Source organism: Paenibacillus sp. GXUN7292, from assembly GCF_050864975.1.
GTDB lineage: Bacteria > Bacillota > Bacilli > Paenibacillales > Paenibacillaceae > Pristimantibacillus.
Map to the genome: position 1 here is coordinate 1 of NZ_JBOZWO010000008.1, position 57671 is coordinate 57671.

General features: G+C 43.6%; 49 protein-coding genes, 1 pseudogene and 1 riboswitch (1 of these 51 running past the window's edge). Of the genes and pseudogenes, 37 read left to right on the top strand and 13 right to left on the bottom strand.

What is annotated here, in order from left to right; genetic code table 11:
* Positions 1-378: 378 nt before the first annotated feature.
* Together ACRRU2_RS09260 and ACRRU2_RS09265 are read right to left on the bottom strand one after the other, a co-directional pair.
* Positions 379-2115 (bottom strand): ABC transporter ATP-binding protein, encoded by a 1737-nt coding sequence (locus ACRRU2_RS09260; RefSeq protein ID WP_432500953.1) that lies wholly within the window; start codon positions 2113-2115, stop codon positions 379-381.
* A 222-nt stretch (positions 2116-2337) separates the two neighbouring features.
* Positions 2338-3243: a helix-turn-helix transcriptional regulator gene (locus ACRRU2_RS09265; protein WP_331700078.1), complete on the bottom strand. Its 906-nt coding sequence runs from the start codon at positions 3241-3243 to the stop codon at positions 2338-2340.
* Positions 3244-3369: 126 nt separating this feature from the next.
* Between ACRRU2_RS09265 and ACRRU2_RS09270 the strand changes: the two genes are divergently transcribed.
* The 5 genes from ACRRU2_RS09270 to ACRRU2_RS09290 all read left to right on the top strand — a co-directional run bounded on the left by ACRRU2_RS09270 (position 3370) and on the right by ACRRU2_RS09290 (position 10328).
* A complete protein-coding gene (locus tag ACRRU2_RS09270; RefSeq protein WP_432500956.1) occupies positions 3370-4491 on the top strand; it encodes a Gfo/Idh/MocA family protein in 1122 nt (373 codons plus the stop codon).
* Between the two features lie 361 nt (positions 4492-4852).
* Complete coding sequence (locus ACRRU2_RS09275; protein WP_432501189.1) at positions 4853-6229, top strand: ABC transporter permease; 1377 nt, start codon at positions 4853-4855, stop codon at positions 6227-6229.
* Between the two features lie 14 nt (positions 6230-6243).
* Complete coding sequence (locus ACRRU2_RS09280) at positions 6244-7752, top strand: ABC transporter permease (protein WP_432500958.1); 1509 nt, start codon at positions 6244-6246, stop codon at positions 7750-7752.
* A gap of 254 nt (positions 7753-8006) precedes the next feature.
* Positions 8007-9788, top strand: coding sequence for an ABC transporter substrate-binding protein (locus ACRRU2_RS09285; protein ID WP_432501191.1), 1782 nt, complete (start codon positions 8007-8009; stop codon positions 9786-9788).
* A gap of 81 nt (positions 9789-9869) precedes the next feature.
* Complete coding sequence (locus ACRRU2_RS09290; protein ID WP_432500960.1) at positions 9870-10328, top strand: hypothetical protein; 459 nt, start codon at positions 9870-9872, stop codon at positions 10326-10328.
* Between the two features lie 470 nt (positions 10329-10798).
* Here the strand turns inward: ACRRU2_RS09290 and ACRRU2_RS09295 are convergent, their stop codons facing one another.
* Complete coding sequence (locus ACRRU2_RS09295; RefSeq protein WP_432500962.1) at positions 10799-11569, bottom strand: helix-turn-helix domain-containing protein; 771 nt, start codon at positions 11567-11569, stop codon at positions 10799-10801.
* A gap of 154 nt (positions 11570-11723) precedes the next feature.
* On the opposite strand from ACRRU2_RS09295, the gene ACRRU2_RS09300 reads away from it, so the two are divergent.
* The 12 genes and pseudogenes from ACRRU2_RS09300 to ACRRU2_RS09355 all read left to right on the top strand — a co-directional run bounded on the left by ACRRU2_RS09300 (position 11724) and on the right by ACRRU2_RS09355 (position 23550).
* Entirely contained in the window at positions 11724-12662 is a 939-nt protein-coding gene (locus tag ACRRU2_RS09300) for a nucleoside hydrolase (RefSeq protein WP_432500965.1), read from the top strand.
* Between the two features lie 61 nt (positions 12663-12723).
* A complete protein-coding gene (gene rbsK / locus ACRRU2_RS09305) occupies positions 12724-13674 on the top strand; it encodes a ribokinase (RefSeq protein ID WP_432501193.1) in 951 nt (316 codons plus the stop codon).
* A 246-nt stretch (positions 13675-13920) separates the two neighbouring features.
* A riboswitch (cyclic di-GMP riboswitch) is annotated at positions 13921-14006 on the top strand.
* Between the two features lie 105 nt (positions 14007-14111).
* Complete coding sequence (locus tag ACRRU2_RS09310) at positions 14112-15635, top strand: methyl-accepting chemotaxis protein (RefSeq protein WP_432500967.1); 1524 nt, start codon at positions 14112-14114, stop codon at positions 15633-15635.
* Positions 15636-15830: 195 nt separating this feature from the next.
* A pseudogene (locus tag ACRRU2_RS09315) lies at positions 15831-16091 on the top strand (ATP-binding cassette domain-containing protein); the annotation flags it as partial.
* A 345-nt stretch (positions 16092-16436) separates the two neighbouring features.
* Positions 16437-17417, top strand: a complete 981-nt coding sequence (locus ACRRU2_RS09320) for an aldo/keto reductase (protein ID WP_432501195.1) — start codon at positions 16437-16439, stop codon at positions 17415-17417.
* A gap of 127 nt (positions 17418-17544) precedes the next feature.
* Positions 17545-18888 (top strand): LLM class flavin-dependent oxidoreductase, encoded by a 1344-nt coding sequence (locus ACRRU2_RS09325; RefSeq protein WP_331700086.1) that lies wholly within the window; start codon positions 17545-17547, stop codon positions 18886-18888.
* A gap of 11 nt (positions 18889-18899) precedes the next feature.
* A complete protein-coding gene (locus ACRRU2_RS09330; RefSeq protein ID WP_432500970.1) occupies positions 18900-19679 on the top strand; it encodes an ABC transporter permease in 780 nt (259 codons plus the stop codon).
* A 96-nt stretch (positions 19680-19775) separates the two neighbouring features.
* Entirely contained in the window at positions 19776-20813 is a 1038-nt protein-coding gene (locus ACRRU2_RS09335) for an ABC transporter substrate-binding protein (RefSeq protein WP_432500973.1), read from the top strand.
* A 63-nt stretch (positions 20814-20876) separates the two neighbouring features.
* Positions 20877-21650: an ABC transporter ATP-binding protein gene (locus ACRRU2_RS09340; RefSeq protein ID WP_432500976.1), complete on the top strand. Its 774-nt coding sequence runs from the start codon at positions 20877-20879 to the stop codon at positions 21648-21650.
* A gap of 29 nt (positions 21651-21679) precedes the next feature.
* On the top strand, positions 21680-22534 hold the full coding sequence (locus ACRRU2_RS09345) for a sulfurtransferase (protein ID WP_432500978.1): 855 nt from the start codon (positions 21680-21682) through the stop codon (positions 22532-22534).
* Between the two features lie 383 nt (positions 22535-22917).
* Positions 22918-23025 (top strand): putative holin-like toxin, encoded by a 108-nt coding sequence (locus ACRRU2_RS09350; protein WP_331700091.1) that lies wholly within the window; start codon positions 22918-22920, stop codon positions 23023-23025.
* Between the two features lie 294 nt (positions 23026-23319).
* Entirely contained in the window at positions 23320-23550 is a 231-nt protein-coding gene (locus tag ACRRU2_RS09355; RefSeq protein ID WP_432500980.1) for a hypothetical protein, read from the top strand.
* Between the two features lie 34 nt (positions 23551-23584).
* Here the strand turns inward: ACRRU2_RS09355 and ACRRU2_RS09360 are convergent, their stop codons facing one another.
* The gene (locus ACRRU2_RS09360) at positions 23585-24322 is read right to left on the bottom strand and encodes a bleomycin resistance protein (RefSeq protein WP_432500982.1); all 738 of its coding nucleotides are present in this window, start codon (positions 24320-24322) and stop codon (positions 23585-23587) included.
* Between the two features lie 196 nt (positions 24323-24518).
* Between ACRRU2_RS09360 and ACRRU2_RS09365 the strand changes: the two genes are divergently transcribed.
* Together ACRRU2_RS09365 and ACRRU2_RS09370 are read left to right on the top strand one after the other, a co-directional pair.
* A complete protein-coding gene (locus tag ACRRU2_RS09365; RefSeq protein ID WP_432500985.1) occupies positions 24519-25109 on the top strand; it encodes a MerR family transcriptional regulator in 591 nt (196 codons plus the stop codon).
* A 500-nt stretch (positions 25110-25609) separates the two neighbouring features.
* Positions 25610-25834 carry a hypothetical protein gene (locus ACRRU2_RS09370; RefSeq protein WP_432500987.1) on the top strand — a complete coding sequence of 75 codons (225 nt, stop codon included), beginning with the start codon at positions 25610-25612 and terminating at the stop codon, positions 25832-25834.
* A gap of 122 nt (positions 25835-25956) precedes the next feature.
* Here ACRRU2_RS09370 and ACRRU2_RS09375 read toward each other — a convergent pair whose 3' ends face one another.
* Positions 25957-28233: a DEAD/DEAH box helicase gene (locus ACRRU2_RS09375; protein ID WP_432500990.1), complete on the bottom strand. Its 2277-nt coding sequence runs from the start codon at positions 28231-28233 to the stop codon at positions 25957-25959.
* Positions 28234-28250: 17 nt separating this feature from the next.
* A complete protein-coding gene (locus ACRRU2_RS09380; protein WP_331700097.1) occupies positions 28251-29219 on the bottom strand; it encodes a helix-turn-helix transcriptional regulator in 969 nt (322 codons plus the stop codon).
* Positions 29220-29327: 108 nt separating this feature from the next.
* Between ACRRU2_RS09380 and ACRRU2_RS09385 the strand changes: the two genes are divergently transcribed.
* Together ACRRU2_RS09385 and ACRRU2_RS09390 are read left to right on the top strand one after the other, a co-directional pair.
* Positions 29328-29822 carry a GyrI-like domain-containing protein gene (locus ACRRU2_RS09385; RefSeq protein ID WP_432500993.1) on the top strand — a complete coding sequence of 165 codons (495 nt, stop codon included), beginning with the start codon at positions 29328-29330 and terminating at the stop codon, positions 29820-29822.
* 86 nt (positions 29823-29908) lie between these two features.
* Positions 29909-30373: a phage tail protein gene (locus tag ACRRU2_RS09390; RefSeq protein ID WP_432500995.1), complete on the top strand. Its 465-nt coding sequence runs from the start codon at positions 29909-29911 to the stop codon at positions 30371-30373.
* Positions 30374-30581: 208 nt separating this feature from the next.
* On the opposite strand, the gene ACRRU2_RS09395 is transcribed toward ACRRU2_RS09390, so the two are convergent.
* On the bottom strand, positions 30582-31940 hold the full coding sequence (locus ACRRU2_RS09395) for a catalase (protein WP_432501197.1): 1359 nt from the start codon (positions 31938-31940) through the stop codon (positions 30582-30584).
* A 183-nt stretch (positions 31941-32123) separates the two neighbouring features.
* On the opposite strand from ACRRU2_RS09395, the gene ACRRU2_RS09400 reads away from it, so the two are divergent.
* The 4 genes from ACRRU2_RS09400 to ACRRU2_RS09415 all read left to right on the top strand — a co-directional run bounded on the left by ACRRU2_RS09400 (position 32124) and on the right by ACRRU2_RS09415 (position 36371).
* On the top strand, positions 32124-32729 hold the full coding sequence (locus tag ACRRU2_RS09400) for a uracil-DNA glycosylase (RefSeq protein ID WP_432500997.1): 606 nt from the start codon (positions 32124-32126) through the stop codon (positions 32727-32729).
* Between the two features lie 202 nt (positions 32730-32931).
* A complete protein-coding gene (locus tag ACRRU2_RS09405) occupies positions 32932-33957 on the top strand; it encodes an ABC transporter substrate-binding protein (protein WP_432500999.1) in 1026 nt (341 codons plus the stop codon).
* Positions 33958-34070: 113 nt separating this feature from the next.
* Positions 34071-35747 carry a helix-turn-helix domain-containing protein gene (locus ACRRU2_RS09410; protein WP_432501001.1) on the top strand — a complete coding sequence of 559 codons (1677 nt, stop codon included), beginning with the start codon at positions 34071-34073 and terminating at the stop codon, positions 35745-35747.
* A gap of 159 nt (positions 35748-35906) precedes the next feature.
* Positions 35907-36371: a GNAT family N-acetyltransferase gene (locus ACRRU2_RS09415; protein WP_432501003.1), complete on the top strand. Its 465-nt coding sequence runs from the start codon at positions 35907-35909 to the stop codon at positions 36369-36371.
* Positions 36372-36384: 13 nt separating this feature from the next.
* On the opposite strand, the gene ACRRU2_RS09420 is transcribed toward ACRRU2_RS09415, so the two are convergent.
* Together ACRRU2_RS09420 and ACRRU2_RS09425 are read right to left on the bottom strand one after the other, a co-directional pair.
* Positions 36385-36894, bottom strand: a complete 510-nt coding sequence (locus tag ACRRU2_RS09420; RefSeq protein WP_432501005.1) for a hypothetical protein — start codon at positions 36892-36894, stop codon at positions 36385-36387.
* A complete protein-coding gene (locus tag ACRRU2_RS09425; RefSeq protein ID WP_432501007.1) occupies positions 36895-37578 on the bottom strand; it encodes a hypothetical protein in 684 nt (227 codons plus the stop codon).
* Between the two features lie 527 nt (positions 37579-38105).
* Here ACRRU2_RS09425 and ACRRU2_RS09430 point away from each other — a divergent pair.
* The 3 genes from ACRRU2_RS09430 to ACRRU2_RS09440 all read left to right on the top strand — a co-directional run bounded on the left by ACRRU2_RS09430 (position 38106) and on the right by ACRRU2_RS09440 (position 39913).
* Positions 38106-38582 carry a GNAT family N-acetyltransferase gene (locus ACRRU2_RS09430; protein ID WP_432501010.1) on the top strand — a complete coding sequence of 159 codons (477 nt, stop codon included), beginning with the start codon at positions 38106-38108 and terminating at the stop codon, positions 38580-38582.
* 252 nt (positions 38583-38834) lie between these two features.
* Positions 38835-39536, top strand: coding sequence for a hypothetical protein (locus tag ACRRU2_RS09435; RefSeq protein WP_432501012.1), 702 nt, complete (start codon positions 38835-38837; stop codon positions 39534-39536).
* Between the two features lie 53 nt (positions 39537-39589).
* Positions 39590-39913, top strand: a complete 324-nt coding sequence (locus ACRRU2_RS09440; protein WP_432501015.1) for a hypothetical protein — start codon at positions 39590-39592, stop codon at positions 39911-39913.
* Positions 39914-40021: 108 nt separating this feature from the next.
* Here ACRRU2_RS09440 and ACRRU2_RS09445 read toward each other — a convergent pair whose 3' ends face one another.
* Positions 40022-41047, bottom strand: coding sequence for a hypothetical protein (locus tag ACRRU2_RS09445; RefSeq protein WP_432501017.1), 1026 nt, complete (start codon positions 41045-41047; stop codon positions 40022-40024).
* Between the two features lie 327 nt (positions 41048-41374).
* On the opposite strand from ACRRU2_RS09445, the gene ACRRU2_RS09450 reads away from it, so the two are divergent.
* On the top strand, positions 41375-43243 hold the full coding sequence (locus ACRRU2_RS09450) for a leucine-rich repeat domain-containing protein (RefSeq protein ID WP_432501020.1): 1869 nt from the start codon (positions 41375-41377) through the stop codon (positions 43241-43243).
* A gap of 173 nt (positions 43244-43416) precedes the next feature.
* Here the strand turns inward: ACRRU2_RS09450 and ACRRU2_RS09455 are convergent, their stop codons facing one another.
* Positions 43417-43587, bottom strand: coding sequence for a hypothetical protein (locus ACRRU2_RS09455; RefSeq protein ID WP_331700108.1), 171 nt, complete (start codon positions 43585-43587; stop codon positions 43417-43419).
* A gap of 151 nt (positions 43588-43738) precedes the next feature.
* On the opposite strand from ACRRU2_RS09455, the gene ACRRU2_RS09460 reads away from it, so the two are divergent.
* The 6 genes from ACRRU2_RS09460 to ACRRU2_RS09485 all read left to right on the top strand — a co-directional run bounded on the left by ACRRU2_RS09460 (position 43739) and on the right by ACRRU2_RS09485 (position 48713).
* Positions 43739-44371, top strand: coding sequence for a TetR/AcrR family transcriptional regulator (locus ACRRU2_RS09460; protein ID WP_331700144.1), 633 nt, complete (start codon positions 43739-43741; stop codon positions 44369-44371).
* A gap of 14 nt (positions 44372-44385) precedes the next feature.
* Positions 44386-44892, top strand: a complete 507-nt coding sequence (locus tag ACRRU2_RS09465) for a DUF4188 domain-containing protein (RefSeq protein ID WP_331700109.1) — start codon at positions 44386-44388, stop codon at positions 44890-44892.
* 372 nt (positions 44893-45264) lie between these two features.
* Positions 45265-46173, top strand: coding sequence for a helix-turn-helix transcriptional regulator (locus tag ACRRU2_RS09470; protein WP_331700110.1), 909 nt, complete (start codon positions 45265-45267; stop codon positions 46171-46173).
* Between the two features lie 21 nt (positions 46174-46194).
* Positions 46195-47196 carry a hypothetical protein gene (locus ACRRU2_RS09475; RefSeq protein WP_432501023.1) on the top strand — a complete coding sequence of 334 codons (1002 nt, stop codon included), beginning with the start codon at positions 46195-46197 and terminating at the stop codon, positions 47194-47196.
* A 26-nt stretch (positions 47197-47222) separates the two neighbouring features.
* Complete coding sequence (locus ACRRU2_RS09480; protein WP_432501025.1) at positions 47223-48197, top strand: hypothetical protein; 975 nt, start codon at positions 47223-47225, stop codon at positions 48195-48197.
* A gap of 222 nt (positions 48198-48419) precedes the next feature.
* Positions 48420-48713, top strand: a complete 294-nt coding sequence (locus ACRRU2_RS09485; RefSeq protein ID WP_432501028.1) for an RNA polymerase alpha subunit C-terminal domain-containing protein — start codon at positions 48420-48422, stop codon at positions 48711-48713.
* 284 nt (positions 48714-48997) lie between these two features.
* Here ACRRU2_RS09485 and ACRRU2_RS09490 read toward each other — a convergent pair whose 3' ends face one another.
* Together ACRRU2_RS09490 and ACRRU2_RS09495 are read right to left on the bottom strand one after the other, a co-directional pair.
* Entirely contained in the window at positions 48998-49606 is a 609-nt protein-coding gene (locus tag ACRRU2_RS09490) for an SGNH/GDSL hydrolase family protein (RefSeq protein ID WP_432501200.1), read from the bottom strand.
* Positions 49607-50036: 430 nt separating this feature from the next.
* Positions 50037-50918 carry an AraC family transcriptional regulator gene (locus ACRRU2_RS09495; RefSeq protein ID WP_432501030.1) on the bottom strand — a complete coding sequence of 294 codons (882 nt, stop codon included), beginning with the start codon at positions 50916-50918 and terminating at the stop codon, positions 50037-50039.
* Positions 50919-51258: 340 nt separating this feature from the next.
* Between ACRRU2_RS09495 and ACRRU2_RS09500 the strand changes: the two genes are divergently transcribed.
* Together ACRRU2_RS09500 and ACRRU2_RS09505 are read left to right on the top strand one after the other, a co-directional pair.
* Positions 51259-56568: a DUF4838 domain-containing protein gene (locus ACRRU2_RS09500; protein ID WP_432501033.1), complete on the top strand. Its 5310-nt coding sequence runs from the start codon at positions 51259-51261 to the stop codon at positions 56566-56568.
* A 270-nt stretch (positions 56569-56838) separates the two neighbouring features.
* Positions 56839-57671, top strand: the 5' portion of a protein-coding gene (locus tag ACRRU2_RS09505) for a LacI family DNA-binding transcriptional regulator (RefSeq protein WP_432501035.1). It continues 208 nt past the right edge of the window; 833 of the gene's 1041 nt are visible here — the first part of the coding sequence; its start codon is at positions 56839-56841; its stop codon lies beyond the right edge, outside the window.

Here is a 57671-nt window from a genome sequence, read left to right on the forward strand (position 1 = left end):
AACAGAAGCGCTTGACAGGTTTCGTTCATATCAGCGCTTCTGAGCTTCGTTAGAACTTGGCGAGAGTCTGAACACTGCGCGTGTCCAATACGCAGTAGGTCCAGAGCATCTGAGCAATCAGCGACCAGATACAGCACCTAGGTACCACTAGATACGCGCCTAGGTATCACCAGATACAGTGTCTAGGTACCACCAGATACGCGCCTAGGTATCACCAGATGCAGCGCCTAGGTACCAACAGATACGCGTCTAGGTACCACTTGATATAGCGCCTAGGTACCACCAGAATACAGCGCCTCAGGTATCACTAGATATAGCGCCTGGATGTCACCAGATACTGCATCCGATACCGCGCTAGAGACCCGGCAGCATCCAATATCAGTTAGCAGCCATTGCTACCCAATGTCCTTCGTTAACCTGAACGAAGCTGGACTGCTCCAGCCCGTAAGGGTCTGGATGCGAGTTGTCTTGCAGCGGCACAAGTTTTTTCTTCGCTTCAACTTTAGGGTCAGGAATTGGAATCGCTGCAAGCAACGATTGAGTATAAGGGTGGATCGGGTTGGCATACAGCTCCTCGCTCTCAGCCAGCTCGACAATTTTTCCTTTATACATGACTGCCACTCGATCGCTTATATGCTTAACCATCGACAGGTCATGAGCGATAAACAGATAGGTGAGGCCGAGCTTTTGCTGCAGGTCCTCCAGCAGCTTCACGATTTGCGCCTGGATCGATACGTCCAATGCGGAGAGAGGCTCGTCGCAGACGATGAATTCCGGCTCGACCGCCAATGTTCTAGCGATGCCGATCCGCTGGCGCTGTCCGCCGGAAAATTCATGCGGGTATCTGAGCGCATGGGAAGCATTTAGCCCTACCATCTCGAGCAGTTCCTCGACTCTGCGCTGGCGTTCCTGCTTGCTGCCTGCTAATTTATGAACATCGAGCGCTTCTCCGATAATGTCGACAATCCGCTGTCTTGGATTAAGGGAAGCATACGGATCCTGAAAAATCATGCCCATATGTCTGCGCATGACCTTCATTTCTGAACGGTTAAGCTGCTGAAGCGGAATGCCTTTGTACAGCACCTCACCGCCTGTTGCTTCGTTCAGTCTGAGAATGGCTCGTCCCGTTGTAGATTTGCCGCTGCCTGATTCTCCGACTACGCCAAGCGTTTCGCCTGCTTTTATTTCAAAGCTTATATCGTTAACGGCTTTAATAATTTGACCCTTGCCCAAATCGAAATGCTGCTTCAAGGAGCGAACCTGCAGAAGCGGGACATCGTCCTTCTCAATAACAATGTTAGGAGCCTGCTTCGGTTTTTTCTTCTCATCCAAGCGGGGCAAGGCATTGAGCAATTTCAACGTGTAAGGATGCTTTGGACTCGCGAATATTTCTTCCGTCGTCCCGGTTTCGACTATTTCGCCATCCTTCATGACGACGACACGGTCGCACATGCCGGCTACTACGCCAAGGTCATGAGTAATAAGAATAATAGCAGTGCCAAGCTTCTGCTGCAGCTCCTTCATCTGATTCAAAATTTGGGCTTGAATCGTTACGTCAAGCGCAGTGGTAGGCTCGTCCGCAATAAGAAGCGAAGGACGGCATGCGAGCGCGATCGCAATCATAACGCGCTGGCGCATACCGCCGGAAAATTCATGCGGATATTGCATATAGCGTGCTTCGCTATTCGGAATGCCGACCATTTTGAGCATCGCGATCGCTTCTTTACGAGCTTCCTTCTTGTTTAGCTTTTGATGCTTGATCAGGCTTTCTTCGATTTGTTTGCCTATGCGCATCGTTGGATTGAGCGAGGACATAGGATCTTGAAAGATCATGCCGATATCCTTGCCGCGAATGCTTTCCATCTCTTTATCTGATTTGAATGCCAGGTTCTGGCCGTTAAAAAGCACCTCTCCGTTTTTAACCATGGATGGCGGTGAAGGCAACAAGCGCATAATGGTGCGAGCGGTAACGCTCTTCCCGCTGCCTGATTCTCCTACGATGCCGACAGTTTCGCCCTTGTGAACCTCGAAGCTGACATTGCGGACAGCCTCAACCTCATTCTCATGAGAGAAGAATGAAACGGATAGGTTATTCACTTGCAATAATTTGTTCATATCGTCACCCACATCGTTGTTTATTGATAAATCGTAAAGCTATATATTTCGATCAAGCCGTTTGTCTTTTGAAAGATACGGCGTACTTACCTATTTACACTTACTTTATATTGTACAATGAATGAGCAATTGAGCCAAACAAAGTTTAAACATAATCCCACCTCTCTATTTTAAAAACATACTATACAGATGGGAATTATTCAATTGAAATAAAAGGAAACATCATTTATTCATCCGCGCTTTTACAGAACGAGCATACTCTGTAGGGCTCATGCCGTTTTCCTTTTTGAAAACCTTGGAAAAATAATGAATGCTGGCAAAGCCGAGCAGCTCGGAAATTTCCGTCAGATTATAGCAATCTTCGCGAATAAAGGCTTTGGCCTGGCGAATACGAGCCTTTGTAATATAGGCAACAACCGTACAGCCCAAATATTTGCGGAACAAAAGCTGCAGACGAGTGCGGCTGACAAAGAAATGACTGCATATATGGCCAATCGTAATAGGCTGGCTTAAATTCGCTTCAATATAGCTGCATATATGCTGAACGAGCGATTCTTCGCTATTTTCCCGTGCTGCCGTACTGAGGGTAGCTGCAGCATCCTCGGAGCGGTGCATTCTGCGCAGCAGCGAAATAAGCAAAATTTCCAAATAACAGCGAAGCAGCTGCTCGCTGCCGGGGATAGCGTCAGAACGCCGCTGCAATGGATGCTTAAATGGATATTCAAAAGCATTTTGCCCTTCGTTCATCATTTGTACAAGAAGCTTGCGTTCTTCCTCACCAAGCTGAATGACTTTATTCTCAAATCTTTGCATGGCGATGCTATGGCAGTCAAAGGTGAACACAATGACATTCGGAGCGATGCCATCAGCTGCGTGAAAGCTATGAAATTCATTGGGCTTATGAAAAATAATCGAGCCCTGCTTAAGAACATGCTGCTCATCATCTGTGCGCACTTCAATTTCTCCGCGGTCGACATAGAGCACCTCCCAAAAATTATGGCGCTCCCCTCGAAAAACATAATTTTTGCCGAATTCGAAATAGTAGAGGGTAATCAACTGCTCAATTACAATCGTTTGCTCAAGCAATGTTCTTTGCAAAGTATCAGGGTTATAGCCAGAACTTGTCATATCCGTCTTCCTCCATTACCCGCAGGCGTAGCAATAAAACAAATAACTGTGCTTATTGTACAAATCCATTTGAATCGATCCTTATTATACTACTGTTATTCTACTATTTATTATAATCATTGGGGAGTGACTGTTTTGAATATCGGAGTAATTGGCTTAGGGTCTCGGGCACAAGGGGTATTGAGCTTTATTCAGAAGGCGGATAGTACTTGCAAAATAGCGGCGATTGCCGATCCGGGCAAAATGCAGGAGCAAGCCCAGAATCCATCAATAAATTATTACGAAAATGCTGATGATATGCTGCAAAATGAGTCTTTGGACGGCGTATTGATTGGCACTCGCTGCAATCTTCACACCGAGCTGGCGATGAAGGTATTGCCGACAGGCATTCCATTATATTTGGAGAAGCCGGTATCTACTACAATGGAAGATCTTCGCAAGCTGAAAGCTGCCTATGAGAAGCATCCATCACCGAGTCTTGTATCCTTTCCGCTTCGTTTTACGACGATTGTGCAATTAGCAAAAGAAATTATTGATTCCGGCAAGATAGGAACGGTAGAGCATGTGCAGGCTATTAACAACGTGCCATATGGAGGCGTGTATTTTCACAACTGGTATCGTGATGAAAGTATTACAGGCGGTTTATTTTTACAAAAAGCTACGCATGACTTTGACTATATCAATGCTGTGCTGGGCATGCAGCCAGTGGAGATTTGTGCGATGACCTCCAAGCAGATTTTTAAAGGAGACAAACCAGCGGGCTTAACGTGCAAGACGTGTGACGAAAATCGCACATGCGAAGAAAGCACAGCCTTCGATCCTGATTTGGCCGACGTATGGACGCATTGCGCATTTGGCGAGGACACAGGCAATGAGGACTCGGGCAGCGCATTGATCCGCTATGAGTCGGGGATGCATGCTTCGTATTCCCAGAACTTTTTTGCAAGGCGGGGAGCGGGGACGAGGGGCGCCCGTTTTCTTGGATACAAGGGTACATTAGAGTTTGATTTTACGACAGGGAAGCTGCAGGTTTTTATGCACCATACGCCACGTGTTGACACGTATCAGTATGAAATGAGTGAGGGGCATTTCGGCGGGGACGACGAGCTGGCTCGTAATTTTATTGAAATGATGCAAGGGAAGGCGGAATCAAAAGCTTCGCTGCAAGAAGGTTTGACTAGCGCGCTCATGTGCTTGAAAGCGAAGGAATCTGCAGAAACGAGACAGTTCTGTAAAATTGAATGGTAAATCAAGGATATGATAAAAAGGCCAGGCAATATGCAGCAATGCTATTGCTTGGCTTTTTTTGATAGATAGGGAGGTGTAGGTTTTCAACGTATACCTGTTCCTATATTTTTGATTCTATAAATTTCTTAGATATTAAAAGGAAAGTATATAACTAAATGATATCTCTATGGAATGAAATATTGTATAATGAATGATATGTTGCACAATATAAGTATAGTTGACATTTTTCGACCGCTACAATAATATCTAGTATATCGATCGGAATTGTATATTTAATTTTATAAAGGAGCGGAACCCATTGAGCGGACAAGCAGCTAGTAGTTTTAATCTAATTGAATCAATTTCAACCGTATACCGCAAAATGCTAATGCATCCTACCTATCGATTTTTTCTGCTCTTGGCCGGCGCGCCGGTTACGATCATTGTTTATTTTATATATTTATACCGCAAATCAAACAACGGCTATACTGAAGCTGCCTCTAAAAAACGTGAAGCCATGCTTGCCGAAGGGGTTATGGACAGGCTGCTGGCTGAAGCGCGCGGCCAATTGACGCGCAAGCATCGTTTTTTTAACCAAAAGATAAGTTCAGATCAGCTCGAGCGGGAAGCTCGCCGATTAGCGGATAAAAAATTTGATGAAGAGCTCTCGGCAGCATTAAAGCAGCAAATTGTAGAAGGCAAAATAGACAAGGTAACCTTCGGAGATGCTTTTGAAGCATTGATCAGCAATCCCTTGATGCTTGCACTTTCTATAATAATAGGCTTTCCGATGTACATATTGGAATGGATTTTTTCTAATCCGTTTTCCAAGTACATTTTTGAACGTTTGCTTATGACTGTATTTGTCATTTTCGGCGTAGCTTTTTTTGTGTTTACGATTCTATATATTTCACCGATGAATCCTGCAGCCAACCTGCTTGGCGAAACGGCGACGAATGAGCAGATTGCAGCATTTAATCATCTTTACGGGTTGGACCAGCCTTATCTGGTTCAGCTTTGGAACAATTTGAAAGGAATACTCACCTTTGATTTAGGCAGGTCGTTTGCGGGTAATGAACAGGTGACAACCGCAATTGCCAATAAGTTTCCCGTAACAATTACGCTTACTGCAATCGCAACATTGCTTGCCGTTATAGTTGCACTTCCTATCGGCATTATTTCAGCTACTAGATCCAATTCCTTTTTTGATTACACGTTTATGTTTATTGCCTTGTTAGGCTTATCTATACCAAACTTTTGGCAGGGCTTAATTTTTATACTTAACTTTTCAATTAAGCTGCCTTGGCTGCCTGCCACGTATAATCCGAACAATTGGCTTTCGGCTATTATGCCGATCGTTGTATTGGGTACGGCGCTGACAGCATCCGTATCGAGGATGACTCGCTCATCGACGCTGGAAGTTATCCATGAGGATTATATTACGACAGCCAAAGCGAAGGGCCTTTCCAGAGGACGAGTCCTTTGGAAGCATGCTATCGGCAATGCGCTTATTCCAATTGTTACCGTTATAGGCTTGCAGTTCGGCATTATGCTTGGCGGTGCCGCTGTTACGGAGCAGGTGTTCAACGTCAGCGGTATTGGAAGCTATATTGTAGTGAAGCAGTTTATTCCCGATATTCCTGCTGTGATGGGCGGGGTTGTATATACAGCGATAACCATTTCGATCGTTAATATGTTTATTGATTTGCTCTATGCTTTCTTTGATCCAAGAATCCGTTCCAAAATGAAACAATATTAAGGCAGGTGCTGCCCGTGGCAACTCTTTCATTAGAAAAGCAAGAGATACAGTTCCGAATAAAATCATGTCAAGAATACGCGCAAGCTAGCTTTGCCGGAGTTGTAACCTTGGCCTTGGCAGTCGTGCTGTTAATAAGCAGCTATTCACTGGAAACAGGACAATTCAAACCAATTGCACTTATTATTAGCGGAGTATATTTCGTATTTGCGCTGCTGCAATTTGGGGTATGGTTCAAAATCCGGACGGACTTGATCCGCCGCGGCGAGCTGAGCCGTTCAACACGCAGTCTCGGCTATGTCCTGCTGCTTAGCTTGCTGTCAGCGAATGTATTTATTGCGACAGCTGCTTTTCAGCTGATCAAAAAGAACAAGAGCGCGCTTTACACGCTTGCCGTGTATACGCTGCTTACAACAATTATTGTCTTTGCTGTATCTGCGCTTAATTTATTCAAGCCATATGTGGCTGATTGGTTTTTGATAGGCATGTTTCTATTAATTTCTGCCGCCGTGCTGCAGCTAATCAGTTTAATTATTGTTGCTAAATATGCGCATTTGCCAGTGATGCCGCGTTGGCTTTATTTCGTAGCCGCCGTATTAATATTAACCGCTGCAATCGGCAATTTGTTCGCTCTGTTTTTAGGCATACTCATTATTTCGAAGCTGCGCGACAAGGATCATACATCAGGCTCAAAACTTGGCGAAGTTATTGAGCAAATATCGAGAAGCTCCACCTCGATGCTGGGCATGTTTTTCATTTTATTTCTTGTTCATTTGGCGATATCCAGTTATTTGACGTTTGATTATGATATGGCTATCGTCAATAATTACAGTGCCATTTTGCAATCTCCGAATTTAACCTATCCGCTTGGTACGGATAATTTCGGCAGAGATTTATTTTCCCGAATCGTATTCGGTGCTAGAATATCGCTCGTTGTAGGCTTGCTGTCAACGCTTATCCCATTTGTAGTCGGGGGGCTGCTGGGCGTTATTTCTGGGTACTATGGACGTCAGACAGACAACATTATTATGCGGCTGCTTGATATTTTGTACGCTATTCCTGGTATATTGCTTGCTATCGCGATTATCGCAGCATTTGGAGCTAACACATTCAATCTGATTATGGCGCTTAGCGTAGGGTCGATCCCGACCTTTGCACGTACGATGAGAGCGAATGTCATGCTCGTATCCACCCTTGAATATGTACAAGCCGCGCGTGCATTCGGCGCAAGCGATATGCGCATTATGTTTAAGCATGTTGTGCCGAATTCATTGGCTCCAATGATCGTAAAGTCCACTTTGACAATAGGTACCGCCGTCATTGCCACGAGCAGCTTGAGTTATTTGGGACTTGGCGTTGAGCCGCATATTCCAGAGTGGGGGAATATTTTGAAGCTGGGCAGCGCATATTTGGAATCACATGCTTTTACAGCGATCTATCCCGGCCTGGCGATTATTGCATTGGTGCTTTCGTTCAACTTTTTGGGCGACGGGCTGCGTGATGCCCTTGATCCAAGACATGATTAGACTGCAGCTGTACAGGCAAAGTTATTTTCTAAATATAAGAAAGTATAAGATTTTTCCCTATACCTGTTCTTATATTTCATCGGTAAACGCGCTTGTCCAAAGGACGGCGATAAACGTTTATCCTTGCATCCGTGTATGAACACGAATTCGTACACGAATGGGAATTAGCATAAAACAAAAAAAGATTAACGGAGGGGTTCATCGTGAAGAAGCAAAGAAAGCTTATAGCTCTGCTGCTGTTAAGTATCGCCATTATGCTTAGCGGCTGCAAAGTAACAACAAAAGGCGAGGTTAATGAATCGCCGACTCCAGATGGCGGCAAAGAGGTTGTTACCGACAACAACCCGGTAGAAATTGAAGTGCTTGGCATGAGCAGCCAGCAAGATGATATTAATATCATTCGCGACCAGCTTGCCAGAAATGGCTTCACTGTAAAGCTGAACGTACAACCGGATTACGGCACGTACAAAGCTCAGCAGGATGCAGGAAACTTTGATATTTCTGTTTCCAGCTGGACAACGGTAACAGGCAACCCGGACTATGCCGTTCGTTCCTTGTTCAAAACAGGCGGCGACTACAGCATTTTGGCTGATCCTGAAATTGACAAGCTAATTGACACTGCAGGCACGCAAACACCTGAGCAATACGGCGAAACTTATAAGCAGTTCGAGCAGCAGCTTGTGCTGGACAAAGCTTATATCGCTCCTATGTATATCTCAAGAAAAGCACAAGCCTTCAACAAAGAAGTGTTGAATCCTGCTTCTGTACGTATTTCCAAATCCCGTTCTTTGCCTTGGGAAGAGGTTGATTTCAACGATACAAGCAAGCGTGACACACAAGCGATAGTGTTCCAGTCGACAATACCGGTATTGACTTCTTTGGACCCAATCAAAGGTAATGACGGCTCCATCAACATTATTAACACGAACCAATATGTACGTCTTGTTAATCTGACGGATGATGACAAGGTTACTTCAGAAGGCTCTCTATCGTACAATCATGCGATTGCAGAAGGTAATTCCGAGTACTACTTTATTTTGCGTGACGACATTAACTTCGCCAAAATTGAAAACAAAAAGGTCGCAGATTCTGGCGAGCGTGTAGGCGCTGACGATGTTATCTTCTCGCTTGATCGCGCAAAAAATAAAAACTCTGTGCCAGATCACCGTACCTATACCTTGCATGAGCATATCAAAACAGCAGAGGTTGTAACTGATGTTGCTGCGCTTGACGCGATTAAAGTATCCGGCAGCAGCGAAACTGTAAAGTCTGCGCTTGAAAAAGGTCTGGATGCCAAAATTACTGAGCTTGTTTCCGATAAAACGCAATCCAGCAGTAAAGTCGGCAAGTATCAGGTTGTAAAAGTGACAACAACACAGCCGTTCCCGCAAGTATTGAACTACCTGGCTCACCAATCAGCAGGTATCGTATCCAAGCAGCAAGTAGAAAAAATCAACACTTATGAGGTTGATAAGTTCGATATTAACAAAGACATTCCTTACGGCGACCAAAATACCGTAACAGAAGGCAATGCTTACAACAACACTTTGTATACAAGCGGTCCGTACATTTTGTCCCACAAAAATGATTATGAGGCTATCTTCTACAAAAACCCTGCTTACATGAAGGGAACTAAGCATGAGCCAAAAGTCAGCACGATCAAAGTACGTTTTATCAAGGATGCTGACAGTAACTTGTCCGCACTTCGTGCCGGCGAGATCGATCTGTTTTACGGTATTACAGAAAATAAATACGATACGATCAAAGGCGACAGCAAGCTGGAGCTGCAATCTATTCCAAGTAATGCTGTATCGTACTTGCTGTTTAACACAGCTAACCGTCCAGTTGCAAAAAGTGTAGATCTGAGAAAAGCTGTCCTTTATTCCATCAACCAGGATGACTTCATCGCATTCTATAGCGGCAATAAAGTAAAGGCTATGACCACTCTTTCTCCGCTTGTAAATACAGGTCTTGAAGTTAAAGCAGATGCAGCTAAAGTAAAAGAGCATCTTGCAGCTTATAAAGCAAGCAAATAAATTAGCTTAGTGTAAAGGGACTGTAGCCTGTCTGCCGATGACTGGGGCAGTCCCTTTGGCTATAGAAGGAAGGACTTATACATGACAACGAATCAAGCAAAAGTAAAGCTTTCGCAATGGGATGCGATCACACTGGAAACCTTGCGTGTTCATGGGTGGCCGGCCGACGAGCTGATCAGCCGTGTACAAGCAGGCGAACTGCCTAAGGATGAAACCAAGTTCCAAGTGAAGTATGAGGAATTGACCAAGCTTGCTAATGAGCAGCCGGAGTTGTTCGAGCAAGCGGTTAAAGAAGGATACCAGATTAAATTCAGCACGCTGCGCGGTACACACAGCTGGATGCTGCTTGCTTTGCAAAAGGAAGGCGAGCTGCTGCTCGAGCCAGGCAAGGAGGCTGTTCATATTGCTTTGACTGAGGAAGAAAAAGCGAAGGTTGAGCAGACGTTATCGATCGGCTGGCATGTTGTGGATCATGATGCTGTTGAGGCGGCGGATGGCAAGAAGGCATACCGCATTGAGCCGATCACTCGTGGGGTATAATCCAGGCCGCTGAGGTTACCTACAATGAATCGAAATGGTCACACGTTCCGTTATTTGCGTCAAAACCGTCATTTTTTTAATTTCGCGGTCACACAATCCGCTATTTGGATCAAAATGGGACTTTTTCTGCGATTTATGGATCAATAACGGAACGTCTGTCACTTTGCCGCCTAAAAACTATGATTTTGAGCGTAATAACGGAACGACTGACCAGCTAGGGAGGAAAAGGCACAAGCAACCGTTAGGGATGCTGGCTGCAATCAAGTCGGACTTAAAAAGTTGGTTGTCCACAAGTAATCGACACTCTTTTTCATTACTGCTTCAATTTACAAGAGTCCCAGGGCATGCATCGCAGCCTTGGGACTTTTTCTATAAGATTTGCGCTCTACTGATAAGTTTTTTGTATATTAACAGTTAACGCACCTACCCAAAACATGTAGCTTCTTCTCCTTGCTTAGCTGCATGTTTTTTTATGAGTTTTTATTGCTTATCTTTCCCTTATACTGCAGCGGACTGACGCCAAACTGTTTTTTGAACATAGCGCAAAATTGCGGCGTGTTGGAAAATCCGCATTCCAGTGCGATGGTCGTAATGGATTCACGGCTTTCGGCAAGCAGCTGCTTTGCCTTTTTAAAACGATGAAGCATAATGTATTGCATAGGCGAGTAGCCGGTGTTCTCTTTAAAAAGATGGCGGAAATAATCGTAGCTATAACCGTGCGTCTCCGCTAGCTTCGGTAAATTAATTTTGTCTGCTGCGTACTGCTCAATATAGCTTTTGGCGTAAAGAAGCTGATCTTCCGGCTCCGCATGCTGCAATTTCTCTCCTGATATTTTGCCAATCTCAACAATTAATTCTGTTAAATAGCAACGGAGCAAAATCGGCGAAAAGCTGTTTTTTCGCAGCATTTCCTCACCGAGCTTGTGCATCAGCTGCTTGATCGGCGCGTCCCCTGGCTCTGTATACACATGATTGCGCAGCGCAATCGGGTAATTGTTATAGGAAAATACGAGGAAGTGCACCTCGGTAGCCGATTCACGATATTCATCATGAGGGCAATTTGGCTCGATAACAGAAAATTGTCCTGCTTGATAAGGGTACACTTTATCGCCGATCGTTGTTCGCCCGTGTCCGCTTGCATAATAAACCAGCTCATAGCCATTATGGCTATGGAAATCAATATAGCTCTTTTCCTTCCTCGTATCCTTCGTAAAAAAATCCAGCTCACATTGAATATTCATAATAGCCTCCCCAGGAAGTGGCGTGTTTCAAAAAAGCCGAAAAGTATAATTTATTCTCCGAAAGATTATATAGCAGATGCCAATAAAATGGTAGATTAAAATAAGCATATTCCGTAATTTAATTATTAAAAACGTTTAAAGGAGAGGGCTGACTATGAAACAGCTGTCCGGTTTAACAGAGGAGCAGCGTTTGAAAAGATTAAATCCGCCGCAGGGAAAAATAAGCATGGTGCTTGATACAGATACGTTTAATGAAATTGATGATCAGTTTGCTATCGTGTATACGCTGCTGGCTAAGGAACGTATTGACCTAAAAGCGATATATGCGGCGCCTTTTCATAACTCCTTGTCCGACGGTGCAAAAGATGGCATGGAAAAAAGCTATGAGGAAATTCAACATATACTTCACCGCATGAATGTTTCAGATCATAATTTTGTTTTTAAAGGGTCTGAGAGCTTTATGTTGAAGGAGAATGAACCAATTGACAGCGCAGCCGCGCGAGATTTAATTGCAAAGGCAAAAGAGGCCAGTCCCGAAGCGCCGCTTTATGTTGTGGCCATTGGGGCGATTACGAATGTAGCTTCCGCCATTTTGTTAGCGCCAGAAATTATTAATCATATTGTCGTTGTTTGGCTAGGCGGACATGCGCTGCATTGGCCGCAAACAAAGGAGTTTAATCTGGTGCAGGACGTTTGGTCCGCCAGAACGGTGCTGGATTGCGGTGCTCCGCTTGTGCTCATTCCATGTGCAGGTGTCGCTTCACATTTGATTACAAGCCTGCCTGAAATTAATGAGTATGTTAAGGACAAGGGGGCTATCGGACAATTTCTGGCGGAGCGCTATGAATCGTGCGCTAACGATCATTTTGCCTATTCTCGTGTCATTTGGGATATTTCAGCTATCGCTTGGCTGCTTCAGCCTGAAGCAGTGCCTACTGATATTGTTCATAGCCCTGTTTTAACGGATCAGGTAACGTGGAGCGTTGATCACAGCAGGCATCTGATTAGAGTTGCAAATTTCGTTAACCGTGATATGGTTTTTAAAGATTTGTTTGGAAGATTGGATGCTGCATACAGGGAAGGCAAGTTATAATAAGGTACGTGTTAAGTTTGTTTGTTCAACTTTTAAAAGTACATGAGGAGCAAAACTTGTGATGGGAAAAACGCCTGTAATTGCCGTGTTAGGCAGCTTAAATATGGATATTGTAGTAAAAAGCTCAAGATTTCCGGTACCTGGGGAAACGATATCTGGTCAAGAGGTGCATTTTGTTCCGGGCGGCAAAGGCGGCAATCAAGCGGTCGCGGCTGCTCGTTTAGGCGCAGAAGTGCGTATGATTGGGTTTGTAGGAAATGATTCGTTTGGTGACGATTTGCTGCGTTCGCTTGCAGAGAGCGGAGTGAATACAAATGGGGTTCAGCGAGCACCGTTTGCTACAGGCATTGCTTCCATTGTTCTGGCTGACAACGACAATCAAATTATTGTTGTGCCAGGAGCTAATGGCTATTGCTTGCCTGCCAATATTACTGATTTGGAAGAACAAATTGCTGCAGCGGATATTTTGCTGATGCAGTTGGAGGTGCCGTTAGAAACGATCTGCTGTGCAGCTGAGCTGGCTAAAAAACATCATAAAACGGTTGTGCTAAATCCTGCGCCTGCTATGAAGTTGCCTGATGAGCTGCTGCAGCTCGTTGACTATATTACACCGAATGAGACTGAACTATATGCTTTGACTGGGCTGAAAGCAGATGAAGCATCGCTTGAAGAGGCGATTGATTCGCTGCTGGCACAAGGTCCTGGCTGTGTAGTTGCTACACTTGGAGAAAAAGGCTCGATCTATAAGCAGAAGAACAAGACTGCGCTGCGCATGGCAGCTTATCAGGTAGAAGTGGTCGATACGACTGGTGCAGGCGATTCGTATAACGCCGCTCTTACATTTGGCATTGCTTCCGGTTATGATGAGGCAGCTCAGCTGCAGCTTGCCACTAGTGTATCCGCACTGGCTGTGACACGCTTCGGCGCGCAGCCCGGCATGCCGACGATGGAGGACGTGCAGCAATTTCTGGGCAACAATAATGAAGAGAGAAATTACAATTTCTCGGGTTGATAATGCAGGAAAGACCACATAAATAGCAGCATCGATTGCTTTGGATAGTCTTGCAATTTTTGTTCAATCGGCCTCCACTCGAAATGACGAGTGGGGGTTAATTTGTTAGTTTGGAGTTAGTGCCGGGGCGAAAAATGACGGATCAGAAGTAAGATGAGGGGTCTTTAGTCTCGCTAAAATAAAAAATATTCCCGGAAGTAGGAAGGAATAACCAGAAAAACATCGAATTAAGTGTACGTCAGAAAAAATCGAAAAAGGCAAACCCACTGAAAAGTGGCGACGCAAAGCTACAGGGGCTAAGGTCTTAGAAACTATGCCTGCCAGTTACCGTAAACGTGGAAAGTCAAACCTCCGTTTTCGGGGGTTTTTATGCATTTTTTTGAGCATACAACGGAAGGTAATGAGCACGGCTAGACATCCAGGAGGGAACAACGAAATTGACAAGTGAAAAAAATCGCATCATGCTGTTATTGACAGTGATCGTTCTCATTGTATCGATTATTGTGCATTTTCTCCATCGTTTTTTCAGTATATCCGACTATTGGTCAGGAACTCATGGGATTCATTTTGATGAACAAATCAGCTTGGTCACTAATATGTTTTTGATCGCCCCCGTTATATTTTTTACAGCTGCGCTGGTACTCTTGCGCACAAATCGAGATCATCCCTATGTCCCTTTAATGAATACACTTGCCATTACTTTCAGCAGCATCTCTATGATTGCTGGCGGGGAAGGGATGGTCGAGTATCATTTTTCTATATTTATGGTCCTAGCCATCGTAGGGTACTATGAAAAAATTACTCTCATTGTGATCATGACTGTTTTATTTGCAGTACAGCATATAGCGGGATATTTCTTTTTGGGTGCATATGTTTATGGAGTAACGGAATATCCGTTTTCCATGGTGGCAATTCACGCCTTATTCTTAATTGGAACCGCGGGCGCTATCATGTGGCAGATCATGCACAAAAGAAGGCTGCAAACGGATCTGGACGAAAAAGTACATAAGCAGCAAATTTTAAATGGCATCATGGAAAGGCTTTCTTGCAGTGCAGATAAGCTGTTTCAGGCTGCGTCGCAATTGAACAGCAATTACGAATCTAATCGGCGAGCCATTAAAGGAATGGTCAAACATATTCAAGACATTTCAAGCGGCGCCACAACACAAAAAAGACAAACCGAGGAAAGTTCATTGGCTATTCAGGAAATCGCCTCCGGTGTTCACCAGATTGCGGAAACATCGCGTACAGTTTCCGATATTTCCATAAAAACAGCAAACGAAGCCACCGAAGGAAATATTATGATCAATAAAGTTGTTGAACAGGTGCTGCGAATTAGCGAAAAGGTCACTATATCTTCTGAAAAAATAAAAATGTTGAGTCGTCGATCTGAAGAAATCAAAGGAATGGTTCATTTCATCACCCAAATCGCCTCCCAGACCAATTTACTTGCTTTGAACGCGGCGATTGAAGCGACAAGAGCCGGCGAAAATGGCGATGGATTTGCTGTAGTTGCGCACGAGGTAAGGAAATTGGCGGAGCAATCCGTAGATGCGGCGAGTAAAATTACGGGGATTATCAATTTTATCCTAGAAGACACAAGCGTTTCATCTGATTCGATGGATCAGGTGATACAGGAGATGCAAACCGGACTGGAGATGGTGCATCATACAGGCAGGGCATTCGGTATAATCCATACTTCAATCAACGCAGTTGCAGATCAAATTAAACATATCTCAATGTCTTCCGGAGAAGTATCCGCTTCAGCGCAGCAAGTCACATCCACCGTCTATGAGATGGCTCGATTTGCACAAACCGTCACAGAAAACGCACAAAATGTTGCCGATTCTTCCGAAGAACAACTTGGTTCCGTTGAGGAAATCGCTGCATTAATCACTACACTTGGCGGCATTACTGAGGAGTTGCAAGAACTCATTAAAAAGACGGAAGAGCTATTGTAGAGTAGGACCCTGTATTTTGCTACAGTGCTGGAAGATATCTGAAGGCTGATGTCCAGCGCTGTATTGTGCACAAAAAATATCATAAATACAGTTACGTTCACATTTTGAAAAATAGCACCCTATAAAACTGCGGTATAGCTTGCATCTAATTCAAGCGCCTTACCCCGAGTAATACGGTTGCCAATCGGCTTGGGCATAGGCATGATCTTCCAGTCCTTTAATCTTGTAGCATACATTTCTGTGATCAAAAATGTACTGGTTGTCTTTGTACCGGAAATGCCTTTTTGGCGAAAAGCACTGGGCCTATTTTCCGAAAGCGAAAAAAAACGGGCATTAATGGCTTTGGATCAAGCAGGTATTTTGGAAAAAGCATATGTGCGTGTGGATCAGTTGTCCGGCGGGCAGCAGCAGCGTGTTGCTTTGGCAAGAACTTTGGCGCAAAATCCACGCATCATATTTTATTGTAGAGTATGTATCGAATCGGATTCGCAGCAAATTAATGAGAGGGTAATCAGGGTTAAAATAAATAGTGTGATTTCACAAATACCTCTGCAGTATACAGCTTTTTTTTAGGCTGTTACTGGGAGGTGTTTTCTTTGTTTGAAGGCAGGAAATGTTGAAATCAAAGATAGCAGAGGGAGAAATAAGTATAGATCCTGCCCGAATGAGGAATTTGTATTATTTTCTAAAAATAGGGTTGCAATATTAAAAACTCCGCTATATAATCCAACATAACCAATAAGTTAACTGTGGATTTACTGCATATTTAACTTCTTAGTCAACGAAGGGATGGTGGCAATGATGGATTATAAGTCTTGGGGAAGAACAGGGTTGAAGCTTTCGCACATTAGTTTGGGCACAATGGCATTCGGCCGCTGGATTGATGAGCTGCACTCTGCAGCTATTATAGACGCCGCGCTGGAAGGCGGCATAAACCTGATCGATACAGCCGATGTATACGGCAAAGGCATGGATAATGGCGATCTAAGGCAAACCGGTGAATCGGAGCAAATCATTGGCCGGGCTTTGAAAGGCAAGCGCCACGATGTGATTCTCGCTACAAAGGTGAAAAACCCAGTAGGAACGGGCATTAACGACAAAGGGCTGAGCCGTTATCATATTTTTCGGGCGTTAGAGAAAAGCCTGCAAAGATTGCAAACCGACTATATCGATATTTATCAGGTGCATGGCTTTGATCATGAAACACCGCTCGATGAAACGCTGCGTGCGCTAGATGATCTGGTGCGGGAAGGAAAAGTAAGATATATTGCCTGTTCAAATTTTGCGGCATGGCAGCTGGCTAAGGCGCATGGCCTCAGCGCGCTGCACGGGTTTAGCAGATTTGAAGGCATTCAATCGGAGTATAGCTTGATCACTAGAGATATTGAGCGTGAGATCGTACCTTTTGTACAGTCAGAAAAGGTGGGGGTTATGGCTTATAGTCCGTTAGGCAGAGGTATTCTGGCAGGAAAATACAAGCAGGATGCACCGCCGCCGCCTGATTCGCGGCTTGCTGCTGGCGAGAAGCGGCTTGAGCTGCTGCTGAACAAAAGATCTGCTTATGATGTCGTCGAAGCTATACGTCCGCTTGCCACTCAGCGGGGATGGTCGCTCGCGCAATATGCATTGGCTTTTGTGCTGAGCCAGCCGGCTATTACTACTGCGATTGTCGGTGCTTCCAAGCTGGAGCAGCTGCAGGAAGCCTTGCACCTTGTTCAGTCTGGTGAATATCGCTTAAGTGAACAGGAGCTTCATGAGCTACTGTTGCTAACAAATAAATGACAAGTAGGTCGAAAAATTATATTTCATCTGGGAACTGCGCGTCTTCAGGCAAAAATGCCGAGAGACGTTTCTATTTACGAAAAAACTAAGTTTTCATATACGAAAAGTTTGATTAGGAGGATTATTCATGACGAGTCAATCAAAGAGAGAACTGCATTTAGGATTGTTTTTATTTTCGACAGGTTATCATCCTGCCGGGTGGAGATTGCCTGAGGCGATTACAGATGGGGCGTTTGACAACAAATTTCTGAAAAGGGTAGCTCGCAAGCTGGAGGAAGGGAAATTCGACTTTTTCTTCCTTGGCGACCGGCTCTCTTCGAGCCCTGAAATGCAGCATCAGTTTCCTTCCCAGATGATTCGTCTGGAGCCGTTTACGACACTGTCCTATCTGGCTGCGGCAACCGAACAGCTCGGATTGATCGTTACGGTGAATTCCACCTATTCAGAGCCTTATCATATTGCACGCATGACGGCATCATTGGATCATATTAGCGAAGGAAGGCTGGCGCTTAATATGGTCACGGGAGCTGATCCTAGCTCTGCATTCAACTTCAGCAGAGAAAAGCATTGGGATAATGCCAAGCGCTATGATTATGCGGAAGAATTTGTAGGGGTAGTGAAGAAGCTGTGGGATTCATGGGAGGACGAAGCGCTAATTCGCGATAAAGAATCCGGTTATTTTGCGGATAGTGAAAAGGTGCATCGGCTGGATCATAAGGGAGACCATTTCTCGATTGCCGGTCCGCTTAACGTGGCTAGGCCGCCGCAAGGGCAAATTCCATTGCTGTCTGCCGGTACTTCCGAACGCAGCAGGCAACTCGGAGCTGCCTATTCCAGTGCGATATTTACTGGCGATATTTTATTTGAGGAAGCTAAGAAATTTTATGCCGATATGAAAAGCAGGCTGCGCGATTACGGACGCGAGCAGAATGAATTGTTCGTACTGCCCGGTCTGTCACCGCTCGTAGGCCGAACCGCTGAGGAAGCGCGCGCCAAATATGCGGAGCTGAATTCGCTGCTGGTCACTAACTATGACTTAGGCCCATTATCGCAGCGTATTGGCATTGATCTAAGCGATTATCCGCTGGATGGTCCGCTGCCAGACCTATCGCTGTCTACTCAATCCGAAGAAAAGGTTAAACAATTAGTGGGACTTACTCAAAATGCTGTCGGTTATGAGGATATAACGGTACGCGACTTATTCCATTATTTCTCGGCGACATCACGCGGACACTTGCTTCTTGTAGGTGATCCTGTACAAATTGCCGATGAAATTGAACGCTGGTTCGTGAACGAAGCTGCTGACGGGTTTAACATTTGCCCGCCTTATATGATTGAAGCGCTGGAGCTGTTTGTTGACCTGGTTGTGCCGATTTTGCAGGAGCGCGGTTTGTTCCGCAAGGAATATACAGCCTCCACCTTCCGCGGCCACTTCGGCTTGTCGAAGCCGGCTAATCAATTTGCAAAGTAGGGAAGCGCATCATGAAAAAGAGCAAAAGAAGCTGGTTTAGCGGTATACGCATCGGACAGATTGCGCTGCTGCTAGCTGTGCTTGGCTTATTGGAGTTTGCAGTCAGGCAGGGGATAGTCGGCAGATTATACTTGTCGGAGCCGACTGAGGTACTGAAGCATATCGGGATACTATTCGGCAGCGGGCAAGTATATGAGCATATTAGGATTACACTCACAGAGTTTTTAACAGGATTTTTGCTATCTTCATTATTAGGTATTGGAACAGGGATGGCTTTAGTGCTAATAAGAGGAGCAGAGGAGTTTTTTAGGCCGTTCCTTTCCGCTCTTATGGCGATCCCAAAAGTTACTATTATTCCGCTGCTTGTGCTTTGGATTGGTATGGGCGTAACCCATAAAGTTGTCGTTGTATTTTTATTTTGCTATTTTACGATCGCCTTCAATACCATTACCGGAATTAAGCAAACGGCTGACAATCATTTGAAAGTAGCTAGGGTGCTGGAAGCTTCCCGTGCTCAAACGATCTGGAAAGTAATATTGCCTTCAGCAGCGCCGACTATATTTGCTGGTTTGCGAGTGGCAGCGGCGACGGGACTTGTCGGGGCATTGTTCGGAGAAATGATTGCATCGCAAGCTGGCCTTGGCAACATGCTTGTCCAGGCTACTTCACTATACGATACGGTTAAGGCATTTTCCATTATTGTGATCGTGACGGTCATCTCTGTTTTTATTATATGGCTGATCGATTTGCTGGAGAAAAAGGTTGTGTTGCGCTGGAAATCCACGTTGTAGCGGGGCGGCTGGCAGGGCAGGCATGCGTGTGCGCATTAAAAAGAGAGAGAACTGGGCATAGAGGTTAGATAAGCGAGAGAAAGGGAGAGGAAAGGAATGAAGAAAAGGTCTGCAATACAAAGAAGAAAATTAAGCATTCTTATAAGCGGTTTGCTTACGATGATTTTGATTGCTGGGTGCGCCAGCGCAGGAAACAGCGGCAAGGGCAATACAGGCACAGGGGAAGCTGAGGTAGATCCGGCAAGCAAAAGCGAGCTGGAGTCGCTTATCAAAGTGAGGTATAACGCTTTTACAGGTGTGAGCGGGCTGGCCGTTCATTTTGGAGCGGAGAAGGGCTTTTTCAAAGAAGAAGGGCTTGATGTGCAATTTATTACGACGGATAATCCGGTGCCCGGCTTAACGAGCGGCGATATTGATATTGCGGATTTTTCGACGACTAGAGCGATTGTTGCTGCCGGCAAAGGAGCGCCATTCAAAATCGTATCCTCTCTATTTCGAACAAAGGGACCATTTTATTTGATAGCCAAAACAGATATTGCCTCAGTTGAAGATTTGAAGGGGAAGAAGGTTGGCGGCGCGGTATTCGGCTCGGGGCTGGATGCATATGCGCAAATTATTTTAAAAGAGCATAGGCTGTCCAAGGAGGACGTAACCTATGTGGCTAACGGTGTGCATGATGCAGCTTATGCTTCGCTTACTGCGGGCCAAGTGGATGCCACGATTATCCATGAGCCGTTCGTTTCCCTGGCTGAGAAGGAAGGCAAAGGCAAGCTGTTGGCTAAAGGCTGGGATTACTTGCCGAATTTCCATACGGGCGTTCTAGTTGCAAGTGATAGCTTTATCGCGAAAAACCCGGAAGCCATTGAAAAGCTGCTTCGTGCGTATTTGAAATCACAGGAGTATGCCAAAGCAAACTTGGATGAATATAAGCAGTATTTTTCACAGCATGTGAAGATCGATGCAGAAGTGCTTGACGCCATGTTCGAGCGTGAGGATGTGCTGTGGGAAAACAATTTGAATGTAGATCAGGCGGCGCTTCAAGAAACGCAGGAAATTCAAGTACAGCTTGGTTTCCAGGAAAAGGTTTACGGACTTGAAGAAATTTTAGATTTGCGATTTATTCCAAAGCAATAACGGATATCGATTCATTGCGGGGCAGGCTCAAATCTATAAGTAAAGAGCGATGGAGGTGTGACGATGCCTGGCTTTACAGTAGAAAATGTATTCAAAGTGTATGAAGGAAATCCGCCGGTTGAAACACTCTCCTCCATTCATTTGGCGATAGAAGACGGCGAATTTGTTACGATACTGGGCCCAAGCGGCTGCGGAAAGAGCACTCTGCTGGAAATACTGGCAGGGCTGCAAACACCTTCAAGCGGCATTGTGACGTTTGACGGTGTTCCTTTTAAAGGACCGGATAAGCGAAGAGGTGTAGTGTTTCAGGACCCCTCCCTTTATCCTTGGCGCACTATTGCCCGGAATGTCGAGCTGGGGCTGGAGATTCGCGGTGACAATAAAAAGCAGCGAAGAGAAACGGTGATGCAGGTGCTTGAGCTGGTAGGGCTGGGCGGCTTTGAAAATAAATACCCGCACCAGTTGTCTGGAGGAATGAGGCAGCGGGCAGGAATTGCCCGAGCGCTGGCCAACCGGCCGGAGGTGCTGCTGATGGATGAGCCGTTCGGTGCGGTCGACCATCTTACCCGCTTGCAGCTGCAGGATGATTTGCTGCGAATATGGGAGGAAGAGAAAAAAACGGTTGTATTTGTTACGCATGATGTTTCTGAAGCCGTGTTTTTGGCTGATCGAGTTGTGCTTATTTCGCCGAGACCGGGAAAAGTAGCAGCCCAATTCAAAATTACACAGCCGCGCCCGCGCAGGCGGGATGATTTGCAGCTGCATGAAATTCAGACACAAATCTATGCAGCTATTCATGATGTGAAAACGCAGGAAAACTTGGAGTTTACTATTTAGGTATTTAGAACAATAAGGAGTGGGCTGTTATGGCAGATCAAGCAATTGTAGATGTAAACTGGCTGCAGAAGCATTTAGTTGATGTTGTTGTGTTGGATGTTCGCTACTCCCCCAAGGAGCAACAATACGGCAGAGATGCTTATGAGAAAGGACATATACCTGGGGCTCAGTTCGTTGATTTCAAGCTTGCACTAACGGCACCGGCCCAGCAGTATGGCGGACGCAGTCCGCTTCCATCGCCCGAGCAGCTTGCCTTTACATTCAGTCAGTTAGGAATTGATGAACGAAGCATAGTTGTTGTCTATGAAGATACCAATGGACCTGCTGCTTCCCGTCTTTGGTGGGCGCTTCGCTATATTGGGCTGGATCGTGTTTTTGTGTTGGATGGAGGAATTACGGCTTGGGAAGAAGCGGGTTTTGCTTTGTCTACAGAAGAGCCGCAAGTGGAGGCTAAAATATTGGAGCTGCAGCTGCGTGACAATTGGCTGGCTAATGTACAAGATGTGCGTGCGGCAATTGCTGACGGATCAGCAGTGCTTATTGATTCTCGAGATAGAAGCCAGTACGTTGGCGAGACATCCCCATTCGATCCAGTTGCCGGACATATTCCAACCGCACGACACTACTTCTGGAAGGAAGCGCTGAATAAGCAGGAGCGATGGTTGTCGGCGGACCTGTTGCAGCAACGCTTCGGCGAGCTGAAGCCGGCAGGCAATTATATTGTGTATTGCGGTTCTGGCATTTCGGCTACGCCGAATGTTTTAGCGTTAAGGCAAGCGGGCTTTGAGAATGTGCGCTTGTATGCGGGAAGCTGGAGCGATTGGATTAGCTATGAGGGGAATCCGGTGGCGGTTGGGGATGAGGAGAAGGCGGAAAAAGAATAGCAGTTTTTACTCGATGAAAACATCGCCTTGCGGCTTATGAGCCGAGGCGATGTTTTTTTGCTTCGAAGTCAACAGGGAATCAACGCTTGTGCTATGAAAATACTTAATTGAAGCCTAGAATCCAATGCAAGCCTGTATCCGTCACCTGGCCTTGATGCATCTTACTACTTTGTACGAATTTTAAGGGCTCTACATGCCTAATCAACATTAACACTAAGAGACTCCAGAGGAGCGAACAACAACGAATTAACAACCGTGTTTACAAAGGATAGAAAACCATAATTTCCTGCTTTCGCACTTACAAATTATGCTATAATTAGACAGGCACGTGGAACGGCTTGCAAGGGTGGTCGGCTACCTCTTTATAGAAGGGAGGGATGCCCATGGAGGTTAAAGATGCTTTGACGTTAATGATCGGATTCGGTGCGCTAATTGTAGCGCTGCTGACGTTGGTTGTTGCCATCATTGCAATAGTTAACCAAAAGAAATAGACCGCCCCCCTGCAAGGAATGCGGTCTATTTCTGATCTCATACCCGAAGCCGACCGCCTTTGAAGCGGTCTACTGTGCTGCCGGAGTCGTGTTAGTGCACGGCTCCTTCTTTAGTTTTATTATAACGCCCCCTGTTTATACGCGCAACATACAGAATTATTGGTATTAAATTTGTATCGAAGAGAGGGGACTATCATGAATTTGTATTATTCTATGATCTGTCGATTGCTGGACGGTAGGACGTCGATTCAAAATGAGGGCTATTACTACTGCCTATGCTTTTACAAGAGATGATTGCACGGATTATGGATTCGTCATGACAAAGACGATCGAACGAGACTTGTTTTACAGGGTATTCCCGGATATTCAGGAATTGATGAGCAGTTTAACGAGGAAATGAACCGGAATCGGCATTTGTCGGTTGCCAATTCCATCGATTATTGGTCTGACGCCATTCATAGCGATTATAGTTTAGAACCACCATTTACTTATATACAAGAACCAGGAGAAAGAAAGGGGCAGTGATTCTCCCGAAGTCCTCCTGATCCTCCTATGAAGATTAGCTTTGTCCTAAAGTCATTTTGAGTTCATCTAATCGCTCGGTTGCCTCCATCACTTCTTCAAGCTCTTGTTCAGATAGCGATAATTTCTCTGCTTCTCTAATAAAAGTCATCGCAAGATTTAGCTCGTCCATTGAAATTGCGACATCGGCTCGTAATACATAAGCTTTGTAGCGAAGCGTTATTGATACTTCTTCGGTTTTCGAAAAAACAAGCTCAAGTACTCTGGCTGCTTCTGCAGGTTCGTCTTTGGCATATGCTAATCGGTATGCGGTTTCTAATGCATTTGTAAACCTTGACGGGTGCACCACCATGTATTGATCGTTCTGGATTGGCTTAGAGGAGGCATGCTTTTGACCAATCAGCAAGCGATTTCCGGCAGGATCGATGAGGTTAAATCTTCGATCTTCTGCAAGATTGTTGAGCTTGGTGATTCTGGGAAATCCCTGGGAGGGGACTTTCTGATAAATCTTTTTTAAATTTCCGCAAAATTCTTTGTATACGGAATCCACATCAGGAACGCTTACATAGCACATGCTGTATGAGTTGGATGGCTCTAATTGTTTCAGAACAAAAAAATGTAATTCCACGATACTGTGTCGGACACAAGCATATAGGTTTGGCTTAGCTTGCCGATAAGTTAGTTCAAACCCCAATGCTTGGTAGAAATCCAAATGTTCGTCGATGGACCTGCAAGGGAAAATAGGAATAGCTACGCCAGTTCGATTTGTTGACAAGTTATCAACCTCCATTTACTAGGTAATTTCATGCCGTAATCACCTTTTTTTCAGTGAAATCATCTTACTCCCTTATCGTACATCATTAGGGCAAATGCTAATGTTTAATTGAATTTATCCTTGTAGTACAGTATGTAATAATTAAAACCCGTCATATGGTTTAATTATCATTTGCAGGTTTAAGAAAGGAGTTCAGATGAACGGTATTGAGATCGCCAAGAAATTGAATATCAGCACGAGTGCGTTAAGGCATTATGAATCTTGGGGTATTGTTCCTAAAGTTGAGAGAGCTGCGAACGGGTATCGCATCTATACAAAGGAACATGAGGCTTATTTTCAATGTATACGTGCGCTTATTCCCGGATTTGGGATGGAATTTGTTCGAGAAGTTATGCCACGCATTATAAAGGGAGATAAACTTGAGGTTCTGTGGCTAATGAACAAGGCACAAGTTGACCTCCATTTTGAAAAGGAAACCTTACAAAAAACAGTAGAAATGCTTGACTTAAAACAACTGGCTAATATTCCGAAGTACTCCAATAAAGATTTTTTTACAATTGGAGAGGTAGCAAAAATAGCGAATACATCTGCTTCCTCAATTCGTCATTGGGAAAAGGAAGGGCTAATAAAGCCCAAGCGTCAAAATGGAAATGGATTTCGAATATACAGTTCCTCTGATATTCGCAAGGTACTTATCATCCGAGCCGTTCAAAGAGTTGCTTATTCCTTAGATATTGTCCGTGAAGTATTATCGGAGCTTGATAAAAATAACATGTTTCAGGCTTAGGAAATTGCTCTTAAATCTCTTCAATACATTGATTATGCATTGGTTGAGCAAGTGAGAGGTATCGCATATTTGCACAGACTTCTTGAAGTTGTGTCAAGGAAAGAAGAACAATAGGTGCAAATAAAAATCTCTATTTGCAAACAACCGCCAACAAGTTGCATGCAACAGCAGTGCAACCTCCGTCTGTTCACAACCCAGACCATCCAGCCTCTGGGTACCTAAATATACAGTATAGGACTCGAAGTGCATCGTATTTGTGGCGATGTACTTCTTTGCGTTGGTGAAAAATTAACCGTTTGAGGGTTTTGACCGTTCTGCTGCGCAGGTTCTGTGTTTGCTTGTTGCCCATGTTTTGCATGTTGCTTATGCTATAATTTGTTGAAAAAGGTTGTATCCTTTTAGGTGTTCGGTTTTCTAATAGGTAGCTGAGAGAAGGGAGGGGATGGGCTGGAAAGCTTTGCTGATGTCTATAAAGCGTACGCAGATCAGGTTTCCGTTATGTGCTGTCATTGACTGGGCAACGAAAGACGGTTTACAGCTATCAGGCAGACATTCGCTTGACTGATAAGCACGGGACGGAGCAATCCGCGCGAATGTCCTTGGTTACCCATCCTTATTCTGACGCACCTCACTCCTTCCAGATTGGGGGGTATATCGCCTTGGACGAAGGAAATCTGATTGGGGTACTGGCACGGCAGATGGATTATTGGGACTTGGGGAAATAAAGTAGACTACGGTCGTGCCGGGCAATACACGAAAGACAAATACATCGCCTTGTGCCCAAAGGGCTTGGGCGATGTATTTTATGCTTTAAAATCAACACGGAGTCAACAAACGGTATTAGAAATCAAAATTTTTCCCACCCAAATACTGGCCTCAAAACCCTGCGCATCCAATAAGCAATTATCATTCCTGGGTTCCATGAGCCGCGACTATGCTCCATGTATTGATCGTTGATGGTATAAGTCCAGGTGGATGTAGGGCTTTTCAGCCCAAATTTTTCCCACTCCGCAGGATCATTCGAACCTCCGAGCTTTGCGAGCATTTTTGCTGACTCTCTATTTATTTTAGCCGGAATTTGCTCGTATGCCCGGATGATTTGAACATGAAATTCGTCGATCGGATTGCGGTTAACAAGACCCTCCAAGTGGATGCCTTCGCGAATGTAAGAAACGTATGCCAGATGGTCAGCCCAGCACTCGTCGATATAATAAAGCCGCACGCGCTGCTCCGAAGGGCTCATTGGCGTCTCGCCTTTCAAAATTTCGAGCCGCTCCCCGTATAGAATACGCCTCTGTTCCTCCACCATATCCGAATAACGGTTTAGTTCCTGGCGGATATGGAAGTTTTGGCCCATAATGACGCGCTGAATATGTGCAATTTTGCTGCTGAGTACTGACTCTTCGAGAGCTTCATCCTGTCTAAGATTGCGAATTGCTTTATCGATGCCGAACTGAAGGATCAACTCGTCCTCGAGGCTTACAAAAAATATGGAATCTCCCGGGTCGCCTTGGCGGCCGGAACGCCCGCGCAGTTGGTTGTCGATCCTTACACTTTGGTGGATATGCGTACCAATCACGTACAACCCGCCGAGCTTGGCAACCGCTTCTGCTTGCGTGGGGTTGCCGCCGCCGAGCCGAATGTCGACGCCGCGTCCCGCCATGTTGGTAGATACCGTCACGGCGCCGATTTCTCCCGCTTTGGCGATGATCTCAGCTTCTTTTGCGTCATTTTTCGCATTCAGAACATGGCAAGGTACGCCCGCAACCGCTAGCGCCTCCGCCAGCATGTCAGACTCCTCGACGCTAGACGTACCAATGAGAATCGGGCGTCCCATTGAATGGACGGACAAGATTTCTTGTATAAGCGCCTTAAGTTTGGCATCTTTATGGGTATAAATCCGATGCGGATGGTCGATACGTATGTTTGGCCGGTTAGTTGGAATTTGCATGACCTGCAGCATATAAATATCTTCGAATTCCATTGCGGAAACGTGTGCGGTGGCGGTCATGCCGCAAATCTTTGGATATAGGCTAAGGAAGTGTTGAAGGGTAATCGTACCGAGAATTTTTCCGCCGGCCCTTGGCTGCAGCCCTTCTTTGGCCGAAAGTGCGGCTTGCAGACCGTCTGGCAAATGCCTGTTCTCCGCCACGCGGCCGGTATATTCGTCGATCAGCTCGATTTTACCGTCCCTGACGATGTAATTGACGTCTTTTTTCAATAACAATTCTGCATGCAGCGCGCAATTTAACGACATTAATAAATGACTATTTTGGCTTTCATACAAATTGCCGCATCTCAACAGCGATTCTGCTTTCGCTGAGCCTGCTTCATTTAAATAAACGTTTCGTTTGAACTCGTCAAAGTCGTAATGCTCATCTTGCTCGAGCTGCCTAACCACTGCTGCAAAACGAATGTCGTCGTTGCCGGAAGAGCCCGGCTCGCCGGCGATGACTAGCGGCACCCGCGCTTCGTCGAGAAGCAGTGAATCCGCTTCGTCAACAATGACATAGTGGAAAGGACGATGCACGGTATCGGCTTCGTTTAGTGCGATCGTGTCGCGCAAATAATCGAATCCTGCCTCTTTGGCCGTAACATAGGTTATATCTGCAGCGTAAGCTGTTCGTTTCTCGGACAAGCTCATGCCCGCTTGAACCGAGTCTACTGTTAACCCGAGGAAACGATAGATTGGACCCATCCATTCCGCATCTCGATTTGCTAAATAGTCGTTAAAGGTCAGCACATGAACGCCCTCGCCGGTCAGCGCGTTAAGATAAGCAGGCATAACAGCAGAGAGTGTTTTTCCTTCACCAGTATGCTGCTCGATCAAAAATCTCTCGTGCAAAGCAATGGCCGCCATGATCTGGACATTATAAGGCTGTAAACCGAGCTTTCTCTTCGCTGCCTCGCAGACTAGCGCATAAGCATCGACAAGCAGCTCATCCAAAGGCGTACCCGATTTTGCTTCTTTTTTCAGCCGGAGGGATTCCGCTTGAAGCTGCCCATCGTTCCATGCTTCTAAATTCCGTTTTCTGATAATCTCCACTTTGTTCTGATAGACCTTTAACTTATTCCGGGTCTCGCGGTCTTTGAATTTTTGCATCAACTCGACAGCTATATTCATAGAAATTTAGTCTCCCCTCAGTTTAATTGGCAAAGTAAGCTTAATCTCTCTCGTAAGCCTTCTAAAACTTCATCCGGTACTTCCCTGAACTTGATATCCTCACCAAGAAAAAGCAGCCAACTTGTTAGTTCGATTAATTCTTCGGGCATATTAACATTGACAAAAGTCTTTAGAATGGCTGTGGTTTGATAAGGATTCGTATAGGAAATCGTGATTTTTAAAGGATGATATTTTTTGAACTGGGCAATCGCTTTTGGACCAAGTTCAATAACAAGATTGATATCTTCTTGCTGTTTACTTATTTTTTCTAAAATCTTTTTCTTACTTAATCTATTTTTTGTTGGATAGGGTTTGACATCTATAAGATGATCGACAGGAAAGATTTGCTTCTTTTCTTCTTTTAAGTTAAAGCCTTCAATCAGCCAAAAGCTTTTTTCACGATAAAGGTTCATCAGATAAATGGGGTAAAATGTTATTACATTCTCTTCATTGATGGCAAGCAATAAATAGCGATCCAAAAGAAGGGTTTGGATGAGTTTTTCTAATATGGGATGGGGAAGGTCTGAAAGTTCAAGCAGGTCGGGATTATTTGGGTTGGTCCCTTCAAAAAGCAAAGTTTGATTTAAAAGAACTAGGTCATCTTGCTGGTTTTCCGAAATAAGACCTAGTAATTTTTCAGCTAAAGACTGACGGCTCTTTAGATAAGGAAGTTGTTGATTTCTTGTCGCCAAAAAGGCAATAAAAAGGGCTTTGACTTCATTGTCGGTAAAGCGAACGACGGGCAGGACAGAGTTTTGCATGACAAAATAGCCCCCGTCCCTTCCCACTTCAGAGACGAGTGGCATCCCCATGGCTTCAATTTCTCTGATATCTCGAATAGCGGTCGAACGGGAGATATTAAATTCCCGCATAATTTCAGATATTGTAAAATAGGCGCGGTTGTTGATATACCGCATGATGATATTAATTCGTTCAACTTTTTTCATCAGGACTCCTAAACAGTATCACTTTTTGACATGATTTAAGGTTATCATAAACTCATCAAGTGAAGAAGATAATATTAAAAAAATTTAAAAAAAGGAAGGTTTTTGAATATGGCGAATTATTTTTTAGAAGAAAAAGACAGCTTTACCGTTGTAAGTATTGGAACTGAGCTTAAGAGTCAATATACAGACTTTGCTGGCATAAATAAGGAAAAGTCAGACTTTTGGCAAGCCGCTAGTCAAGATGGAACACTTGACGATTTAAAAGCAATTGCAACAAATGACTACGTTTTTATTGTGAACGAAGCAGTGAATAACAAGATGATGCATTATGCTGGCGTTATGTCAGAGGCACCGGCACCAGCAGCAGGAGAATCTAGAGAATCCAGAGTGGTTCAATTTCCTAAGGGGGAATACCTGGTTGTTAAAGGAGAAGGGAACACTATTGAAGAATTGAGTAATACTGTTACGGGCATTGCGTTTGGTCAAGCCTTACCTGAAGCAAATCATGTTGCCTATGTTGGCGGTCCAAATGCAGCGGTTGTTATGGGAAAGCGAGACGGCTTGTTTTATGGCGAAATGTGGATCCCTGTTGTTAGAAAATAAGAGATATGTGAATGCTTCAGTTGTAGGTTGCCCGAGGCAGGTTCTGATAAGAAGGGAAGCTCACAAAACTTTTAGGAGGGATGCATATGTCCTATATCGTTGATTTTAAAAATGTGTCTGCGATTGGTTTAGAGTTTTCACCTGTAGCAGAAACGCTTGCTGGTTTACGTGCTAACGAAGCCCGTTACTTTATGAATAAATACAAGCATGAATTTGCGGTTGTACCAGCTAGCGAAAGCCAGGAGACCGTTGATTATGTGAACCGAATTTTGAAAGAAGAACGGGATATTGAGTTTGCAGCCAAGCCTTTAGAAACGTCGCGTTTTCAAGTGGAAAATATCAAAATGGCCTACGTCTTTTATGAGGATGGTCTTGAGGTCAACGTTATGTATACAGTTGATGAACCTAAGAAGAGGGCCGTTGGCTTTAAGCTTTCTGAGGGGATGGAGATACCTAAGGAGTTAGAAGAGAAGTTTAAGTTTGCCAGGCAGAAGTCTAAGCTAGCTGGAACTATTCGGGGCTCGTTTTTTGTAATTAAAGGAGAATATTAAAGAAAGCCAAAGTGAAGATGCGCAAGTTATTGAGGCTTGACCCCGTGTTAACTACAGACAAAATACATTGCAAGGGTGTAGAAGCCCTGTGGCAGCGATTCTTTCCCTATTTGATCGGGAAAGAATCGCTGTTTCGGTTTTTATCCGAAAATGGAATTTAGAAAACACATACTGGTGAACTTTATCAAAAGTAAAGGCAAGATTTTGCTCAATGTGATTCGTAGTGCAGGATCTTTTGTGCGACACGTTCTCCAAGCTCAGGGGACGCTTGGTACAGGTAGCCGAGGACGGTTTTTTGCGTCTCGGGTGATATGACGGCCAGTTCGATGGCTATGTTATCTACCAGGTGCTCTTGTTGTAATGGGGCAAGCGTATGATAATACTGGCCAGCTTGTGTAAAGTCGTCTTGCTTGGGAATGGCGGACCGCACGAGGTGACCTTCAACAAATCTTCCATTGCCGCTGGTTACAAGGGAATCGGGCGTCCAGTTCTGCTGATGATTAATTGGAATCTTGCGGAAATCCGGACCAAGACGCCTTCGCTCCGAATCCCAATAAATATTTGCGCGGCCCTGCAGTATTTTATCGTCCGATAACTCTGCGCCTTGGAGCAGGTTGGAAGGAGAGAAAGCCAACTTTTCTACTTGTTCCATATAATTATCTGGATTTCTATTGAGTACTAATATTCCAACCGGGAGCAGCGGATATTGCTGCTCATCCCATACCTTTGTACTATCCAATGGATCATAGGGGAGAACGGACTCGTCTTGAGGGTTCATAAGCTGTACATAAAGCCCGTATTCAAACGTTTTACCCGTATTCAGCGCATCGAATAAGTCCTTGCCGGCATAATCCGGATTCTCGCACGCGAGTCTGGCCGCTTCTTGACGGTCGATATACTGCACCCCTGCAAGAGGCAACCAATGATATTTCACGTAAGTGCGGACACCTTGAGCGTTTTTCCAGACGTAAGTATTGACGCTGTGCCCCGGGATGTGTTGAAGACTTTTGATTGTGCCCGAGTCGGAGTAGAGCCGGACTAGAAAGTTTGTCGATTCTGGTGTTCGTGCGACGAAGCTCCAAAATCGTTCCGGATCGATGAGGTTGTTAACTGGCGATGGCGAGAGCGCATTAATAAACTCGGGAAAGCGCATGGCATCCCGGACGGGGAACACAGGGATATGGTTAAAGACAAGATCAAACACACCTTCATTTGTATAGAACTTGGTGGAAAATCCGAATACGTTACGGGAAGTATCAGGCGTGCCTTTGTTGCTGACGGCAAGCGAGAATCTTACCGTGATGGGGACTTGCTGTCCCGGATTTTGCAAGAAACAAAGCTCTGTGTAAGCCGTCATGGCATGCACGGTCTGAAAGTAGCCGAATGCGCTATAACCTTTAGCATGCACAGGCCTTTCCAATATTTTCGAATGAATGAATGTCTCCAGCTTTTCATGCAGCACGCTGTCCTGTTCCAGTACAGGGCCTCGTTCCCCCACTGTCTGTGAATGCAAAGCGGGGTTATCTCTGGACCATTTGTTAGGGCCAGCTCCTTTGTTCTCGTACATCATCCAACCTCCCATGCCCACTTGTGAATTATGTAGATATATTAAAATGTATGAAGCGCTATTATGCGAATATGCCAGCACACGGCGTCTAATAAGGAGGCGTACCGGATAACGGCAAGTTTTTGTTGAGGGTGGGCATAATAGAGTCATTGTATGTAAATGGAAGGAGCTGCATGACTGGAAATGGATCATCCTTTTGTAATCTTACCTGAAGAACAAGCGCCAGAAGGTGTCGAGCATTGTGAGCTTTGTGAACTATCCAAGCAGCACAATCGTGTCATCTGGGGTGAAGGGAATTCGAAAGCCTCGCTAATGATGATTATGGATAATCCCGGTGCCCGGGAGGATCAACAAGGAAATTCATTTCTATGCGGTACCCGCGAAACTCTTCAATTCGGCATGAGGGAGGCAGGGATAGATACAAACGATGTTTATGTCACCTATTTGTTAAAATGCCGGCCGATGCGTGCCTACAATAAGCCTGAGGCTAGAGCGGCTTGTTTTCCACATCTGAAGATGCAGCTCCTTCAGAAGCAGCCGCTTGTATTATTTGGTTTTGGCAATGTCGTAGCTGAAGCGGTATTCCCGGATAAGGAGAGCGCCAGTGTCAAGGAGTTACGAGGCAGCTGGCATGAGTTCCAGGGTACGCCAATCAGCTTCACTTATCATCCTCTTGCAGTTAGAAGACGGCCTAATCTGCTAAGGTTCTTCGTTGAGGATTTGAAATCTTTGAAGGATAAGTGGGAGGAGATTAAAGGAGATTCAACGCGTCAGGATATAAAAAGGTGAATTTTTTGAGAGCTTGCCGTTCCGGACAGCGTGGGTAATCGAAGCAATCGAAGCACTAGTGCAAACGATGCTCACTCGTTTTATCTAAAAAAAAATTTTAATTTAAATTTGTCTATTGTAATGTTCCGAACATTCCCTTAGGATAAGCAAATAAAGATAATGATAATCATTATCGATATAACTTATTGGAGGGGAACTTATAATGAAAGAGACAAAGAAACGATCCAAGCTGCTGCTGCTAACGGCTGCGATGGTGATCGTATTGGCTGCATGCGGTGGAAATGACAAGAATAGCACGGGCAACTCGAATAATGTGGGGCAGGATAAGGTTGTCCAGACTGAAAATCCTGAAAATACTAAGGAAGATGAACCATTAAAACCGAATGGGGAAATCGCTGAGACGAAAAAGTTTACAGATTGGACGGGACATGAAGTAGAAGTGCCCGTAGATCCGAAAAGAGTTATTTTTCACGGTGAGACAACTGGTGATTTACTCGCTTTGGGTGTGAAGCCAGTAGGTATTTTAAAATCTAATGTTGATGGATCCGTTTATGATGAACAATTGAAATCTGCTGAGGATGTAGGCTTTCCTTTTAACTTGGAGAAGGCGATGACTCTGAATGCCGATTTAATTATATTCGGTAATGCTGATGCTGCACAATATGAACAAATTTCCAAGGTTGCTCCCACAGTTACTTTTGATACCTTTGCTTCTTTGGAAGATAGGATGAGAACTTTGGGCGAGCTGTTTGGAAAGCAGGAAGAAGCTGAGAAGTGGCTGGCGGACTATGATCTTCAACTAAAGGATATGTGGAAACAGCTTCATGATGCTGGAATAGGACAGGATGAGACAGCTTCGGTATTTACAATGTATCCGGGTGAGCGGTTATTCGCAATGGCTCGCACAGGCCTGTCTCAAGTGTTGTACGAGAAGGATGGCTTTAAACCGACACCTGCCATCCAGCAAGCTTTGGATCAGGATCAAGGGTTTGTTGAGCTTTCGATGGAGAAGCTCCCTGAATTTGCAGGTGACCGCATTTTCATTCTGACCCCAATTGACAAGGAAGCTGTACAAGATATTGAGCAGTTGCTTGAAAGCAGCATATGGAAGAGCTTGCCGGCAGTTAAAAGTGGGAAAGTGTATACCTTTCATATTTTAGAGGCATATAGTGATGCCATTTCTCGCGAATGGATTGCGAAAAATTTGCCGAAGGTGCTTATTTCATAAAACGTACGGTAATAAAATGAATATAATGGGAGCTAATTCAGTATTGAATAGCTCTCATTTTTTATTTACACTGAAAGTAGTGAGAAAGGTTATCAATAAGAGGTGATTCGGTTATGAAAAACTGCGTACAAAAGCTTCCTAAGCTGAGCTCCTTGATGTTTCAACTGTCTTTCGCCGAGAAGCTGTATTTTCCAGCTGAGTGGGTATCGGAAAGGCAGTGTGAGAAGCAGCGGCATACACTGCTAATTACAACAAAAAGGACATTTGGACTTTACGTCAATGATCAGTTAATTCCCGCTGGTGAGAAGAGCTGTTATTTGCTATCGCCGGGAAACAGCTGGTACGCCAGTAATCTCTCTAGTTATGATGTTGAGTTATACTGCATTTATTTTTCTATCATTCATATAGATGAACGGGGCCAGGAAATATTCGAGGAGCAAATGCTGCCAATCCATCATGCCTGGCATATGTACTCGTATGAGCGTTGCATACGGCTGGTAAACGGAATCCTGACAGGAGATGAAGATGATAAAGCGGGTGAGTTGGCTTGGTTCAAGCGACATTTGCTGTTTCAAGAGCTAATGGGTGTGTTGCTGGAGCATAACTGGTCTTCTGAACGGGATACTGGGGATATGCAAGCTGTTTCAGAAACGATTCGTTATTTGGAAGCCCATTATGTTAACTCTATTACAGTCAGGCAGCTTGCTGAGAGGGCACAGCTCCCTGCCTGGCAATATAGTGCCATGTTCAAGAATCTTACGGGAAAGAAGCCGTTGGATTATTTGAATCAGCTGCGTATCGACCGATCCAAGGAATTATTGCTGTCTGTGAATGTCCCGTTGCGTGAAATTGCCTGTAAGGTTGGTTTCGCTGATGAATATTATTTTAACAGGCGATTTAGACAGTTTACGGGGATGACTCCAAGGCAGTATGCCCAGTCTGCCCATCAGACAAGATATGTGTATGATTGGACAGGCCATCAAGTTCAAATTCCGGTACAGCCTCAGCGTATACTCTATTACGGGGAAACAATAGGGGATCTGCTCATTTTAGGGATACGGCCGATTGGTGCAAGTGTGCGCGTGATGAAGAATACATGGATGCATGCAGCCTTTCAGGAAGTTGAAGATATCGGAATTCCGCTTAATACGCAGAAGGCGGCGAGTCTGGAACCTGATCTTATTATCTTCTCAAGCTCAGATGAACGACAATACGCCCAGCTTACCAAAATCGCACCAACTATTACCTACGATACGTTCGCACCATTGGAGCAGCGGTTGTTATGTTTAGGAGAATGGCTAGGGAAGCAGACGGAAGCCGAGCAGTGGCTAGCTGAGTATCGTCGCCGGTTATCGGAAATGTGGCAAACAGTGAAGAAAATAATTGAGCCAGGGGAGACAGCGACGGTGTTCATTTATCATCGCGGACGCCGTCTGTTTGTGATGGGTACGAGCGGTTTGGCAGGCTTGCTCTATCATCCGTCCGGATTTGAGGCTGGAGCGGCTGTTCGACAAATGCTGGATGCAGGAGAGCCATACCGTGAAATTGAGGAATCAGATGTGCCTTTGTATGCCGGAGACCGTTTATTTGTGTTAATGCCAACAATTGGGCCGTCGTGTCAAGCAACAAGGGAGCTAATGCTTAGTAACAGCTGGAAGAAACTGTCGGCAGTCAAAAACGCAAGAGTACATGTACTGGAGGAGGCCAAATGGAACTTGACTGACGCCTATACAAGGGAGCATCAAATTCGCTTGCTTCCAGAGCTGTTGAAAGGGAGACAGGAGCAATAGAAGGAATAACAGACGATGCCTAGGAAGAAATGGGGGCGAGCTGAAGCGCTAAGAGGTTATTCATCCATCAAAAGTTTAAAAGGAATATATGAGAGAACGATAATTGAAAGATATACTGAATTTTAATGAATAAAATAACTTTCGAAGGAGTGAGAAATTATGAAAATAAGACAGTTTGAGAGCAACGATCTTAATAGTTGTTGTAATCTGCTAATTCATGTATTTAATCAAGAGCCATGGAATGATAAATGGTCCAACGAAGGTGCGGAGCAATATTTATTAGACTATATTCATACACCTGGATTTAAGGGAATTGTTGCAGAAGATGAGAATGGACTTAAAGGTTTTATATTCGGGTTTCGCAAGCGATGGTGGAAGGCAGACGAATTTTTTATTAATGAAATGTGTGTGAATATTAATGAACAAAGAAGTGGAGTTGGAACAAAATTAATTAAATATTTGGAAAGTAGATTAATAAGTGAGGGGGTTGAGAATATAACACTTTTGACAAACCGGGGAATACCAGCCGAAGAGTTTTATAAGAAAAATGGATTCAATATTGTTGATAGAATAATTTTTTTGTATAAAAAATTAAATAATATAGCATTGAAAAGTGGCTTCTAGTTCCCGGAGTAAGTTATTGGAAAACTCCGGAGGTCAGCCTTTGTAGAGCGGCTTGACGTACTAGCAAGCCTATAATTGTATATGATTTTTCATATACAATCGTCGCAATAAGCTTAGAACGTTGAAATGTATATGATTTTTCATATACAATTGTCAGACTAAGCTTAAAATGGTGAAATGTATATGATTTTTCATATACAATCGTCAGAAAAAGCTTAGAGCGTTGAAATGTATATGATTTTTCACATACAATCGTCGCAATAAGCTTGGAGCGTTGAAATGTATATGATTTTTCATATACAATCGTCGCAATAAGCTTGGAACGTTGAAATGTATATGATTTTTCATATACAATCGTCGCAATAAGCTTGGAACGTTGAAATGTATATGATTTTTCATATACAATCGTCAGAAAAAGCTTAGAGCGGTGAAATGTATATGATTTTTCATATACAATCGTCGCAATAAGCTTAGGTCGTTGAAATGTATATGATTTTTCATATACATTTGCGAAACGAAACAATCAAACTAAATCCGGACTTTGGATAGAACCGACATATTCATAATAGACAATCCGCCCGGACACTCCTCTAGCCACGGCTCTAAACTTTCCTTTATCCACCAGTAAGCGACAATACTTAATGACAGTTGCAGTGTAAAGCTCCAGTTCTCTTGCCGCCTCGGATGGGCGAATGACACGATTATTACGAATCGCTATCCGCATCAGGTCTCGTTCGATTTTGGAATATGACCTTGTAATGGTTCGTTTTGTACTGAGCTGCCCCGATAGGTAGGGGGATAGAATGCTTCGCAGTGCTGAAAGAATGAAGGAGGGGTTCTCCTTTAATTCATCCAGAGAGATGTAGTAGACCGAATAATCCTGAGCCTCAAGGAAAAGCCCGCGGTTTAAATCCCTTCTATACTTGCTTCTGTCCGTACCGTGGGAGCCAAAGTCCATGATTTCGAAAATAACAGAGATCGCTCCTATAACCAGCATAAAATCTACAAAGTAGGATCTCCCCCGCCAGTCCTTTACTTCATACTCAGGATGAAATCCGTGAAAGTGCCCAACAAGCGGCCACCATATTTGTTCAGCAAATAAGCGATTACCGTAGCCATGGCCGCGTTTTAGAGCATCAAGACGCTCTCCTCTTCTTCGTCGTAAATGATCGCTTATCCATTTATCGTGTTCGATTTGGAAACTCATTCGCTGCCTCCCACCTTCTCGTATTAGTTCTAACAACCATAAAAAACCCGCTCTCTTTCCGATATAGAAAGGAAGCGGGCATTCTTTGCCGCTAGGCTGTTATAAGATATTCATAGTGTGCCACAAAGTTTTAAAGAGCGCAACAGCGCAACAAAATAACAGGAATGCAGCACGTTTATTGTTACTTTGATAAGGGACAGATTGCAAACAATAGTGAACAGTCTCAAGCACTTAGCATTAGCAATAGCATTAGCAATAGCATTAGCAATAGCAATAACAATAGCATTAGCACGTAGCATTGGCACTTAGCATTAGCAATAGCATTAGCATTAGCACGTAGCATTAGGGCCATTCAAATACTGGCCGGCGTTTCATTTGACTTACGGCCAAAAAACTCCCCTAAAAATGCCATGGATACATAATAGTCTATAAAAAAAATCGATATAAGTCTATTTCTTTTTTCGTGAAAATTGTATGTTATATATGCGACCGCGGCGCAAAACGATTAATGGAGGGAGAAGTCCTGTATGATCACACTCAGAAAAATTACGCTGGAAAACCGGCGTGCCATATTTAACCTTGAGGTTTCAGAGGACCAACGCCGTTTTGTTGCGACCAATTTGTCAAGCGTCGCTTCGTGTTATGTGCTGGCAACCAATGGAGGTCATCCGTTTCCGTTTGCCATTTATGCGGATGAGCAGCCGGTCGGTTTTGTTATGCTTACTTATGGAATCACCGGATACGATCTGCCATCAATTGCTGACGGCAGCTACTGCATCCTGCGGCTGATGATTGACAAGCAGCACCAGAGCCTAGGCTACGGCCGGGAGGCTATGATAAAAATACTGGAATTTATCCGTACCTTTCCTACCGGGCCTGCACAATACTGCTGGATCCCGTATGGCGCTGATAACCTTGCTGCCAAAAAGCTTTACGGAAGCTTCGGCTTCCGAGATAACGGCGAAATTTGCCATAACGAGAACATAGCCGTGTTGAGACTCTGATTTACTAGCTCAATCGTACAACTTTATTTCCGTGTTGAGATTCTGATTTACTGGCTCAATCGTGCAACTTTATTTCCGTGCTGAGACTCTGATTTACTGGCTCAATCGTGTAACTTTATTTCCGTGTTGCGACTCTGATTTACCGGCTCAATCGTGCAACTTTATTTCCGTGTTGCGACTTTGATTTACTGGGTACAATCGTGTAACTTTATCATCTTCATTCTCGTTATGATTACTAAAAGGGGGCGAGAGATGATGTATCGAGTTATCGCTGCTTTGGTCATTTCAGTAATATTTTTAGCGGGATGCGCCAAGCCTACAGAGTCCTTTCAGGGTCAAATCGGGGATATTGGAGCAAACAGTTTTATAGTCGACTGTTCAGATGAAGTAAACAAAGGGAAGAAAGACCCGATCAACTCTATTGGGTACCAATGTTCTGTTGAATATACTACGGATACAGCCTTTACAGATGTAAACGGAAATATCTTAACGATTCATGACTTTCTACAAGGATCAGAAGTTAAAGTAATTCTTTCCAAACCGATTAATATACGAAGAAATTTAGAGAGTAAAAAATCTAAGCCGCTTACAGCAAAAGAAATTGTATTATTGAAGCAAGCCGATATGTCATCAAAAGAACCGTTTGATTTTAAACGTGATGAAGTTGTCAAAGCAACTATATATTTTGGCGGAACGAATGATGTTATTGCTGAAATCGAGCATACAGAGCAATTGAATGAATTATCGGCTATTCTTCACAATTCCCCCTCATTTTCGGGAGCAGCGCCATCTGATTGGAACAATACAATCGTCATTGAGTCAAAGGGTGGAGGTGAAACAGAAATAGTGGTAACCGGCAATGGACATGTTTTTATTGACGAGTCGTCTAATTATGCTTATTCGCTAGATAAGGAAAGGTTTAATGAATTTGTTGGAAGCTTTCAAAATAAATAGGTAGGACTGTGAAGAGAATACATCGATGAGTTACATTGTGAAAGGAAATGATTATGCGAATAATTACTTTATGTGGCTCTACCAAATTTAAACATCAATTCGAGCAAACAAATGCATTTCTCACACTTCAAGGAAATATTGTGATCAGCCTCGCCTTTTTTGAGCAGAGTGAGGGGTTTGAAATAACCGAGGAACAAGCTGAACTGCTTGGAAGGCTTCATTTTAGAAAAATTGACCTGTCTGATGAAATATTCGTAATTGATGTGAATGGTTACATTGGAGGCAGCACAAAAAGAGAAATCGAATATGCTAAAGAAAAAGGGAAGGTGATTCGTTATTACTCTAATTGTGAAATCCCTTCAAATGTATTCAACTAGTTAGGACAATAAAACCACCTCTTTTGCAGGTGGTTTTATGCTGATCAGATTATACAATCGAATACTATAGCAATATTGTGGAGTAAGCTTCTTTTCTAAAAAACACTTTTACATCAAAATTTTTGACAGATGCTCAATAGCCATTGAAGGTATCCGCTTTTCTTCTGGAATATTCTCGTATAAAAGCTGCTCCTTACCTGCTTCATGCATGCACTTGCTTAGGGCTGCAATTCGACCCTTATTAAAATCAATAAAACGGAAATCGACCTGACGCAGACTGTCCATTTCTGTAATGCGGCTTAGGGCTTCCGCTTTTATTCCGTTATTTATTTCTCTAAGCTCCAAAACCTCCAAACGGTCTGCTGTCCACAGGTTCTCAATCTCTCGCAATGATTTCATGAAATGCAGTTCAAGCTGCCGAAGCTGCTTCATATTTGAGAAATCGCATAGCCGCTCGACTTTGGGCAGCGTTAGATGAAGATAGGCCAGATTATGCAATGTCCCCAGCGCATCAATATTTGTCAGATTATGAACGGCGGACAGCTTCAGCATTCTAATATTTGAATGAGCCAGCACATCCAACGAACCATTCAAAGTACAGCTGTCTATTGACAAGTACTTAATAAGAGGCAATTCTGAAACAAAATCCAGTTGGTCAATCGCACAGTTCAGAATAAGTGTATTCAGCATCATGCAATCGGCAATCGGCGCGAGATCAACAAACTTCCCGCTGAGCCAAAGGTATTCTAGCTGTTTATAATTTCTGATGAAATCAAGATTTTGTGACTTTTTTGATCTAATGATAAGAAATTTCATCTGCCTGAGCCCAGACAGCATACTCAAATCTTGTTGTTGCTTGAGACTCAGGTCTAAAGCGGCAACATGCTTCAATCCTGCGAGTATCTCCAGAAATTTTTCTGTATAACGGCCTTTTTCCTCAGGATTGTATACACTCAAAATCAAGTCAGGTCGTTTGGAAAACACCTGTTTATCTAGAAGAAGCAGGTCATCTGTTAAGTCCGATCCAACCACAAAGCTGATGGTTGCTCGATTCCGCAGCTGTTTTACAGCACTGTTCATTTTGGATGCGGTCCAGGGAACACCGCTCATCGAAGCAGCCCACGGTTCACTCATTCATAATCACCCTCCATTCTTTCGGCTCGGCCTAATATTTCTATCCTATCAACTATTCTTCATTTCTTAAAGAGAAATATTAAATGGAGGGCGGCCACTGCAACCGTCCATCTTTGCAATTAATAAATCCTTCAGAGGTATGGGAGCAATGGAAACCTTGTGTTATCTTCCTACGTATATTATTTACCAGCAAAGCTGAACTTTGCCATGGGAGTGGTATCTTGACATTTGTATTTTGGGCAACTAAGCTTAATTGGAAAATAATTATAACAGGTGTAGGGATGTTGATTGTTCCTTTCATAGATATGGAGATTAGGTGGGTGGCCAGTGGAATTTATTAAATTAACTTGTCCAAATTGTAATGGGAAAATTGAAAAAAAAGAAGGGATAACATTCAAATGTCCTTATTGTGAAACGGAATTATTATTGAAGGAGAATAAGGTCTATTTCGTTGAGCAAACGATAAATAATTACTATGGAACATCTCCCGCCTCTGTAAAACGCCAGAATGCGAATACGAATGCAAAGCGCATTTTAATCGTACCGATCGTACTCATTGGCGCATTCTTTCTATATTTTTTCTTGAACAGCAATCAAACGGAATACAGAAGCGAAACAAAAATTCCTATTCGAACTATGCCCGAAAGTGAAGTTGTTTTGTCCTTCTTAAAAGATATATTTAATAAAGGCGAAGCGATGCCGACAGAAGAGGAAATCGCAACAATCCGATATTTGTCTATCGGCTATAAGGAATATCAGTGGCACTTTGCTTACAGTTTGGACGATCCATTTACGAATAAGCAAGCTGAAATTACAGATTATGTGATTACTGACAAGCTACTTAATACAAAAAGAATTGAACAAAAAGACTTTGAGGCATTTAGCGGGCTATCCGTGTTACATCTGAATAATGTATACGAAATTTCGCAAAGTGAGAAAGTAAGCTTTAAGAATATAGAAGGGTTAAAAAGTTATACAGGCAGCTTTAACGAATCGTTTAGGGAAATCGCTCATTATTTTGATGATAAAGCTAAAGTAACAGAACTTTCCACACAAATTCGAAATAACAATGAATTGGTTTTATTATTAGAGTTTCCGAATTTGCAGTCGCTTGACATTTCATATGCCGATGAGTCCGTTACCGACTTTCATATCCTGAATCAGCTGTCATCATTAAAAGCATTATCTTTAACAAGGATTAATGATTTGAAGTGGATATCTGGATTATCTGGTTTGAAATCATTAACACTAAGTTATAGTGAAGCGACAGATTTCAGTGTGTTTTATTCCCTGAGTCAGCTGGAAGAGTTGAAGTTTACATTCGCTAAAAATTTAAAAACACTGGATTTTATACAAAATATGCCTAACTTGCAATCGCTCGATCTTGAGTCAGTAGATATTACGAATATAGAACGCCTTAGAGATAAGGCGTCGTTGACGAAACTGCGTTTATCTTCTCTTTATAAATTGGAGTCTATTGACGTTGTAAATAGTTTAACTTCGCTGACCGAATTGGAGATAAAAGGATATAGTGGCACTGTATCACCGATCGTAGCGCCGAATTTAAAGAAGGCTGAATTAAAAGGTTCTTTTATACCCATGTTAAAGGCGCCTGCTTTAAAATCTTTAACTGTTGACGACACAGATTTGGATGGAGCAGATTTAGTGAAACACCCGCAGTTAGAACAAGTTTCAGTGATGGATTCTGGAAGCTTTACAAATATTAGTTCTTTGAATCGTCTGCCAAAGCTGCAAACATTAAATGCAAATGATACGTATTTTTTTGATGAAACGAGTGAATTATTTAATTTGCAGCATCTAAAAACATTAAATTGTTACGATTGCAATTTCCAAATAAATAGCGAGAGTCCATTTGCGAATAACACGCTGGAGCATTTAACTTTGACGAAACCATCGTTTCGAATAGGTAATGGTGACTGGCTGCATGATTTGGATAAGTTGACGCCTTACTTTGCAGATTTTACAGCTTTACGATCATTTACAATGCAAGACGGCTCCATTCAATCATTAGCATTCATGAAAAATTGGCAGCAGGTTGAAGAGCTTCATTTAGAAAATAACGCTATTTCGAATGTTGAGCCTTTAGTGAATTTGCCAAACTTAAAAAAGCTATATATTTTAGGAAATCAAGTGCAGAACAAGTCTGTACTTGATAAAGGAATCTTGATTTATTAATGTAATGAAACAATCATAGCCGCTGAAAAAAAAGCGTCAAATAATCCGCTACAGGAGGGGACTATTTGACGCTTATTTTCGTTCAAATATAAGTTTTTGTATCCCTAAACCAGCTCTTATATTTCATCGCTAAAATTCGCCTGTCCATAGGACGGCGGAGCCGCAGCTGCTGCCTATGATTCATTTTTCGGAATATTATTTAAACTTGGCACAAAATCGGCAGCTTTATTGCTAGTCAATGTTTGAGCTTCTTCAGTGAAATGAGCATTGTTTTGTTGATTGTTCTTTTTATCTGCACGATTATCCGCGCGGTCCATTTTAGGATCGGCACTATTTTTTGGCATGACATTCACCTCCATTATCTAACACATAGTATGAGAAGGCGGATTTCTTTTTATTCTGGTATCCTTGACGCATAATTCTTACTTGACTAAATAAATTAACTCGTGTTAATATTTTTACTGAAGTAGTAAGAGGTGGGTGGAATAATCGGTGATGTTTTCAAATATTTCTTTGCGAGAATTAAAAAAAGCCAGAACGAAAGTTACATTATACGAAGCTTGTTTATCCTTAATGGAAGATAAGATGTTTCGAGAAGTAATGCTTGATGATATTTGCAGAAAGGCAGAAGTATCACGGGTTACTTTTTTTAATTTTTTTCAAAGAAAAGAGGATTTGCTTATTTATTTTATGCGTGTCTGGTTAACAGAACGTGTAATCGAGATTGAAGCGGAGCAGAAACGAGGCTTCGCGGTTATTAGGCATCTATTGAACAAAGTGGCGCAGCAGACTAGGGAAAAACCTGGTTTAATGCCTAGCTTGATATCATTTTTAGTCGAGATGAAAATGCATCCTTGCATGCCGGAACTAAGTGAAGCCGAAATCGGGTTATTATTTCCTGGTCATGAGGAGCTTGGAGCTGAAACACCTGATATGTATAAAATATTTTATCGTAGTATGTCTGAGGCGATTGTTGATGGTGAACTCAAGAATGAGTTTACGGCTGAAACTGCTGTAAAGGTATTGTTTACTGTGTTCTACGGGGCATTTTTGACCGCTCAGCTGTATGACTCCTCGGATATTGCAGATTTTTATGAAACCCATCTTCAATTGCTTATTAATGATTAAGGAGTACTCAAATTATGAGCAAAGTTATATCCGGTCGATATACAGCGCAAATGGAAGGCCCCTTTGTTGTTTTTATCATCGGTATGCGAGTGAATAAAATATGGGCTGTACATAAGTGGCTGCCGGTTTTCAAATCGATGAATCCTATGCTTCAAGAATTGTACCGTAATCCTGATTTAGGTTTTCTAAGCGCCAGTTTTCACTTATCGTGGAGAGGAATCTCTATTATACAGTATTGGAAGTCCTTTGAGCAGTTGGAACAGTATGCAAGGGAAGGGGCTGCCCATCTGAAGGCATGGCGTAATTTTAATCAAAAGATAGGTACTAGCGGCGTCGTTGGGATTTACCATGAGACATATCTCGTTCCTGAAGGACAGTACGAATGTCTGTATAACAACATGCCCGTTTTTGGGCTTGCAAAAGCAGGCAGTCATGTTCCAGCTACTGGAAAACGTGAAACAGCAAGCAGAAGGCTTGGCCGGGATGGAGAGCCAGCTGTCCCAACGCCAGCTAATCCATGAGATAGACAGCAATTAAACGAATAAAAATCATTATATAACAAGTGGTATGACATTTTATGTCATACCACTTGTTATATAATGATGGCATCAATAGAGAAATGGGGTTGGAATAAATGCCAAAAACAAAAAGAGGCCGTGTGCTTTGGAAGCTTCCGTCTCGCGGGAGAGGCACCTGCCCGTTATGTGGAAGTACAAGAATTAAACTTTTGTATACACAGACAAACTCAAATGGGAAATCTGTTCAAGTATGCAAGCGATGTGCAAACGCTCCACAGGAAAAAGTGGACGCTATAATCTTCTAACTTTTGTTGCAGGCTAAAGCATTCAATGCTGTAATGGAAAGAGAGGAAGGTTGGAAGGGGCTGTTAGGGTATGAGCAATATGCATCGTATAGGATGGTTTGATCAGCAAGTGCGTGCGGGAAAATACCCGAACAGCAGTCTTCTTGCCGAGCAATTCGAAATTTCTAAACGACAGGCTGCACGTGATATTGAATATATGGAGGTGTCCCTCCGTGCACCTTTGAAATATGTAGCTAAACATAGAGGCTATTGCTACCAAGATGAAACCTTTGTTTTACCTTATGTGTATATGACGGATGAGGAGAAAGGGATATTGAAATATCTCGCGCTTCGTTATCGGCATTACAATTATGATCATTCGGAATCTGTTCGTCGTGTTGCCGATTTGCTTGGGCGATTCGAAGGCGAGGAGGAGTGGAACGAAAATCAGCTTCAGCTGCCGGTATTTCATGTGAATTCACAAGTGATGCAATACATAGAGCTGCTGTCGCATGCGATATCAGAGAAGCTGTCGGTTCATATTTTATATAAAGATCATGAAGGCGAGCGTTATTTTCATGTAAGCCCGGTAAGGTTCGCCGCCCGTTACCATGCTGATTATATTCTTGTATATGATGAAGCAGATGATAGGTCACTCAGCTTGAGGTTGGACGGTATTCAACAACTTTCCGTCGCTGGTGTTTCTTCAAAGCGCGATCAACCGGTTCCGGCGGTGTATGGCGAAGGACAGAAACCTGTGCGCACGCCATATGCTGCCAAGGTGAAATTGGCAGCACCGCTTGACGGGGACAGCTGGAATGGCTACCGTGTACTGTCTAAGGAGCAGCTAGTGTATTCCATTTCCTTTTTCGATACAGACAGCTTTTTGCAGCATTTGATCGTTAACGAGTGGGAGGAGCTTATTTCTCCGAAATGGCTAAAGCAGAAGCTTCAAAGCAGATGTGAACAGGCGTTGAACCGGTTGAAGCGTACAGAGTAGAAGGCGAAGGAGGGGAAAGGAATGCCGAGTATGCTATTGGAACGTTTGACGATGAAGCGGGAATCTAAATCCTATATTGACAGTCTCCATGCGATATTGACGGATGCTCATTTATTTGACGGCCCAAAATACAGGCTTTCCGGTCTTACCGGGATGGCGTTCAAATTTACAGTCCACGAGAGGCTGCTGCCGTTATCGGTAACAGCTTATGGCCAGTGGACTGCAGAGCATAAGCCAGCGATCGATAATTTAGGCTTATTCACGGTAATGGATGCCGGACGTACGAGACATCCTACATTCCGCCATTACCAACAGGATGCGGTGAACTGGGTGAAAGGCAGTCTGGAGCAAGGGATCGGTGTGATTTACTGGCTGCCGGAGTTTGGTGTTATTAGCGGCTATGATGATGAGGATCGCGTGTTTTTCGTACAGGATGGACGATCGACGGAACCGCAGATTGTACTTTATGACAATTTTGGCATTAACTTTACCGAGTTCTGGTATTGTCAGATACTCGGGGATAAGAAGGTAGATATTCCATACGAGGCGATGCTTCTGGAATCGCTTCGCCTTGCTATTTCTGACTGGGATACGCCTTACAAAACATTGCCGAACAAGGATATAGCTTCTGGCAAGCTGGCCTATGATTTTCTTATAAGCGCTCTCAACAAAGGTGATTATGACGAAGGGGGCGCGGTTTATATTCTGGACTCCTACTTCCATTCTCGTAAAGAAATTAATGCTTATTTGCATGAAGCCTGCGGTATTTGGCCAAAGTTGGACGATGCTTCTGCTTGTTACGATCAATTGGCGGAGGCTATCCCGGATATGAAGAGCTGCATAGCTACGACGAAAGAGGGGCGGAAAATTAATCGGGCCCAATGTAGCAACTTGATCAAAAGGCTGGCAGAGGCTCAATTGTTGGAGGATCAGGTAGTTGGGTTATTTCGTGAAGTTTCGCGCACTTATCCTGATCTGAAGCGGTCCATCGTCCCGCGTTGGGGAACACATACGCCAAAGTAATTAAATTGGCACAAAGAGGTGAACATATGGCGGTCATTATAGCCGATTTGAAAATGTCGATAGAGTCGGAATCTTATATTGACGCAATGCACGCTATTGTAGCTTACAAGGGATGGTTTTCATTCTCCAAGCCGGTGCTGGCAGGAATGACGGCGTCAGCATTTCGGTTTACGGTCAACCGGCGGCTAACAGCAGAGTCGCATACAGCCTATAATTGGATAGCAGAAAATTTCCTTGCTGCGGATTTCATTGGAGTGGCCGCTTCTTCAGCTGCAGGCTTTAGCTTCGATGCAACCTTTCCGCTTTATAAGCAAAATGCTATTGCACAGATTAAAGAAGCGATAGCTGACGGTACAGGAGCGATTATATGGAACGATAAATTTGTGCTTGCCGTTGGTTACGATGATGCGCAAGAAATATTGTTCCTATCGAATGGCCGCACGGAGGAACTGGAGCTCCTGCCCTACGAGTCATTTGGCAGCAATGCTTCGCCTTATTGGTATTATCAAGTATTCGAGTCTCAAATACCGCTTGATCATCTGGAAATTTGCCGAGAATCGCTTATGCAAGCGATTAATAAATGGGAAACTCATGATCCAATGCTGCCCGAGAAAGATTATGCCTGCGGCAGAGCGGCTTATGATGCCTTAGTCATGGCGATAAAGAGCGGTGATTTCGACCACCGGGGATTGACTGTCGTTATACGCAGCTATGCTGCCGCCAAACGAGATATCAGACTATACTTTGTCGAGCTGAAGACGTATTGGCCTAAGCTGCAATTAGCAGAGGAGCAGTATGTGTTAGTCGAGGCGGTATTTCGTGAGGCGGAACAGCTGGCGGGTTCGATTTGCAGGCGCAACGGGCTGGATTTTGAAGCTGGCAAACAGCTTATTGATATACTTGCTAAAGCTCAGCAAGCAGAAAATAGAGCGATTGAAATCATCAAAGCATTTATGCGCGAAACGATAGATATTCGGAGAAATGATATCGCTTTAAGATAAGGATATTTCAAACATCATCACTCCTTCAGGTGGTCGGCTCCGGAGGGGGAAGCCACTACAGCAAACCGCATAAAGCTCAAAATCTAAAAGTTTGTTATTTGGCAGCTTCAGGTCATTATGGCCTGCAGCTGTTTTATTTTTGATGTCCATAGCGAGTTGGTTTATAATCAAAATACTTCAATATTTAGTTGGACGAGCTATATAACAAGGAGGCGTATAAGTATGGCGGCTTCGCAAAAAAATGTAAGAACCTGCAGCAAAGGGCACGAGTACTATAAAAGCAGCGATTGTCCCACATGCCCAGTCTGCGAGCAAGAACGCAAGCCTGAAAACGGATTTTTAGCTCTTCTTTCAGCACCTGCAAGACGTGCATTGGAGCATAATGGCATCACGACGCTGCAGCAGCTTGCAACCTATAGCGAAAAAGAGATTATGAAGTATCATGGGATGGGGCCGGCCTCGCTGCCAAAGCTCAGAGCTGCTTTGGAGGAAAATGGGCTGTCTTTCAGAAAATAAATAAACGACAATTTGTGGCATGAACACTAACATTTCAAATGTAAAAGAAGGTCGCCATCCGGCTTGATAAGCAGGCAAGGAAGGCGATCTTTTTGTTCAAGTATAGGAAAGTATAAGTTTTCACCTTATACCTGTTCCTATACTTCATCGGTAAACGCGCCTCCTTCGTTCAAGCGAAGGACGGCGGAGCCGTTTATCCTTGGTTGCAAAGCTTAAATAGCTGGAAACCAGACCGATGAGAAACCTGTTTCGACAGTGTAACGATTGCCGGAAGTCTGCCGGTGCTAGTAATGGCTCAGGTAACCGGCGATATACGCAGCTTGCTGTTGCCGTACTTCTTCATTAAAGTGCACATGATCGCAATAGGCGGCTTCCCCGAATACTTGTGTGAACTGGTACAAATCGATGGAAGGGACGGCGCTTGACGACATAATTTCATCCGCAGCGGCATTATAGGACACTACATCTTCATGGAAACGGTGAATCCCCGGACATCTGCTATTATGGATTTCTTCTAAGGCATCGGTCGTTCGAATCCAGATGAAAGAGCGCGCCATCTCTTGGGCAATGCCAGCAATCTGCGATAAGTTGTCACGGTATTTCGCAAGTTCAACTTGTTTATCGCCTGTTGCGGGATCCGTCTTAATATCGTGCAGCCCGCAATTGATTAGCAGTATATCGTACTTGATTCCTTTGCTCTGTTCCTCTCGCAAATATTGCAAAACCATTCCGCTATCGCCGCCATTGGCCCCGACTGGATTGTTCAGATCGATGAGCGCTTGTTCTTCACCCCGCTTGCGATCATAGTGAAAGCGGCCTGCGATCATTTGCTTCAAATACGGTCCATATTGGATCGATATGCTGTCTCCTATTACAAAAAGACTTCTAATAATTAATCCCTCTTTTCCAGTTTATTCAAGTTTTTGGTTGGATACTCGAACGATAATATTGAATTCTAAATGAAACAGGAGGCCTTGTCTAACTACAATTATGAGACTGTCGATTAACTGTGGATAAAAGCAACAAGCAATAGAAAGGGGGCCACTGCGATCAAAATGGGATTCCGACCGCTGTTGTAGTCCAATTTATACGAATAAATATCCCCATAAAGGATAAAATTGGCCTACAAAGGCGGACGCTGCCGCTTCTCCATTCCCATTCTTGCTCTCCGTTCCCCCTTTCTTATTGCTTATCAATAGTTGCCCACAATTAATCGACAGTCTCATTGTAGTTGTTGGTCTGTCCTGCTGGGTAGACGATAATAACAAAATTAATATTTCTTCAGGAAATTGGTTGAAAAAAATAGTAGATTTCCGCAAAGGACTATAGATCAAATCCTTTGCGGAATTGTAACGGTGTATATCCATTTTTTTGTTTAAAAACTTTGCTGAAATGCCCCACATCATAAAATCCTGCCAAATTTGAAACTTCTGTAATGCTAGTATTTAAATCCAATAATAAGCGTTTTGCACGGTGGAGCCGGACATCAGTAACCATTTGCATCGGAGTCATTCCGAACAGCTTCTTAAACTCTCGTGTGAAATGATACGGGCTCATGTTAGACTGACTACTAATTTCCTCCAAACTCATTTTATTTGCAAAATGTTCCTCAATGTAATCGAGCGCAGGCTTTAATTTTGAATATCGTTCTATGTACCGGCTTGGATTTACATCCGAGCTTATTTCATTAGCGTATATACGTAGAATCGACATGATTAAAGTATAAATTTCAGAAATAATAATTAATTCGTATCCGATAGGCTTTGTCGTATTTTCTTCAATGACGGTATTGAACCCTTCATTTAATTTTGGCCAGAGCTCATGGGCAGGCGTATATTGATTTCTTATCGCTCTATGTCCCAGAAGTGAAGAAATCCATTGCTCAGTCTGTTGGTTTGCCATAGCACGGTACAATAATATTCGGTCAAAGATCATACCATGAATTCTTGATTCTGTATCATGATTCATAACAGAAACGGAATGAATTTGACAACTATTGAAGAAAAAAATATCTCCTTCTTCACCAATGAATGTTTGACTATCGACTTTAACCTGTACGACACCTGTAACGATTTTGATTAATTCTAAATGTTCATGCCAGTGCGGGAGTACGAGGTAATGATCGACCATTGCATTTTTTCCTACATTTGAAATCCTGAACGGAAACCGCTGCTTATAATCAACAATTTGTCTTTGAGTTGTCATTATAAGAAACCTCCTTCATGTAACCGCTTTACCAGATGAATTTTATTATACTTGAATTTTTTAAAAAATGTGAAGATGAGCAAGAATATACAAAATAATAGCAAGAGCTTCCATAGACGACCTTTAATTTTGGTTGCTATGATTGTTAATAAGATAAAAATAGAAAACGATTTCTATACAAGGAGGAGAAGCTGTTGAAACACAAATAGATGTGGACGTTGAGGTACAGTAGTTGCTGAATTAATTGATTGTAAAAACTCAGCTAATGGAAGTGGTATAAATGCTGCTAGGTCTTATATGAATTAGCAATCGGTTACTAAAATAGTATTAGGAGGCTAATATGCAACGAATGACTCGTTTTATCGGAAAGAAGTTTGTATTCTTACTCGTTTTGGCTATTATGCTTTCTCCTTTGGAAATCGCTTTCAAAATGGGAGGTGAAGTGTATGGCGCGGAAGATTCAATTTCGGGCACTTTGACCGATATTAAAGGCCATTGGGCAGAGAATTCACTGTCAGACTGGTCCTCCAAGGGTTATGTTCAAGGTTATGCGGATGGGACATTTAAACCTGATAACACCGTGACACGAGGGGAGTTTATGGCGTTTGTTAATCGATCTTTCGGTTTTAGCAAAAAGGTTTCCATCGACTTTCGAGATGTTAACGCTTCCAATTGGGTTTATAATGAGGTGGCCAAAGCGGTTGCTGCCGGGTATATCAAAGGATATGAAGATGGAACGATCGGAGTAGATCGACCTATCAGCCGTCAGGAGGCAGCTATAATCATCGCCAGGCTGATTCAATTAGATGGTACCGTCTATCGCTCAGCTGTCAATCGATTTGGAGATGCAAGTCTCATTGCTGAATGGAGTAGTGGAGCTGTTGGCGCTGTAGCTAATGCTGGTCTGATGGAAGGTTATAAAGATGGCAATTTCAATCCGAAATCGCCAATTACCCGTGCGGAGGCAGTGGTTACCCTGGATCGCGCTATTGCTGTAAGATTTAAGGCAACCTATGAGCAAGCGGGTGTATACGGGCCATCTGTAGGGATAGAAACCGTTAGCCGGGACGTTGTGGTGAACGCTGCCGGTATTACCTTGCGAAATATGCGAATAACAGGCAACTTGATTCTTGCTGAAGGAATCGGCGAAGGCCAAGTGTTCCTGGAAAATGTGGCGATAGAAGGAACGACAACAGTGACCAGCAGCGGAGCAGAGTTGAGTGTCGACGAGGGATCAACGATTGCGTCACTCCTGTTGGAGGCAGCGGCTAAAATAACAGGAAAAGGTCGAATCAAACAGGCGATCATAAGTGAACAAGCGAGAGCTTCGACGTTCGAGAAGCAGCCGGACCAAGTGAAAGGACCGGGTTCCATATCGCCATCACCGACATCAAATGTGATTGGCGGGGGCAATAGCAGCGTGACTCCTGGTTTGCCAACACCAACGCCAACTCCAAGTACGACGCCACCGTCGATCGTCTCAGAAGGACAGGGCCATGCTGTCATAATCAAGCCTGCAATGAGCGGTCCAGAGATAAACGAGGCTGCAGCGGTAATGGCTGAATATATTGAGCGTGCTACAGGAGCTAAGCTGCCGATATATACAATCGATCAACTGGAAGAATTGGATCTTGATCCATCTACAGTAACCATTCGAATTGGTACAGGTTCCTACGAGGAAGATTTAAATTTGGCAGGTGAAGTCGCAGCCTTGCATTCCGATGGCTTCATCATAGCTCCCGATGGGCACCAGCTCATTATTACAAGCCCGACATTGGTTGGTACACGTAACGGCGTATATGCATTTTTGGAGAAATACGTAGGTGTTACATGGCTATTCCCTGGAGAAGAATGGATTGACATTCCCCAAATGGAAGAACTGCGTATGCCGAGTGAAGCTTGGAAAGACGAACCTACAGCATTTTCATTAAGGCGTACAGTCAATATGGGCAGCGGGAATACTTATGGGACGGTACGTTCAGAATGGTACCGCCAGAACCGGACTATATCTGCTTCCGAGATCGCGCTTGGTCATAATATTTTTACACTTTTCCCAGTCGATAAATACGGAGATACGGAAAAGTATCCTGATTTCTATCCCAAGAATAAGCCGCCTGCACAGGGAGATCCCCATCGTTGGCAGCCATGTTACAGTAATCCGGCCACGATTCCAGTAGCGATAGATGAGATCAAGGAGTACTTTAGAAAAAATCCTAATGCAATATCTTTTTCTCTGGCTGTTAACGATGGAGGAGGGTATTGTGAAGACAATCCTACTCATCCCCAATTTCCGAATAAAATTAATTCGGTCGGCGTACAGCATATGTCCGAGATTTATTACAAGTGGGTAAACGAAGTAGTCGAAGGTGTTTTAGAAGACTACCCGAACAAATGGTTTGGTCTTTATGCTTATCAGCAAGTTATGGATCCGCCTGATTTTCCGTTGAATTCGAGAGTCATTCCCGTCGTTACGAAGGATAGATTAGCTTGGGCAGATCCTGAAGTTGAAGCACAGGGAAAAGCACACTCAGAAGCTTGGAGTGCACAAGCAACACAACTGGGTTGGTATGATTATATGTTAAGTGGATACTATCCGTTGCCGCGTGTTTATCCGAATATGGTAGAAGAATTGTATGAGTATGCAAAAGAGCAGAATGTGCTGGTACATCATTGGGATATGCATCCAGTGCTTGGAGATGGTCCTCAGCCATGGATAATTGCAAAGCTTGGCTGGAGTATGGAGCAGGATGTGAATACTTTGCTTGACCACTGGTATGAATCTGCGGTAGGTACAGATGCAGCTGCAGATTTGCGGGAATATTTCGAAATATGGGAAAATTTCTGGAGAACGGAAGCGTTAGAATCGGATTGGTTTAAAACATCGAAGAATAGTACCTATCTGTCGATGAGACATAACTCGTATCTGGCATTTGCAGAAGATGAAATTCTTCGAAGCCGTCCATTGCTTGAAGCGGTTATCGAGAAAACTCAGACGCCAGAGCAAAAAATAAGAGCGAAGCAGTTGTTGCACCAATTTGAATTTTATGAAGCTTCTGCACTAACTTATCCGCGTCAACTGGAAAAGCCTGAGACGGATGAAGACGTGCTGACGATGTTGGATGAATTGGAACAAACGCTGGAAAACCGGTTGGAAATGGTTAAACGGCGACCGGAGCTCATTCAAGAATACAACCAAAACCCTACGCAAAGATATGCTATTGACCCGATTATATTAGGGGAAGCTTGGTCTGGCTGGAATCCCGATGAATTTTGGCATATAAAGCAATACATGGAGGCTAACGCTCACTTGGTTGAGGAGAGCGCGATCAAACAACGTATTCTTTCTTTTCAACAAAATACTGCAAAGCCAAAACTTCGCGAATATGCCCATTTGTTTGAGCATAGTATTCTCGAACAGTCACTAGCTGCTGAATACTCATTTGAGGAAGAAGGTATACCAACCTGGAATCTATGGGATCCTAATTCAGCTGCTATAATCAATGTTACGAATGAACAGGCTTCGGACGGAACTCGAAGCTTGCGTTTCCAAAATGCAAGGCTGGCAGGTGTGTGGAAATATGTAGATGTGAAACCTGGTCTATTTGCATCATCCGTCAAATTTTTCACACCAGAAGGTACGACTAGTCAAGGGACCGTTCAAATCGTCATTGAACTTCATGCTGGAAGTAATAAATTGGTGTATTATTCCGATGCTATGACGCTGGCTGATCATGCTGGAGAATGGACGGAACTTACCATATTTGATGAATTGCCGACACAAATTAAAGGGGTAGATATTGAACGGCTTCATATCAATACGCAAGTTAGAGATGCTGAAGATGCTACTGTTTATTTGGATGACATAGGAATCTATCAAGTCCAATACGGCGTAGCAGATATGATAGACATCGTTAATCTTTGTATTAATGAAGAGAAGTTGACTAACGAACAGGCCGGGCCATTGCTTGATTTGCTCGAATCAGCTGAGGAAAAATTTCAGCAAGAAGAGATTGAACAATATGTAAGTCTTCTCGTTGAATTCATAACAGAATTGGAGCAGCTCCGATCCGGTGGTGTGTTGAATGAAGATAATTCGCAATATCTGATTGATGAAGCTTATACGCTGATCAGACAACAAATCGATTTTCAGCTCGTAAGTAAGGAGTTCACGGCTACACATGCAGGAACGTATCAAATTCCTGTTACGATCAAAAATAATCATTTTGAGAATTTGGCTTTTGAACTATTTGGTCATACAACCGATGGTATTCAGCTTAATTTTGGCAATCCTGTTCATGTATCTGCGAAGCAATCTTTAAAAGTAGATGGAACGTTGTCCATTCCTGAAGAATTGGTGGAAGGTGACTATTTTGTAAATATCCATTTAAGATTGGGTGGCAAGGATGTGCTAATTTCGAAAATCGAGATTGTGTACAACACAAACTTGTTGAGGAACCCAAGCTTCGAAGATGGCGAGCAGTCGAATCCTTTGAATGCAAATTATTGGAGTCTCAGAACGATGGAGCGATCAAGTGATCGAGTGTACGATGGAGAGTATGCTATCAAAGCAAATCCTGGGGAAACAGCAATAGAAGCACGTTCTAACGATATTGCTATCACTCCGGGACTCAAATATCGTTTGAGCGGATGGGTGTATAGTGATAACAGCAAGGCAAGATTTGGGTTACGGCAAACAAATCAGTCTGGCGCGTCATTGAAGTATGACTACACACCGATGCCAACTTCAAAACAGGAATGGCAGTACTTTGAATTAGAGATCGATCCTCGAGCAGATGCAACGATTCTTCAGGTGTATTTAAGATTAGAGCCGAACGTTGAAGCGCCTGCATGGTTTGATAATCTTAAGCTTGAAATCATTGCATCGCCGCAACAACTTGATCTTCAGCTCTCAAGTGAAGAGATCAAGACTACACATTCAGGTGCTTATGAATTTCCTGTAACAATCAGAAATAATCATTCTGAAGATCTAACTTTGGAGTTATCTGGCACAGCAACCAATGGAATTCAACTCGATTTTGATAATCCGGTTACTGTCCCTGCCAACCAATCCCTAACCGTAGAAGGGACGTTAACTGTTCCTGAGGTATTGGAAGGAGGCGATTACTTCGTGGAAATTAGCCTAAGAGTGGGTGGCGAGGAAACATTGCATAAGAGGCTCAAGGTAACGCATGACACAAACTTGTTGAAGAACCCTGGCTTTGAGGAGGCTAGTCTAGAAAATCCTTTGCATCCAAATTATTGGCTTCCCAGAGGAATGGAGCGATCAAACGAGAAACCACATACTGGAAACTATGCTATGAAAGCGACGCCTATTCCGGAATCAGCAATAGAAGCCCGTTCTGACGATATTGCGATCATTCCTGGAGCCAAATATCTTTTAAGCGGATGGGTTTATAGTGAAAATGGTAAAGCTAGATTTGGATTACGGCAAACGAATCAGACTGGTGCGTCATTGAAGTACGACTACAGTCCGATGCCAACTCCAAAACAGGAATGGCAGTACTTTGAGCTAGAGATAAGTCCTCGAGCAGATGCAACGATTCTTCAAGTGTATTTAAGATTAGAGCCGAGCACTGGAGGACCTGCATGGTTTGATGATATTCAACTCGAAATTATACCTGCAAATTAATAAAATTCAGCAATTCGAAATTTGAAGAATCCCCCTAATAACACAAAAAAACGCGTAGACTGTATATAGCGGCTCTACGCGTTTTTTTGTTGTTCGAATCGTAAAAATAAATATCTTTTAACTATTAACTAGATTTAGTTGAACAGTATCATAGAAACAAAATAGAAAACGATTGCTTTCATACTCTTTCTATTGCTATAATCAAATAAACTTACAAGTGGTATTGCATACACTGAAGTTTCGCAATATTGATTACGAGAGAGGGACATTATGAATAAGCCTACAACAATACATGATATAGCAAAAGCGGCGAACGTCTCATCGGCGACGGTGTCGCGTGTGCTTAGCAATAGCAACTATCCGGTCAGTAAAATAAAGCGCGAGAAAATATTATCTCTTGCGAAGGAGATGAATTATGTTCCCAATCTGCTTGGCCGGCAGTTGAAAGGAAGCAAGAGCACGACGATCGGGGTTATTGTCCCTTCGGTCATGAACCCGTTCTACTCGTCTGTCTTGTTCGGGATTGAAGAAATTGCCCGAAAAAATAATTTTACTGTAATAGCATGTAATTCACTGCATGATCCACTGTTGGAAGATGAGTATATTCGGACGATTATGGAAAAACAAATTAAAGGTCTTGTGATATCCTCTATCTCCAGTGACAAGTCTCAACTCAAGAGCATGATCAAAGCAGGTGTGCATGTGATTGCCATTGACCAGAAGATTGAAGAAGATCAGATCAACCAGATCGAATTCGATTATCATAAAGGCGGTTATTTGGCGACGAAGCATCTTCAATCCAAAGGACATAAACGGATTGGCTACGTGACTTCGAAGATAGATCGGCCCAGTCGCAAAAGCATAATGCTTGGTTATATGGAGGCTATGAAGGCGGAGGGGCTTGAACCATTGTTGGAAGAGTCAAAAGTAACATTTTCCGACAATCCGCTATCAGAATTTGATACAGGGAAGCTCTTGACGAAGAGGCTGCTGGATGGCGCTGCGCCGCCAACGGCGATATTTGCTTGTAATGATATGATGGCATTCGGCGTCATTAATGAATTGTCGGAACGGAATATTCGAGTGCCGCAAGAGATATCGGT

Coding starts and splice junctions, on each gene's coding strand:
- ACRRU2_RS09260 (WP_432500953.1), bottom strand. CDS start 2,115: ATGAACAAATTATTGCAAGTGAATAACCTATCCGTTTCATTCTTCTCT.
- ACRRU2_RS09265 (WP_331700078.1), bottom strand. CDS start 3,243: ATGACAAGTTCTGGCTATAACCCTGATACTTTGCAAAGAACATTGCTT.
- ACRRU2_RS09275 (WP_432501189.1), top strand. CDS start 4,853: ATGCTAATGCATCCTACCTATCGATTTTTTCTGCTCTTGGCCGGCGCG.
- ACRRU2_RS09285 (WP_432501191.1), top strand. CDS start 8,007: ATGCTTAGCGGCTGCAAAGTAACAACAAAAGGCGAGGTTAATGAATCG.
- ACRRU2_RS09290 (WP_432500960.1), top strand. CDS start 9,870: ATGACAACGAATCAAGCAAAAGTAAAGCTTTCGCAATGGGATGCGATC.
- ACRRU2_RS09295 (WP_432500962.1), bottom strand. CDS start 11,569: ATGAATATTCAATGTGAGCTGGATTTTTTTACGAAGGATACGAGGAAG.
- ACRRU2_RS09300 (WP_432500965.1), top strand. CDS start 11,724: ATGAAACAGCTGTCCGGTTTAACAGAGGAGCAGCGTTTGAAAAGATTA.
- rbsK (WP_432501193.1), top strand. CDS start 12,724: ATGGGAAAAACGCCTGTAATTGCCGTGTTAGGCAGCTTAAATATGGAT.
- ACRRU2_RS09320 (WP_432501195.1), top strand. CDS start 16,437: ATGGATTATAAGTCTTGGGGAAGAACAGGGTTGAAGCTTTCGCACATT.
- ACRRU2_RS09325 (WP_331700086.1), top strand. CDS start 17,545: ATGACGAGTCAATCAAAGAGAGAACTGCATTTAGGATTGTTTTTATTT.
- ACRRU2_RS09330 (WP_432500970.1), top strand. CDS start 18,900: ATGAAAAAGAGCAAAAGAAGCTGGTTTAGCGGTATACGCATCGGACAG.
- ACRRU2_RS09335 (WP_432500973.1), top strand. CDS start 19,776: ATGAAGAAAAGGTCTGCAATACAAAGAAGAAAATTAAGCATTCTTATA.
- ACRRU2_RS09340 (WP_432500976.1), top strand. CDS start 20,877: ATGCCTGGCTTTACAGTAGAAAATGTATTCAAAGTGTATGAAGGAAAT.
- ACRRU2_RS09345 (WP_432500978.1), top strand. CDS start 21,680: ATGGCAGATCAAGCAATTGTAGATGTAAACTGGCTGCAGAAGCATTTA.
- ACRRU2_RS09350 (WP_331700091.1), top strand. CDS start 22,918: ATGGAGGTTAAAGATGCTTTGACGTTAATGATCGGATTCGGTGCGCTA.
- ACRRU2_RS09365 (WP_432500985.1), top strand. CDS start 24,519: ATGAACGGTATTGAGATCGCCAAGAAATTGAATATCAGCACGAGTGCG.
- ACRRU2_RS09375 (WP_432500990.1), bottom strand. CDS start 28,233: ATGAATATAGCTGTCGAGTTGATGCAAAAATTCAAAGACCGCGAGACC.
- ACRRU2_RS09380 (WP_331700097.1), bottom strand. CDS start 29,219: ATGAAAAAAGTTGAACGAATTAATATCATCATGCGGTATATCAACAAC.
- ACRRU2_RS09385 (WP_432500993.1), top strand. CDS start 29,328: ATGGCGAATTATTTTTTAGAAGAAAAAGACAGCTTTACCGTTGTAAGT.
- ACRRU2_RS09390 (WP_432500995.1), top strand. CDS start 29,909: ATGTCCTATATCGTTGATTTTAAAAATGTGTCTGCGATTGGTTTAGAG.
- ACRRU2_RS09395 (WP_432501197.1), bottom strand. CDS start 31,940: ATGTACGAGAACAAAGGAGCTGGCCCTAACAAATGGTCCAGAGATAAC.
- ACRRU2_RS09400 (WP_432500997.1), top strand. CDS start 32,124: ATGGATCATCCTTTTGTAATCTTACCTGAAGAACAAGCGCCAGAAGGT.
- ACRRU2_RS09405 (WP_432500999.1), top strand. CDS start 32,932: ATGAAAGAGACAAAGAAACGATCCAAGCTGCTGCTGCTAACGGCTGCG.
- ACRRU2_RS09410 (WP_432501001.1), top strand. CDS start 34,071: ATGAAAAACTGCGTACAAAAGCTTCCTAAGCTGAGCTCCTTGATGTTT.
- ACRRU2_RS09415 (WP_432501003.1), top strand. CDS start 35,907: ATGAAAATAAGACAGTTTGAGAGCAACGATCTTAATAGTTGTTGTAAT.
- ACRRU2_RS09425 (WP_432501007.1), bottom strand. CDS start 37,578: ATGAGTTTCCAAATCGAACACGATAAATGGATAAGCGATCATTTACGA.
- ACRRU2_RS09430 (WP_432501010.1), top strand. CDS start 38,106: ATGATCACACTCAGAAAAATTACGCTGGAAAACCGGCGTGCCATATTT.
- ACRRU2_RS09435 (WP_432501012.1), top strand. CDS start 38,835: ATGATGTATCGAGTTATCGCTGCTTTGGTCATTTCAGTAATATTTTTA.
- ACRRU2_RS09440 (WP_432501015.1), top strand. CDS start 39,590: ATGCGAATAATTACTTTATGTGGCTCTACCAAATTTAAACATCAATTC.
- ACRRU2_RS09445 (WP_432501017.1), bottom strand. CDS start 41,047: ATGAGTGAACCGTGGGCTGCTTCGATGAGCGGTGTTCCCTGGACCGCA.
- ACRRU2_RS09455 (WP_331700108.1), bottom strand. CDS start 43,587: ATGCCAAAAAATAGTGCCGATCCTAAAATGGACCGCGCGGATAATCGT.
- ACRRU2_RS09460 (WP_331700144.1), top strand. CDS start 43,739: ATGTTTTCAAATATTTCTTTGCGAGAATTAAAAAAAGCCAGAACGAAA.
- ACRRU2_RS09465 (WP_331700109.1), top strand. CDS start 44,386: ATGAGCAAAGTTATATCCGGTCGATATACAGCGCAAATGGAAGGCCCC.
- ACRRU2_RS09470 (WP_331700110.1), top strand. CDS start 45,265: ATGAGCAATATGCATCGTATAGGATGGTTTGATCAGCAAGTGCGTGCG.
- ACRRU2_RS09475 (WP_432501023.1), top strand. CDS start 46,195: ATGCCGAGTATGCTATTGGAACGTTTGACGATGAAGCGGGAATCTAAA.
- ACRRU2_RS09480 (WP_432501025.1), top strand. CDS start 47,223: ATGGCGGTCATTATAGCCGATTTGAAAATGTCGATAGAGTCGGAATCT.
- ACRRU2_RS09485 (WP_432501028.1), top strand. CDS start 48,420: ATGGCGGCTTCGCAAAAAAATGTAAGAACCTGCAGCAAAGGGCACGAG.
- ACRRU2_RS09495 (WP_432501030.1), bottom strand. CDS start 50,918: ATGACAACTCAAAGACAAATTGTTGATTATAAGCAGCGGTTTCCGTTC.
- ACRRU2_RS09500 (WP_432501033.1), top strand. CDS start 51,259: ATGCAACGAATGACTCGTTTTATCGGAAAGAAGTTTGTATTCTTACTC.